General features: G+C 34.4%; 50 protein-coding genes and 1 riboswitch (2 of these 51 only partly in view). Of the genes, 27 read left to right on the top strand and 23 right to left on the bottom strand.

Annotation, left to right across the window (positions count from 1 at the left end; all coding sequences use genetic code 11):
- The 4 genes from mutL to ICJ83_RS08860 form a co-directional block, all read right to left on the bottom strand.
- Positions 1-746, bottom strand: partial view of a DNA mismatch repair endonuclease MutL gene (gene mutL, locus ICJ83_RS08845; RefSeq protein WP_188230024.1) — the 5' portion only. The gene continues 1,249 nt to the left of window position 1, outside the view; only the first 746 of its 1,995 coding nucleotides appear in the window; it begins with the start codon at positions 744-746; its stop codon lies beyond the left edge, outside the window.
- A gap of 3 nt (positions 747-749) precedes the next feature.
- The gene (locus tag ICJ83_RS08850; RefSeq protein WP_188230025.1) at positions 750-1,034 is read right to left on the bottom strand and encodes a riboflavin synthase subunit beta; all 285 of its coding nucleotides are present in this window, start codon (positions 1,032-1,034) and stop codon (positions 750-752) included.
- Positions 1,035-1,453: 419 nt separating this feature from the next.
- A complete protein-coding gene (gene ribH / locus ICJ83_RS08855; RefSeq protein WP_188230026.1) occupies positions 1,454-1,939 on the bottom strand; it encodes a 6,7-dimethyl-8-ribityllumazine synthase in 486 nt (161 codons plus the stop codon).
- A gap of 3 nt (positions 1,940-1,942) precedes the next feature.
- Positions 1,943-2,713 (bottom strand): tetratricopeptide repeat protein, encoded by a 771-nt coding sequence (locus tag ICJ83_RS08860; RefSeq protein WP_188230027.1) that lies wholly within the window; start codon positions 2,711-2,713, stop codon positions 1,943-1,945.
- A gap of 140 nt (positions 2,714-2,853) precedes the next feature.
- Here ICJ83_RS08860 and recF point away from each other — a divergent pair, with 140 nt between their 5' ends.
- The 4 genes from recF (at position 2,854) to ICJ83_RS08880 (ending at position 5,118) form a co-directional block, all read left to right on the top strand.
- Positions 2,854-3,933 (top strand): DNA replication/repair protein RecF, encoded by a 1,080-nt coding sequence (recF, locus tag ICJ83_RS08865; RefSeq protein ID WP_188230028.1) that lies wholly within the window; start codon positions 2,854-2,856, stop codon positions 3,931-3,933.
- 124 nt (positions 3,934-4,057) lie between these two features.
- Positions 4,058-4,354 carry a DUF721 domain-containing protein gene (locus tag ICJ83_RS08870; RefSeq protein WP_188230029.1) on the top strand — a complete coding sequence of 99 codons (297 nt, stop codon included), beginning with the start codon at positions 4,058-4,060 and terminating at the stop codon, positions 4,352-4,354.
- Between the two features lie 225 nt (positions 4,355-4,579).
- Complete coding sequence (locus ICJ83_RS08875; protein WP_188216977.1) at positions 4,580-4,771, top strand: cold-shock protein; 192 nt, start codon at positions 4,580-4,582, stop codon at positions 4,769-4,771.
- A 155-nt stretch (positions 4,772-4,926) separates the two neighbouring features.
- Positions 4,927-5,118 (top strand): cold-shock protein, encoded by a 192-nt coding sequence (locus ICJ83_RS08880; RefSeq protein WP_188230030.1) that lies wholly within the window; start codon positions 4,927-4,929, stop codon positions 5,116-5,118.
- Positions 5,119-5,197: 79 nt separating this feature from the next.
- Here the strand turns inward: ICJ83_RS08880 and ICJ83_RS08885 are convergent, their stop codons facing one another.
- Positions 5,198-5,617, bottom strand: coding sequence for a nucleoside-diphosphate kinase (locus tag ICJ83_RS08885; protein WP_188230031.1), 420 nt, complete (start codon positions 5,615-5,617; stop codon positions 5,198-5,200).
- 175 nt (positions 5,618-5,792) lie between these two features.
- On the opposite strand from ICJ83_RS08885, the gene ICJ83_RS08890 reads away from it, so the two are divergent.
- The 5 genes from ICJ83_RS08890 to ICJ83_RS08910 are packed head-to-tail and all read left to right on the top strand — an operon-like array spanning position 5,793 to position 9,969.
- Positions 5,793-6,812, top strand: a complete 1,020-nt coding sequence (locus ICJ83_RS08890) for a DHH family phosphoesterase (protein WP_188230032.1) — start codon at positions 5,793-5,795, stop codon at positions 6,810-6,812.
- The gene (gldI, locus tag ICJ83_RS08895; RefSeq protein ID WP_188230033.1) at positions 6,805-7,347 is read left to right on the top strand and encodes a gliding motility-associated peptidyl-prolyl isomerase GldI; all 543 of its coding nucleotides are present in this window, start codon (positions 6,805-6,807) and stop codon (positions 7,345-7,347) included. Before ICJ83_RS08890 ends, gldI begins: the two co-directional genes overlap by 8 nt.
- 44 nt (positions 7,348-7,391) lie before the next feature.
- Positions 7,392-8,516 (top strand): peptidylprolyl isomerase, encoded by a 1,125-nt coding sequence (locus tag ICJ83_RS08900; RefSeq protein WP_188230034.1) that lies wholly within the window; start codon positions 7,392-7,394, stop codon positions 8,514-8,516.
- Positions 8,517-8,546: 30 nt separating this feature from the next.
- A complete protein-coding gene (gene lgt, locus ICJ83_RS08905) occupies positions 8,547-9,476 on the top strand; it encodes a prolipoprotein diacylglyceryl transferase (protein WP_188230035.1) in 930 nt (309 codons plus the stop codon).
- A gap of 1 nt (position 9,477) precedes the next feature.
- Positions 9,478-9,969 carry a DUF192 domain-containing protein gene (locus tag ICJ83_RS08910; RefSeq protein WP_188230036.1) on the top strand — a complete coding sequence of 164 codons (492 nt, stop codon included), beginning with the start codon at positions 9,478-9,480 and terminating at the stop codon, positions 9,967-9,969.
- Between the two features lie 48 nt (positions 9,970-10,017).
- On the opposite strand, the gene ICJ83_RS08915 is transcribed toward ICJ83_RS08910, so the two are convergent.
- The 10 genes from ICJ83_RS08915 to ICJ83_RS08960 form a co-directional block, all read right to left on the bottom strand.
- Positions 10,018-12,393 carry a TonB-dependent receptor domain-containing protein gene (locus ICJ83_RS08915; RefSeq protein ID WP_188230037.1) on the bottom strand — a complete coding sequence of 792 codons (2,376 nt, stop codon included), beginning with the start codon at positions 12,391-12,393 and terminating at the stop codon, positions 10,018-10,020.
- Between the two features lie 70 nt (positions 12,394-12,463).
- The gene (locus tag ICJ83_RS08920) at positions 12,464-12,907 is read right to left on the bottom strand and encodes a GNAT family N-acetyltransferase (protein ID WP_188230038.1); all 444 of its coding nucleotides are present in this window, start codon (positions 12,905-12,907) and stop codon (positions 12,464-12,466) included.
- 15 nt (positions 12,908-12,922) lie between these two features.
- Positions 12,923-14,218: a phosphoribosylamine--glycine ligase gene (locus ICJ83_RS08925; RefSeq protein ID WP_188230039.1), complete on the bottom strand. Its 1,296-nt coding sequence runs from the start codon at positions 14,216-14,218 to the stop codon at positions 12,923-12,925.
- A gap of 171 nt (positions 14,219-14,389) precedes the next feature.
- Positions 14,390-17,383 (bottom strand): protein translocase subunit SecDF, encoded by a 2,994-nt coding sequence (secDF, locus tag ICJ83_RS08930; protein WP_188230040.1) that lies wholly within the window; start codon positions 17,381-17,383, stop codon positions 14,390-14,392.
- Between the two features lie 200 nt (positions 17,384-17,583).
- Positions 17,584-18,198 carry a hypothetical protein gene (locus ICJ83_RS08935; protein ID WP_188230041.1) on the bottom strand — a complete coding sequence of 205 codons (615 nt, stop codon included), beginning with the start codon at positions 18,196-18,198 and terminating at the stop codon, positions 17,584-17,586.
- Between the two features lie 72 nt (positions 18,199-18,270).
- On the bottom strand, positions 18,271-19,197 hold the full coding sequence (locus ICJ83_RS08940) for a malate dehydrogenase (protein WP_188230042.1): 927 nt from the start codon (positions 19,195-19,197) through the stop codon (positions 18,271-18,273).
- A 203-nt stretch (positions 19,198-19,400) separates the two neighbouring features.
- Positions 19,401-20,432, bottom strand: coding sequence for a DUF6588 family protein (locus ICJ83_RS08945; protein ID WP_188230043.1), 1,032 nt, complete (start codon positions 20,430-20,432; stop codon positions 19,401-19,403).
- Between the two features lie 95 nt (positions 20,433-20,527).
- Complete coding sequence (locus ICJ83_RS08950) at positions 20,528-23,065, bottom strand: TonB-dependent receptor (RefSeq protein WP_188230044.1); 2,538 nt, start codon at positions 23,063-23,065, stop codon at positions 20,528-20,530.
- A gap of 4 nt (positions 23,066-23,069) precedes the next feature.
- On the bottom strand, positions 23,070-23,975 hold the full coding sequence (locus ICJ83_RS08955; RefSeq protein ID WP_188230045.1) for a FecR family protein: 906 nt from the start codon (positions 23,973-23,975) through the stop codon (positions 23,070-23,072).
- 53 nt (positions 23,976-24,028) lie between these two features.
- Positions 24,029-24,544 carry an RNA polymerase sigma factor gene (locus ICJ83_RS08960; protein ID WP_188230046.1) on the bottom strand — a complete coding sequence of 172 codons (516 nt, stop codon included), beginning with the start codon at positions 24,542-24,544 and terminating at the stop codon, positions 24,029-24,031.
- Positions 24,545-24,754: 210 nt separating this feature from the next.
- On the opposite strand from ICJ83_RS08960, the gene ICJ83_RS08965 reads away from it, so the two are divergent.
- The 4 genes from ICJ83_RS08965 to ICJ83_RS08980 all read left to right on the top strand — a co-directional run bounded on the left by ICJ83_RS08965 (position 24,755) and on the right by ICJ83_RS08980 (position 27,848).
- Positions 24,755-25,795 carry a hypothetical protein gene (locus ICJ83_RS08965; RefSeq protein ID WP_188230047.1) on the top strand — a complete coding sequence of 347 codons (1,041 nt, stop codon included), beginning with the start codon at positions 24,755-24,757 and terminating at the stop codon, positions 25,793-25,795.
- 84 nt (positions 25,796-25,879) lie between these two features.
- The gene (locus tag ICJ83_RS08970; RefSeq protein WP_188230048.1) at positions 25,880-26,644 is read left to right on the top strand and encodes a membrane metalloprotease; all 765 of its coding nucleotides are present in this window, start codon (positions 25,880-25,882) and stop codon (positions 26,642-26,644) included.
- 29 nt (positions 26,645-26,673) lie between these two features.
- Positions 26,674-27,243 (top strand): outer membrane beta-barrel protein, encoded by a 570-nt coding sequence (locus tag ICJ83_RS08975; protein ID WP_188230049.1) that lies wholly within the window; start codon positions 26,674-26,676, stop codon positions 27,241-27,243.
- 149 nt (positions 27,244-27,392) lie between these two features.
- The gene (locus tag ICJ83_RS08980) at positions 27,393-27,848 is read left to right on the top strand and encodes a hypothetical protein (RefSeq protein ID WP_188230050.1); all 456 of its coding nucleotides are present in this window, start codon (positions 27,393-27,395) and stop codon (positions 27,846-27,848) included.
- A 57-nt stretch (positions 27,849-27,905) separates the two neighbouring features.
- Here ICJ83_RS08980 and gyrB read toward each other — a convergent pair whose 3' ends face one another.
- Positions 27,906-29,855, bottom strand: coding sequence for a DNA topoisomerase (ATP-hydrolyzing) subunit B (gene gyrB, locus ICJ83_RS08985; protein ID WP_188230051.1), 1,950 nt, complete (start codon positions 29,853-29,855; stop codon positions 27,906-27,908).
- A 416-nt stretch (positions 29,856-30,271) separates the two neighbouring features.
- Between gyrB and ICJ83_RS08990 the strand changes: the two genes are divergently transcribed.
- The 6 genes from ICJ83_RS08990 (at position 30,272) to ICJ83_RS09015 (ending at position 38,834) form a co-directional block, all read left to right on the top strand.
- A complete protein-coding gene (locus tag ICJ83_RS08990) occupies positions 30,272-31,537 on the top strand; it encodes a porin (protein WP_188230052.1) in 1,266 nt (421 codons plus the stop codon).
- A 287-nt stretch (positions 31,538-31,824) separates the two neighbouring features.
- Positions 31,825-32,094, top strand: a complete 270-nt coding sequence (locus ICJ83_RS08995; RefSeq protein WP_188230053.1) for an Asp-tRNA(Asn)/Glu-tRNA(Gln) amidotransferase subunit GatC — start codon at positions 31,825-31,827, stop codon at positions 32,092-32,094.
- Positions 32,094-33,494: an amidase family protein gene (locus tag ICJ83_RS09000; RefSeq protein WP_188230054.1), complete on the top strand. Its 1,401-nt coding sequence runs from the start codon at positions 32,094-32,096 to the stop codon at positions 33,492-33,494. The genes ICJ83_RS08995 and ICJ83_RS09000 overlap by 1 nt, the downstream gene beginning before the upstream one ends.
- Positions 33,494-36,829, top strand: coding sequence for a bifunctional amidotransferase subunit GatB/aspartate--tRNA ligase AspS (gene gatB/aspS, locus ICJ83_RS09005; RefSeq protein WP_188230055.1), 3,336 nt, complete (start codon positions 33,494-33,496; stop codon positions 36,827-36,829). Before ICJ83_RS09000 ends, gatB/aspS begins: the two co-directional genes overlap by 1 nt.
- Before the next feature lie 139 nt (positions 36,830-36,968).
- Positions 36,969-38,180: a low temperature requirement protein A gene (locus ICJ83_RS09010; RefSeq protein WP_188230056.1), complete on the top strand. Its 1,212-nt coding sequence runs from the start codon at positions 36,969-36,971 to the stop codon at positions 38,178-38,180.
- A 126-nt stretch (positions 38,181-38,306) separates the two neighbouring features.
- The gene (locus ICJ83_RS09015) at positions 38,307-38,834 is read left to right on the top strand and encodes a DUF2911 domain-containing protein (RefSeq protein WP_188230057.1); all 528 of its coding nucleotides are present in this window, start codon (positions 38,307-38,309) and stop codon (positions 38,832-38,834) included.
- 75 nt (positions 38,835-38,909) lie between these two features.
- Here the strand turns inward: ICJ83_RS09015 and ICJ83_RS09020 are convergent, their stop codons facing one another.
- From ICJ83_RS09020 to ICJ83_RS09035, 4 genes are read right to left on the bottom strand one after another with little or no spacing between them, the layout of a single operon-like run.
- Positions 38,910-39,452, bottom strand: coding sequence for a DUF4252 domain-containing protein (locus tag ICJ83_RS09020; protein WP_188230058.1), 543 nt, complete (start codon positions 39,450-39,452; stop codon positions 38,910-38,912).
- Between the two features lie 13 nt (positions 39,453-39,465).
- The gene (locus ICJ83_RS09025) at positions 39,466-40,023 is read right to left on the bottom strand and encodes a DUF4252 domain-containing protein (protein WP_188230059.1); all 558 of its coding nucleotides are present in this window, start codon (positions 40,021-40,023) and stop codon (positions 39,466-39,468) included.
- Between the two features lie 43 nt (positions 40,024-40,066).
- A complete protein-coding gene (locus tag ICJ83_RS09030) occupies positions 40,067-40,549 on the bottom strand; it encodes a hypothetical protein (protein WP_188230060.1) in 483 nt (160 codons plus the stop codon).
- The gene (locus tag ICJ83_RS09035) at positions 40,536-41,045 is read right to left on the bottom strand and encodes an RNA polymerase sigma factor (protein WP_188230061.1); all 510 of its coding nucleotides are present in this window, start codon (positions 41,043-41,045) and stop codon (positions 40,536-40,538) included. The genes ICJ83_RS09030 and ICJ83_RS09035 overlap by 14 nt, the downstream gene beginning before the upstream one ends.
- Before the next feature lie 145 nt (positions 41,046-41,190).
- Here ICJ83_RS09035 and ICJ83_RS09040 point away from each other — a divergent pair, with 145 nt between their 5' ends.
- From ICJ83_RS09040 to ICJ83_RS09050, 3 genes are all read left to right on the top strand, one after another.
- Positions 41,191-42,720 carry a S41 family peptidase gene (locus tag ICJ83_RS09040; protein ID WP_188230062.1) on the top strand — a complete coding sequence of 510 codons (1,530 nt, stop codon included), beginning with the start codon at positions 41,191-41,193 and terminating at the stop codon, positions 42,718-42,720.
- A 101-nt stretch (positions 42,721-42,821) separates the two neighbouring features.
- A complete protein-coding gene (locus ICJ83_RS09045; protein WP_188230063.1) occupies positions 42,822-44,312 on the top strand; it encodes a S41 family peptidase in 1,491 nt (496 codons plus the stop codon).
- On the top strand, positions 44,305-45,018 hold the full coding sequence (locus tag ICJ83_RS09050; RefSeq protein WP_188230064.1) for an adenine nucleotide alpha hydrolase: 714 nt from the start codon (positions 44,305-44,307) through the stop codon (positions 45,016-45,018). The genes ICJ83_RS09045 and ICJ83_RS09050 overlap by 8 nt, the downstream gene beginning before the upstream one ends.
- 73 nt (positions 45,019-45,091) lie before the next feature.
- On the opposite strand, the gene ICJ83_RS09055 is transcribed toward ICJ83_RS09050, so the two are convergent.
- A complete protein-coding gene (locus tag ICJ83_RS09055; RefSeq protein WP_188230065.1) occupies positions 45,092-46,960 on the bottom strand; it encodes a TonB-dependent receptor plug domain-containing protein in 1,869 nt (622 codons plus the stop codon).
- Positions 46,961-47,029: 69 nt separating this feature from the next.
- Positions 47,030-47,254: riboswitch (cobalamin riboswitch) on the bottom strand.
- 60 nt (positions 47,255-47,314) lie between these two features.
- Here ICJ83_RS09055 and ICJ83_RS09060 point away from each other — a divergent pair.
- The 4 genes from ICJ83_RS09060 to ICJ83_RS09075 all read left to right on the top strand — a co-directional run bounded on the left by ICJ83_RS09060 (position 47,315) and on the right by ICJ83_RS09075 (position 52,148).
- Positions 47,315-48,469: an ABC transporter substrate-binding protein gene (locus ICJ83_RS09060; protein WP_188230066.1), complete on the top strand. Its 1,155-nt coding sequence runs from the start codon at positions 47,315-47,317 to the stop codon at positions 48,467-48,469.
- Positions 48,470-49,501, top strand: coding sequence for a FecCD family ABC transporter permease (locus ICJ83_RS09065; protein WP_188230067.1), 1,032 nt, complete (start codon positions 48,470-48,472; stop codon positions 49,499-49,501).
- An 11-nt stretch (positions 49,502-49,512) separates the two neighbouring features.
- Positions 49,513-50,307 (top strand): ABC transporter ATP-binding protein, encoded by a 795-nt coding sequence (locus ICJ83_RS09070; RefSeq protein ID WP_188230068.1) that lies wholly within the window; start codon positions 49,513-49,515, stop codon positions 50,305-50,307.
- Between the two features lie 116 nt (positions 50,308-50,423).
- A complete protein-coding gene (locus tag ICJ83_RS09075) occupies positions 50,424-52,148 on the top strand; it encodes a tetratricopeptide repeat protein (RefSeq protein WP_188230069.1) in 1,725 nt (574 codons plus the stop codon).
- Between the two features lie 57 nt (positions 52,149-52,205).
- On the opposite strand, the gene ICJ83_RS09080 is transcribed toward ICJ83_RS09075, so the two are convergent.
- Complete coding sequence (locus tag ICJ83_RS09080; RefSeq protein ID WP_188230070.1) at positions 52,206-53,600, bottom strand: Gfo/Idh/MocA family protein; 1,395 nt, start codon at positions 53,598-53,600, stop codon at positions 52,206-52,208.
- A 113-nt stretch (positions 53,601-53,713) separates the two neighbouring features.
- Positions 53,714-56,122, bottom strand: coding sequence for a LamG domain-containing protein (locus tag ICJ83_RS09085; RefSeq protein WP_188230071.1), 2,409 nt, complete (start codon positions 56,120-56,122; stop codon positions 53,714-53,716).
- 191 nt (positions 56,123-56,313) lie between these two features.
- Between ICJ83_RS09085 and rmuC the strand changes: the two genes are divergently transcribed.
- On the top strand, positions 56,314-57,671 hold the 5' portion of the coding sequence (rmuC, locus tag ICJ83_RS09090) for a DNA recombination protein RmuC (protein WP_188230072.1). 22 nt of this gene lie beyond the right edge of the window; only the first 1,358 of its 1,380 coding nucleotides appear in the window; it begins with the start codon at positions 56,314-56,316; its stop codon lies beyond the right edge, outside the window.

Consider the following 57,671-nt stretch of genomic DNA (forward strand, 5'->3'; position numbering starts at 1 on the left):
TCGTTTCTAGCCTTTTTTGCAAATTCAGGCTTACCTACAAAACCACTAATTTTCAATACCTCGGTATCCTCTTCAACAGGAACTAATTTTTCATTGGTTCGGGTTCCAAAAATATTTACAATACGTTGCCTGTAATTACTTGAAGGTAAATTAAACGTTTCACTGCCATTATTGTACATAGCGAAAGTTAAACCGGGATGCGCTAAAGCAACACGATGAAATTCATCTAAAACATGACGCAATTCCACATTATTCGACTTTAAAAAGTTACGTCGGGCTGGAATATTGAAAAATAGATTTTTTACAGAAATAGATGTTCCTGTTGGGGTTACAATAACCTCCTGGTTAACCACCTTGCTCCCTTCAATTTCAATAACGGTACCTATATCGTCGCCGTCCTGTTTTGTTTTAAGTTCTACATGAGCAATCGCAGCTATACTAGCTAAAGCTTCTCCGCGAAACCCTTTGGTTTGCAGTTGAAATAAATCTTCGGCGTTACGAATTTTTGACGTAGCATGACGTTCAAAACTCAATCGAGCATCGGTTGCACTCATACCTTTACCGTCGTCTATAACTTGTACAAGCGTTTTACCGGCGTCTTTTATTATAAGTTTAATGGTTGTTGCTCCAGCATCAATAGCATTTTCGAGCAACTCTTTTACAACAGAGGCGGGGCGTTGTACAACTTCTCCTGCGGCTATTTGGTTTGCAACATGATCGGGTAAAAGCTGTATAATATCTGCCATAAATTATTTAAAAAATATAGATAAATCGAAATCAATGATGAATAAAAATATGAATACCAAAATGGCAACAATAATTAAAATACGTCTGTTAGCTTCTTGGTCTTGGTTATTTTTTAAATCATCTAAAGCATTAATAAATTTTGTTTTTAAGCTGGTATTTCCACCAACCGTTTTTCTGTAATCATCAAATTTATGCTTAATTTCAAAAGGATTACCTTCTCCCTTATCATCAAAATAACGTGGCGTATAACTAAATTTTTTGTTTTTTCGTGTTTTAAAAATGCCCATAATGTCTAAAAGTTAAGTTAATTGAATTTTGACTCTAACAGGTACATACAAATCAATAACAATACCAAAATTAATAGTAAGGTACGAATAGACATGGCGCCCTTTACTTTTCGCTTGGTGGTTCGAGCACGCTCCCACTTTGAAATAAATTCGTGCTTCTCTGATTTATCAGAATACATTCCCACCTCGCTTTCCTGTGAAAATCGAGGTTGATAATTAAAGCTTTTATTTTTCCGTTGATTAAACAAAATAGATGAATACTTATCTTCAAAAGTACTTAAAAATAGGCAGAATTAAGAAATAGTATTGGCAAAAATTGTTAACAGTTAAGGGAGTTAAATGTTCATTAAACAATAAGCTGCTTAGCAATGTACATCACTAAGCAGCTCATATTTTATATACAAGAAAATAACTAAATATTAGCTGTTATTTCGTAGTTCTGCCATTTTTATTGCAGCAATTGCCGCTTCAGTTCCCTTATTACCATGCTTTCCTCCCGATCGGTCGATAGCCTGTTGCATGGTGTTATCGGTAAGCACACAGAAAATTACTGGTGTTTCATGAAGTACATTTAAATCCTTTATGCCTTGTGTTACACCTTCACATACAAAATCGAAATGCTTTGTTTCTCCTTGAATCACACTACCAATAGCAATAACAGCACTTACCATTTGTTCCTGCATCTTCTTGGCTCCATAAATAAGCTCGAAACTTCCAGGTACATCCCAACGGATAATATTTTCTGGCAAGGCTCCATTTTCTACCAGAGCATCATACGCTCCTTGATACAAACCTTCTGTGATAGTATCATTCCATTCTGAAACAACAATCCCAAACCGAAATTTCTTCGCATTTGGGATTGTTGTCTTATCGTAATTTGATAAATTTTTATTTGCCGTAGCCATATATTATTTACTTGCCAATACCTGAGCTTTACCTATAAACACATCAATAGTTGAAGCTTCGGTAGAGTTTGGGTATTCTTCTTTAATTCTGTTAAAGTAATCTAAAGCTTTATCTGCTTTTCCTAATTCTAAAGCAATTGCTCCTGCTTTATATAAGTACATTGGCGTAGTATACGCATTATCGCGTAATTTTATTGCCTGCTCATAATAATCTAAAGCATCCTCTGGTTGATTTAACTGAACAAATGCATCGCCAATATTACCTTTAGCTAATGGTGCTAAAATTTCATCATCACTGCTAAAATCACTTAAATACTCAATAGCATTTTTGTAATCTTTCATTCTTAAGTAGGCTGTACCTGCATAGTAGAGTGCTAAATTTGCCGAGGGCGTACCGCTATACTCTTCAATAATATCGAGCATACCATATTTACCTTCTCCTCCATTAAGTGCTAATTTAAATAGCGAATCTTTTTCAACACCATTTACTGCTTCATTAAAGAATTTTTGCGCCTGGAACATATCATTCATTGCACTTTCCTGCTTAGGCTTGGCAACAAACTCCTGATATCCTAAGTATCCTAAAACTACAACTGCAACAACCCCAATAAACATCAGGATGTACTTTTGATTCTTCTCAACAAATTCTTCTGTTTTTGAAGCCGACTCATCTAGGGTGTTAAACACCTCTGCTGTTGTCGATTCCACTTCTTCTACAACTTCTTTCTCTACCTTTGTTTTAGGCTTGTAACCTCTTTTATTATATGTTGCCATCTAATTAATCTATATTTAATGCCTCGCAAAAATAAAATTTTTATCCATATCTAAAAGGTTATTTATTTGTATTTTTTCAATAATTTGCACATCCTTTTTACAAGTAGCAACTCCTAAACATGCTTTAAGCTTCTTTTTGTATGATTTTAAAATCACTTTCATTATTAAATTACAAGAATTTCGAAAGTAAATCCTTCATTTTCAGCGATAAAATAAATTGCATTGTTGGAAACAATGGCATAGGCAAAACCAATGTGCTCGATGCTATTTATCATTTATCCTTTGGAAAAAGTTATTTTAATCCTGTTGCGACCCAAAATATTAAACACGGTGAAGACTTTTTTGTGGTTAATGGCGACTATTTGATTCGTGAAAAGACAGAAAAAATAATAGTAAGTTTAAAACGTGGACAAAAAAAAATAATAAAGCGTAACAATAAAATTTACGATAAATTTAGCGATCATATAGGATTTTTGCCATTGGTAATTATATCACCAGCCGATAGGGATTTAATTATTGAAGGAAGCGATACCAGACGAAAATTTATAGATGGCGTTATTTCGCAAAGTGACAAAACGTATTTAAGCAACCTTATTAATTACAACAAAATACTAGCTCAACGTAATGCCCTTCTTAAATATTTTGCTTTAAATCATACCTTCAACAAAGAAACACTCAACATTTATAACCTACAACTAAATGATTATGGATCTCAAATATTCGAAAAGCGTCAAGCATTTTTAGAGGCATTTATTCCCATTTTTAAAGAACGGTATCAAGCCATTAGCAATGGACATGAATCAGTTGAACTACAATACCAAAGTGGATTATTTGAAGATGACCTAACCACATTACTAAACAAAAACGTTAATAAAGACAAGGCCTTACAATACACAAGCGTAGGCATCCATAAAGATGACTTAAATTTTAATATTGAAAGCCATCCCATTAAAAAATTTGGAAGCCAAGGACAGCAAAAATCATTTTTAATAGCTTTAAAGCTAGCTCAATTTGATTTTATAAAAGCACAAAGTGGCGTGACTCCTATATTATTATTAGATGATATTTTTGATAAATTGGATGAAAATCGGGTAACACAAATAATAAAACTCGTAGATGATGAAAACTTCGGACAAATATTTATTAGCGATACCCACGCCGAACGCACCGAAAAAGCAGTTAAGCAGGCCCATCAATCGTATGAAATATTCAATCTTTAAAGTCGGTTAGTCATTTTACAGAAGACTAATCTATTTATTAATAGTAGTAAACACACCGCTGTTGAAAAGTAATTTGAGTTTACATAACAAAACATAGTACCTTTGCCTCAAGACTCAAAACATTATGGCCAAACGCAACAACGAACATATTAGTATTTCTGACGCTCTTAAAGAATTTGTTGAAACTAACAAGTTAGAAAAAGGCCTGGATAAAGTTAATGTAGCCGACGCCTGGGCTGAGCTAATGGGAAATGGCGTAAACAACTATACGCGTTCTGTTAATCTAGAGCGAGATACCCTTTATGTACAATTAAATTCAAGTGTTTTACGTGAAGAACTTAGTTATGGTAAAGAAAAAATAATTACCATGATTAATGAAACCTTAGGTAAAAACGTAGTAAAGAAACTAATTTTAAGGTAATCGTCTAAAACAGTTTTTGTACTAGCAAGACTAAAGTAATTACAACAAACAAGTGGGTTAGTTGTGTATGTTAATTAACAGCATTCTAATGCCCCCTTCGCTTTAAGCTTAATGACTCTTATTTCTTTAATATTAGAAAGAAATAAAATAAAAGTCTCCAATTTCTAACAACCTGTACTTATTTAACCTACCTTTGACCTTTAAAATTTTTTATACACAAATACAATGAGTAAAGGTACAGTAAAATTCTTCAACGACTCTAAAGGTTTTGGATTCATCGTTGAAGATGACAACAACAAAGAACATTTCGTACACATTTCTGGACTAGTCGATGAAATTCGTGAAGGTGATGTAGTTGAATTCGATCTACAAGAAGGTAGAAAAGGATTAAACGCCGTAAACGTAAAAGTAATCTAATACATATACTTTAACAATTACATGAAAAAGGCTATCGAAAATTATCGATAGCCTTTTTTTGTGCCAAAAATTTTATTAAAAATATTCGATAAAATACATTTAGGTACTGATTTTTTACTGTACATTTATAATATTAATAACAAACAATTTCAATTATGAGTACAGGAACAGTAAAATTCTTCAACGATTCAAAAGGATTTGGATTTATTATCGAAGAAGGTTCAAAAAAAGAACATTTTGTTCACATTTCAGGATTAGTAGACGAGATTCGCGAAGGTGATGAAGTTGAATTCGAACTGAAAGAAGGTAAAAAAGGATTAAACGCAGTAAATGTAAGAGTAATTTAATATATACTATTTAATTTTTTTAAGACAAAAAAAATCCCGCTGCCGCGGGATTTTCTGTTTTTATATAGTCTAGCTATGATTAAAACTGTTCTCTTCCAGCAAAATGGAAAGCACTTTCAATAGCAGCATTCTCATCACTATCACTACCGTGAACTGCATTTTCTCCTATAGAAGCAGCGTATAATTTACGAATAGTACCTTCGGCTGCGTCAGCTGGATTTGTTGCTCCAATTAACGTTCTGAAATCCTCAACCGCGTTTTCCTTTTCTAAAACAGCAGCTACTATTGGTCCGCGAGTCATATACTCAACTAACTCACCAAAAAATGGACGCTCACTGTGAATCGCATAAAATGCTTCAGCATCAGCTTTCGTCATTTGCGTTAATTTCATTGCTACAATTCTAAATCCTGAAGCTGAAATTTTTTCTAGTATTGCGCCAATGTGTCCTTTTTCAACTGCATCTGGCTTTAGCATTGTAAATGTTCTATTTGTTGCCATTTTTAAATTTTAATGTTATTCTCGATTTTTTATTACCGTAATCCATTATTAATCCAGTAGTTACTTTTATTAACACAGCGAACGATAATAGTCTTTTAATTTTGCTGCAAAAGTACGCTATTTATCCTTAAAAACAAGCCTATCTAATTTTAAAAAAATTGTATCTTCGTCTCCTATGAAAAAGCAAGACATTACAGACCTAAAACTATTATTATCTACTGAAAAAAAGATAGTTATTGTTCCACATAAAAACCCCGATGGCGACGCCATTGGATCAAGCTTAGGTCTTTACCATTTTTTAATTAAAAATAAGCATCAGGTCAATATCATTGTTCCCAACGATTACCCACATTTTTTAAAATGGATGCCAGGTGAAAACTCTATTCTTAAATACGACGCGCAAACCGAAATATCTCAATCCTTAATTAGTGATGCCGATATTATTTTTACACTAGATTTTAATGCTTTAAGTAGAAGCGGCCAAATGGAAACAGCGCTAAGCGAAAGCAAGGCTATTAAAATCATGATCGATCATCATCAAGCACCAGATGATTACGCAAAATACACCTACAGTGATGTAAGCATGAGTTCTACCTGTGAAATGGTATATAATTTTATTATTATGCTGAATCAAGAATCCTATATAGATGCCAATATTGCATCGTGTATTTACACAGGTATCATGACCGATACCGGATCGTTTAGGTTTTCTTGTACAACCAGCCAGACACACAGGGTGGTGGCAGATTTAATAGATAAGGGCGCCCAAAATGCCCAAATACACAATAATGTTTACGACACCAATAGTTTTGAACGCCTCCAATTATTAGGTTGCGCTTTAAGCAATTTAAAAGTTTTCCCAGAGCATAGAGCAGCATTTATCACTCTTTCACAAGAAGAATTAAATAAATTCAACTATAAAAAAGGAGATACCGAAGGCATTGTTAATTACGGTCTTTCATTAAATAATATTGTTTTGGCTGCTATTTTTATTGAAGACAAACAGGAAGGCATAATAAAAATTTCATTACGTTCTAAAGGTCATTTTTCGGTAAATGAAATGTCGAGAGCACATTTTAACGGTGGCGGACATATAAATGCCGCAGGGGGCCGCAGTGAGTTAACATTAAAAGATACCGTTGAAAAATTTATTAGTATATTGCCTAGTTATAATAAAGCCCTAAACAATGAATAAATTTTTAACTCTAGCATTACTATTGCTTACGCTTGCTTGTAAATCGCCAGACGCTAGACGCCCTATTTCTGTTAAATCTGGTTCATTCATTGACGCTTCTGTGGAGCGGAATAAAAAATTAAACGCTAAAGAACAAGCACTTATAGAAAGTTTCATGAACCAAAAACATGAAAACGAATACATCGCTTCCGAAAGTGGTTTTTGGTATTTTTACAATACTAAAGTAGAAATCGATTCTTTACAATCGCCTGTGTTTGGAGATATTGTAAATTACAATTATGATGTAAAAACCTTAAATGGTCAAACTATATATTCTACTGAAGAATTAAAAACACGCACCTATGCCATTGATAAAGAAGAACTTTTTACAGGATTAAGAGAGGGGTTAAAACTAATGAAAACAGGAGAAACTGTAACCTTTTTATTTCCATCGCAAAAGGCTTACGGTTACTACGGCGACGAAAATAAAATTGGAACAAACACTCCTATAATGTGTAAAGTAACTTTAAATTCTATTACCAAAACTACTAACTAAATTAAGCGTCCTAAATCAATTACACTTCAAACGATTATTAGTATATGAAATCAATTCATTATTCGGTCAAAATTCTTTTAATTGTCATTATAAGTAATTTAACTTCTTGTAAAGCACAATATCCAGATCTTGAAGATGGTCTTTATGCTGAATTTGTAACTAGCAAAGGTACTATGGTCGCTAAACTGACCTACGATAAAACTCCAGTTACTGTTGCTAACTTTGTATCCCTAGCCGAAGGCACCAACACAATGGTAGACGATGTATATAAAAAGAAAAAGTATTATAACGGAACCACCTTTCATCGTGTTATCGATGATTTTATGATTCAAGGAGGCGATCCTCTTGGAAATGGAACTGGTGGCCCCGGGTATAAATTCATGGATGAATTCTCCCCAGAACTTAAACACGATAAAAAAGGGATACTTTCTATGGCCAACTCTGGCCCAAACACTAATGGAAGTCAATTTTTTATCACTGAAAAACCGACACCTTTTTTAGATAATAAACACGCTGTTTTTGGTGAATTAGTTTTAGGTTTAGATGTTGAAGACAGTATTTCAAATGTTGAAACAGGTCCACAAGATGCCCCTTTGGAAAAAGTATATATTAAAGAACTTAATATAATAAGAAAAGGTAAAGAAGCTAAACATTTCGATGCCCCAGACATATTCAATAATCACTTTATTGAAGCCGAACGAATAGCTAAAGAAAAGGCCGAAAAACAAAACGCTTTATTAAAAAGTACTTTAGCTAAATTTGAAAAACAAAAAGCGCAGGCTACTACCCTGCCTTCAGGTTTAAAGTATTTCGTAAGCCATAAAGGCGACGGTGAAAAATTACCAACCACAGCGACCATATTAACCGACTATAGTTTATATCTGGAAGATGGTAAATTATTTGACACAAGCAAACAAGAAGTAGCTGAAACTCACGATAAAATTGTTCCAGGGAAACGAGATGCTGGCATGTATCGCCCAATTGAAGCTCAAATTAGTCCCGATGCACAAATGATTCCAGGATTTAAAGAAGGATTACAACAATTGCACGTTGGCGATAAAGCAACTATTTTTATACCCTATCACTTAGGCTATGGAGAAACCGGACATCGCGGCATTCCGCCAAGGGCGAATTTAATTTTTGAAGTTGAGATACTTGAAGCGCAATAAAAACAATACACATTAAGAAAAACAGAACTTATGTACTTATTAAAATTTGATTGGAATCCTGTAACCGGTATTGATATCATTGGAAATTTTAAACTTCATTTTTACAGCTTAATGTGGGTAACAGCATTTGTTATTGGCTGGTTTTTAATGAAACGTATTTTTACCAAAGAAAAAGTATCACTAGACTATTTAGACCCATTATTCATTTATACCGTTTTAGCTACCATGATTGGTGCTCGCTTAGGTCATGTTCTATTCTATCAATCTGAATTAATTTCTGAAGATTTTTTTAGCATATTTCTTCCTTTTCGATTTAAAGGAGGTATTGAATTTACAGGCTTTCAAGGGTTAGCAAGCCATGGTGCTGCCATAGGCATTATTGTTGGCATGTACTTATATCGCAAAAAATACAAGTACAAATCGCTCTTATGGATACTTGATCGTGTTGTAATATCAGTAGCTTCTGGTGCTGTATTTATTAGAATTGGAAACTTTATTAACTCTGAAATTATTGGAAAAGTAACTGATTCTGCTTTTGGAGTTCGTTTCATTCAAGATCAATATTACAAAAGCCAGATTACCCAACTAACCGGAATTAAAGATGTGCAGGAAGCCTATAATGCTGTTACCAGCAATCCGCAGTTTCAAAATTTATTAGACGCTGTGCCATACAGACACCCGGCTCAATTATACGAATCGTTCTGTTACGTTTTTGTATTTTTAATTTTGTGGTTTTTCTACTCTAAAACCACCAAGAAAGATCAAACTGGGTTTTTATTCGGCTTATTCTTAATCCTATTATGGACAATCCGTTTCTTTGTCGAGTTTGTAAAAGAACCTCAAGGTGATGAATATATTAATTGGTTTGGGTTAAACACTGGGCAATGGCTAAGTATTCCTTTTATTTTAATTGGGCTATATTTTATGTTTGTATACAAACCTAAACAATCTGTAAATTAGTATGATTACTAAGGTGTTTAAACTTTCATATGGTGTCTTTGTTTTAATCTTTTGTTGTGCCTTTGTTAGCTGTAAATCGGATTATAAAAAAGAAGTAAAACAAACCGAAATTAAATTTACAAAAGAAGGGGAACTTACCATTTTTAAAGGCGATTCCACAAAAGTAAATTTAGATATTGAAATCGCTGATACGGAATACGACACTCAAACAGGCTTAATGTACAGAAATAGCATGGCTCCAAATCAAGGGATGCTCTTTATTTTTGAGGATGTTTCTGAACGGTTTTTCTATATGAAGAATACCAGAATACCCTTAGATATTATTTATATCGATGACCAAATGAAAATTGTTAGTTTTCAAAAACAAGCACAACCTTTTAATGAAAACTCATTACCTTCAAATGCCCCTGCCAAATATGTGTTAGAAATTAACGCAGGGCTATCAGACCAATGGCAACTAGCGGTTAATGATAGTATTTCGTTTGAAAGGTAACAAAATTTCGCGTCTTTCATAGACCACTCAGTTTTGCTGACTTTTCTATTAATATCGCCTTCCCCCAGAATATTCCATAGCCTCGCCTTTTCCAAAACCATAGCTAAAGCCAAAGGTTATAAAGCGTCCCCTATTTCTATAACTATAAGCTAAAAACGTATCTTGGGTTGTATAGCTCTCATTAATTCTTGAAGCAAACACGTCTCTAACACTCATATTTAATACCCCCTTACCATTTAATATTTTTTTTCGCAATCCTAAATCCAGAAAAGCAATATCACTTACCTCACTTTGTACTGTTCTATATTCTGATTCATAATTACCTGTAGCCTCAAAATCTATTTGAGCTGGTAACTTAAATTTAGCCAGAAGTTTTGAAGACCATTGGTCGCCTTTAAAATCGAATACTTGCGATTCAAAACTACCATCACGATTAAAACTGTTAAAATTAAAATCCGCATTAAGCGTTAACCAGTTGCTCGGACTATATTTTGTATTAAATTCAATACCATACGTTCTATTTACCCCGATATTTTCTGGTCGGGTTATATTAACATTTTCCTGAGAAGTTGTAATTCTTTCAATTACATCGGTAGTGTAACGATGATATACCCCAAAATTAAGAGATGTTCTACCAATATCGAAAATGCTTGTGATTTCATAGGAATTTGTAAACTCAGGCAATAAATTTGGATTACCTTGGCGAATGCTAAAGCTATTTCTAATATTAAAAAACGGATTTAAATCCCACAATCTTGGGCGGTAAATTCGCTTAGAATAGCCCGCTTGCAAAGAAATCATTTCCGAGAATTTGTAGGACGTATGAATACTGGGAAACAGGTTTGAATAATTCTGATTATTTGCTTCATTGGTATTCGTTAGCAAAGTTTGTAAATTAGTATGTTCTAATCGCATTCCTGCTTTAACACCCCACCTTTCTCCTTCATATGCTCCTGTAGCATAAACACCTAATACCTTTTGGTCGTAATTAAAAATATTGGTTAGTCCCTCATCAACTTCAAATGCATTATTTACTAAATTTTCAACCTGATAGTCGTTGCTTACATCGTTTAAAACATATTGCGCTCCAGTTTCCATGGTCCATTGCTCTGAAAACGGTTTGGTATAATCCAATTTAAACGTATAAGTATATTCGCTAAAATCAGACTGGGTACGTTGTACGGCATCGTTATCATCTCCTGCAACCGTGACATCGTTGAATAAAGACGATAAGTCTTTAGCAAAAGAGCTTCCCAATGCACTAAACAATAAATCATGATCTTCATGATCTTCATAATCTTTCTGGTATTGCAATTCGTATTGCCACTTTGGATTGGTCGCTTCAGTCACTTCTGTACGCTCCCATTCCGATGTTAAATTTTCATTTTCATCGTATAACTTAAATCGGTTTGATGATGGTTGATCTTCTATTTCGTAGGCAAAATTTCCCGAAAGCGTGATAACGTTGTTTGGGTTGATATAATAATCGGTTCCCAAGATAATGTTATAAAATTTTTCATTTCGGTACTCTTCACCAATATTATAAAGCTCAGTATTATTAATTAAATCGGTATTAATATTTTCATTATCGGTAGGAATACTTCGTCGGCCAAGGCCCAATTGTGTAAAAAGATTAAATTTTTCAGAACGTCTATTTAAACTTAAACCTACGCTATGGTTATCGGGAATTCCTGTATTTAAACTCACCGAACCATTTAAGCCTTTACGCTCTTCTTTTTTAATAATAATATTTATGATTCCAGATGTTCCTTCAGCATCATACTTAGCTGATGGATTGGTGATAACTTCAATGCTTTCAATCATATCGGCTGTTATACTCCCTAAGGCACCTCCATCGTCTGCTAAAATAGACGGCTTACCATTTATTAAAACCTGCACACCACTACTTCCTCTTAAACTAATAACACCTTCAATATTCACATTTACAGAAGGCACATTATTTAAAACTTCTAAGGCACTTGCTCCAGTACTGGCAATATCTCTACCTACATTAAAAACACGTTTATCCAGCTTAAATTCTGTTCTGGATGTTTCAGCCTGAACTACAACTTCATCGAGTTGAGAGGCATCTTCTTCAAGAGCTATTGTACCAAGATTTATGGTGTTATTATTTAGGTTAAACTGATTAAATGTTTTTGTTATAAAACCTATGAAACTGATTTCGATATAAAAATTTGAAGCCTTTGTATTCATAACAAAAGTACCATCATCTGCAGTAGTTGTACCTGTTAAAGCTTTTTTTGTTTCACTATCGGCAACTACAACAGTAGCATAAGGTAATGGCTCTTTACTAGATTGATCGATGACAAGACCTTTAATTTTAATGGTTTGAGAAACGCCTTCTAAACTCGTAAAAAATACAATTGCAAATAAAATATAGCTTAATACTTTGTTATAAATCATTTTTGAAATTTAAAAAAGCAAAGATGGCTAATTTTAATGAAAAGCACGAACATTTTAACGTATCGTGGTGTTACTTATTATAAGTATATAAACGTTCTACTTGAGAATTGTGATGCAAAGATTTCATGTAACGAAAGTGATTTTTAACATAAAAATTGTGCAAGCCAATATCTTCTATCGTCAACCAAAATTTCCCTTGCGGAAACCTTAATTTTAATTCAGTTAACCAGATAGACCCGAGGTTTTGTCCGCGTTTGGCTTCTATCACGTAAATAAACCCCAGATATGCGAATCCCTGTTCAAACCAAAAATCAGCTTCGTTTTGTGCATATAGCATGTCTGGAGTGCATTTTGTAAACATTAAACCACCTGCAACAATTTGTTTGTTTTCTTCTAAGACAAAACATAAAGTGGAACTTTTATAATCTTGCCAAAAGGGGCAAATCTGTTCCTGCCAATCTAACGGAAGTATTGCAAAAAACAGTTCAGCTTCAAGACATTGATAAAATTTCATGTGATACATTTTATATTAGAGCAAGCCCCAAGACCAAAGTTTATCGGAGTCTTCGGCCCATCGATCGCCTATATCAGTACGATAATAACCATTATTAATAATAACATTTCCCATTCGGTTATACATCATTTTTTGAGCCTCTTTCATTGTTGTTCCCGTACCCGTAACTAAAACAGCAACTCCCGTATTTCCAGTAATTAACCATTCTTCGTTTACAGTTTTTAGGTGCATCGGGTGTACACCTTCCCTACCATTCTTTTTAAAAACCACTACTGCATCTTTAGAGAATAAGTTAAAGGTTTTTCTATCCTCGAAAGGAAACGGAGGCACGACGATAAACGCCCCTACCTGAAATCCTTTTTTTGTATTTATTTTAAACTTTTGTTGAGTTACCAATTTATAAAACATCATACCTAACGGCTCATTTATTCCAGCGCGCTGAATAAGCACTTGAGGATACCCGAAACGAGACGTAAACTCTAAAGGATAAATACCATTACCATTAACAATACAATTAATATCGATATGACCAATAAAATGATGCTTAGCCAAAGTTTGTTGAAATTTCAATAGGGTGGCCTGAAAAATAGGCGATTGGTTTACCCAAAACATACTAGTCCCCATTTCACCTGTTGAAACGCCTAATTCTTTTGGGAATAATTTTTTATGCTCGAATGTCATATTTAAAGGGTAAATAAATTCGTTGCCATTAAAAAATGCCGCCACACCAATTTCTACACCTTTTACTTTACGTTGAAGCTGAAAATTACCGAAGTTATCTCCCCAAGATTTTTCGTAGGCCTTCAATACGCGAATAACATCGAGACCCTCTTCATCGCTACCTACAAAAAGCAATTGTTTTAGCTCCTGGGTTTCCCCACAAGGTTTTAAAACATAAGAACTAGGATGCGTTTCTATATACAGAATAGCGTCTTTAAAGGATGTAAATTCCTTTGAAGGAATAATTTTTATTTTATGCCTTTTCAATTCAGCCTGACCAAAATTTCGGTCTAACTCTAAGTTATCGGTATATTCTGTTCCTCCTAAAACATGCTTTCCTTGTGCTCGTAATGCGCTTGCTATTTTCCCATAGCCTGTATAATCGAACACAACAACATCAGCCCAATCGACATGTTTTTCCCAATGCGCGGCCTTAGGCACGAAACCATAACCAATTTCTTTTGAACCCTTATCTTCTATAAATAATTTTACGGCATGACCTTCTTGGTAAATGGTGTGAGCAATGTCCAAAGATTCGCCCCAACGCGAAACAAAAAGAAACTTCTTTCGCGATTGTACTTTAGTTTTCAACTAAAGAAAAAGTAGTATTTCATTATAATTCATCTGAGATAAATTTTGAGCAAATGTATACAAATATCTCATCCGTTGTATATTAAAAACCAACTCTATTTACGTTAAATTTTTGATATAAAAAAAGCCTGTCAGAAATTGACAGGCTTTTGCTAAAACAAAGACTTTAACTTAGTCTTTTTTCTTTTTATCTTCCAATCGTTTTACCGTATCATACATGACAGGTGTTGCGATAAATAAAGATGAATAAGTACCAACTACTACACCTACAATTAAAGCAAACATAAATCCTCTAATGGAATCACCTCCAAAAATGAAGATGGCCAATAACACCACTAACGTAGTTAACGAGGTATTTAATGTTCTACTTAATGTGCTGCTCAATGACACGTCTACCACCTTTTCGAAATTCCAAGAGGTATGCTCATTGAAAAATTCTCGAATTCTATCGAAAACTACCACGGTATCATTTAACGAATAACCAATAACCGTTAAAATAGCCGCGATAAAAGCTTGATCGATTTCCATACTAAATGGCATAAATCTGTAAGTAATAGAGAATACACCTAAAACAATTAATACGTCATGGAATACAGCAGCTACTGCTCCAAGAGAATATTGCCATTTTTTGAAACGGAATAAGATATAAAGGAATACAACTATTAAGGAACCTAAGATTGCCCAGAATGACGCTTGTTTAATATCGTCGGCAATAGTAGGACTCACTTTATATTGCTCCATTAAACCTATGGTTTTGTTTACATTATTATTATCTATAAACTCCTCATAAGTTAAATTACCTAGGTAAGGTTGTAAAGCAGTAAACAGTTTCGATCTGATTTCTTCATCAACTTCTTTACCTGTTTCATCAACTTTATACTTCGTCGTAATTTTAAGGTTATTGCTCTCTCCTACCGTTTTTGCATCGGCACTGTTAAACACATCTGGTTGCGATAAAACACTTTTAATTTCAGATGCACTTACATCTTGTGGGAAGTGCACTTGATATGTTCTACCTCCTACAAAATCAACACCTTGATCTAATCCGTTAGTAAATAATGACCCTAATCCTAAAACAATAATGGCTCCTGAAATGATGTAAGCTAACTTGCGTTTTCTTAGGAATTCGATATCAATTCTTCTGAATAAATTCTTAGTTAATCCTGTTGAGAAATCTAAACTACCGCCTTTATTTGCATACCAGTCGATTAGTAATCGCGTGATGAAAATAGCAGTAAATAATGATGTACCAATACCGATTAATAAGGTTGTAGCAAAACCTTTAATTGGTCCTGTTCCAAAAATAAATAAGATTAAAGCTGTTAATCCTGTTGTAATATTGGCATCTAAGATAGATGACAAAGCATTATTAAATCCATCCTGAATTGCTTCTTTCTGTCCCTTACCTTTGGCAATTTCCTCACGAATACGCTCAAAAATAAGCACGTTCGCATCTACCGACATACCAATGGTTAATACGATACCGGCAATACCAGGTAATGTTAAAACCGCTCCTAATCCAGATAAGATACCGAAGATTAATAAGATGTTTAACAACATCGCTACATCCGAAAAAGCTCCTGCTTTACCATAGTAAACTACCATCCAGATTAATACTAATGCTAAGGCAATCATAAATGACATCGTACCGCTATCAATAGCTTCTTGACCTAAAGATGGCCCTACAACATCACTTTGAATAATATCAGCAGACGCAGGTAATTTACCTGCTCGTAAAACGTTAGCTAAATCAATCGCTTCGTTTAACGTAAAGTTTCCTGAAATTTCTGAGTTACCCCCTGAAATTGGACCAGAAGTTACTCCAGGTGCTGAATACACGACATTATCTAATACAATAGCAATTTGACTTCCGTTTGTAAAGGCTTCACCCGTCATTTCTTCCCAAATCTTGGCTCCTTTAGCATTCATTTGCATTGATACGGTCGGTTTTCCAGTTGGCCCGAAATTCTGACGTGCATCAGTAACAACAGCACCACTTAACTGAGGTTCGTTGTCTCTGTTTCCTGCCAATGCATATAATCCTACTACTTCACTATTTTTTTCTGGTTTACCAAAAGCAAACTTTACATAACGCATTTCTGCTGGCAATAAAGAACGTACTTGTGGCATATTTAAATATTCTAAAACCTGAGCTCTATCAGCAACTTCAAAATAAGCCACTATTGGGCCTCCTTGATATCCTGGACCACGAATTAAATCGAAAATTGGGTTTACAGTATCTACTGCTGTAGAATCGGTAGTCGCATCACCTAATAAATCGTCGATAGCATCTTCTTGAGCATCCTCTTGGTCATTACTTTCAACCTCGGCAGTCTCATCACCTGTATCAACAATATCCTTTAAAGTTTCGTTAGCTTGCGATAAGAAACCGAAAAATTGTTCACCTCTGTAAGCATCCCAAAATTCTAATTGAGCAGTACTTTGTAATAAAGCTGTTGCTCTTTCAATATCTTTAACCCCTGGTAATTCAACTAAAATTCGACCAGACGTTCCTAAACGCTGAATGTTTGGAGATGTTACACCAAACTCATCAATACGCTTACGTAATACTTCAAAAGCTGATACAATAGATTCATCTATTTTTCTTTCGATTACAACTTTAACTTCATCATCAGTCATACTTCCATCAATCTCACCATCTAAAGTTTTAGTGTAGAAAATATCTGGAGATGCTAATTTTGTGTCGCCTTTAATTTTATCGAAAGCAATAAAGAAGTCTTCTAAATACGTATTCTGACTATCTTTTTGTAATTCTGAAGCATCATCTAAAGCCTTATTAAAAACCGGGTTTTTAGTATGATTTGCCAATCCTTTTAAGATATCTTTTACAGATACCTGAAGAATCACGTTAATACCTCCTTTTAAATCCAGACCAAGATTCATGGCCTTTTGTTTCACTTCGTTATAAGTGAATTTTGCGATACCCATATTAAATACAGTATCGTTAGCTATAGCATCTAAATAACTTAATTCTTCAGCACTACGCTTCGCTCTGAAATCATCTTCTGTTTCAGAAATTTTGTTGATGGCAGCTGTTTCTGCCTCACGCTCTATTTGACTTGCTTTAAACGTAAAAGACAACTGGTAAATACTTACCAATCCGAATAAAACAGCAAATAACTTTACTAATCCTTTATTTTGCATGTTCTGTTGTTTTAGTGTATCACATACCCAAAGTCAATGTAATGACTTTAAAGCATAATACGCCTTTTATTTAGTTAATTAAAAATGTAAGATTCTAAAAAAATCTTGAGTGTTATAAGTGAATAAATTGAATTATTGGGAAGCCTTTTGAAAAATTATTCTGAATCAAATTCAATAGATATATCTAGAATTCGTTTCATTTAAGCCATCCCAGAAGTTTTAGGGCCTGCTCGTACTTCGGGAATATTACCTACCGAACTATCGATAGTAATTGCTATGGTTTTAAATACTTTTAATGCAACTTCGGAAATAAGCGCTTCATGGTTATCACCTACTACCGAATTAAAAATATAAACGTTCGGATTAAAAAATCTATCGAAATCTTGCTTAACAGTTACCATGTGTTTTCCACCGAAACCCGATGAAGAATCAAGGGTTTTATTGATTTCAAACACATCAAACTTGTAGTTTGTATTATTCTTGTTGGGTAATTTTTGGCTAGATGGGTTTTTAAAACCTAATTGTAGTTCAGAGTCGTCAGAAAGCTGATTTTTAATACTTGCCACATCGGTAGCGCTATAATAAGATATAAGCACTTTACCTTCGGGCGTTTCTTTAACCTGAAACGTGTTAACTCCAAGATCTTGAAGCTTACTTACAACTTCATTTATAGCATTTTGCGCTTCATCAGATGTTACTGAAACATCTGTGAATTGAAGTACAATTTCCTGATTAGGTTCAGACGTTCGGTTCTGATAAATCCCTAAAAAAGAAATTAATACGATTAAAGCACCAAAGTACCATTTTGCTCTCATGCGCCAAATATAAAAAAAAGACTGTATTTCTACAGTCTTTACTTAAAATATATAGATTTTTAAATGATATTATTATACTTCTAATAAACCATTTGTTTTTCTAACGCCTTCTGCACTGGCTTGCATGTGCGCTTTTTCAGCATCACTTAAAGGAATATTTACAATTTTTTCAATACCATTTTTCCCTAAAATTACTGGTACTCCAATACAAATATCAGATAATTCATATTCTCCTTCTAATAAAGTAGAACATGGGAACATTTTCTTTTGATCGCATGCAATAGCCTGAACTAAACCACTAACAGCAGCTCCAGGAGCATACCAGGCCGACGTTCCTAATAATTTTGTTAGTGTTGCACCTCCAACTTTGGTATCGGCTGCCACTTGCTCTAATCGTTCTTCAGATAAAAACTCTGAAACTTTCACACTATTTCTTGTGGCGTGCGATGTCAATGGTACCATTCCTGTATCACTATGTCCACCTATTACCATACCATCAATATCACTAATTGGTGCTTCTAAGGCTTCAGCTAAGCGATATTTAAAACGTGCTGAGTCTAAAGCTCCACCCATTCCAATAATACGATTTTTAGGTAAATTTGTTGATTTATGCACTAAATACGTCATGGTATCCATAGGGTTACTTACCACAATAATGATGGTGTTTGGCGAGTGTTCGATTAAACTAGCTGAAACCGTTTTTACAATGCCTGCGTTTATACCTATTAATTCCTCGCGAGTCATTCCTGGTTTTCTTGGAATACCCGATGTAATAACACAAATATCGCTACCTGCGGTTTTCGAGTAATCACCTGTTACTCCTGTAATTTTTGTATCGAAACCATTTAATGAAGCGGTTTGCATTAAATCCATGGCTTTACCTTCGGCGAAACCTTCTTTAATATCTACTAATACCACTTCTGAAGCGAAATTTTTAATAGCAATATACTCTGCGCAGCTAGCTCCAACAGCTCCTGCACCTACTACTGTAACTTTCATATTTTATATGTTTAATTGTTTTATTATTTTGTTCTTAATAATTCTAGATTATTTATGTATTTGGCCGAAGTAAATTTCCTGCTTTAGCAATAGAAACTAAGCCTTTACCTAACAAACTTACGAATTAAAATACTCTTAATAAAAAAAGTGCAAGATTAAATCTTGCACTTTTTAATTTTATGTAAAACAAGAGGTATTTCGGCTTATCTGAAACCAAAATTTATCCCTACAGAAAAGGCATTAAACTCCGCCAAATGATATTCGGCATTAAATCTAAAAAAGCCAATTTTTAACTTAGTCCCTAAAGTGCCGCGCATACCGGAAATCTCACTAGATACCGAAAATGGGTCGGTAATACTTTGCGACCCACTTAATGGTCCTGTAGTAACGGTATATGTTCCTAATAAATCTGATTCAGATTTTCCGCTAATATATCCTAAACCGCCGTAAAAATTAATTACCGGTAATTTGGTTGATGCGATAAACTGAAATAACCAGGTTGACGTATCGTTTTCCAACTTCTGATTTTCGCCATCAACACCAGAAGAGTCTGTTAAATCGTAAGCCGCTCCAAGATGCGTGTAAGCGACCAAACCAGAAAGTGCTATAGGCAATAATTTATCGGCAGGCAACCATTTCGTGGCTTCAAATTGTAACCCTGCACCATACATATTAAAGGCGACATCGTCAGTTTTAATTTCGGGCATGAATCGGGCTTTAACTTCAAGACCTTTAATTAAGCCCACACTTCCCTGAATGAATGCAGATGGTAATAAATTACCACTGGCATTGCCTATTCCAGACGGTAAAGTTATACGTTCGGAAGAAAGTGGATTTCCCTTTTCTGAGATAATCAAATCAATTTCGGGATTGTTTTCTCCCAAAGCAGTAGCTACTTGTTTTGAAGTTGCCCCATCGGCAAAAGCCACTGTAAAGTCGTAATCAGGACTATTATAATCTTCAATATTCATTAAAAATGATTTATCATCATCACTAACCAAAGACGCGTTCATTACTAACGAAATTTCAAAACCACCAAGTGGTTTAGCATGGGCTGTATTAAACCAATTGCCATTCATGCTGTACATTAAACCGTTGGTTCCTGGGGCTAAATAATCGTTTGTAAAACGTTGTGCATTTTCGGCTCCAGCAATTAAAAGCGCGTCAACGTCATTTTGTGCTTTCATAGTAAAAGCAGACAAACCAATAACAAAAATTAAACTAAGTTTCTTCATGATAGATTTTTAGGTTATTTAAACAAAAATAATAAAAAGCACTATTAACATACAATACATCGGTAAAAAATGCCTTTTAACGAATTTATACAGTATTAAAACATAACTCTCAAACTTAAATTTGGGGTCATTCTCAACGAAGTATTATTCACTTCAATAGTGGTACTGGTATCCTCTGGGTTAACTTTATAATAACGGTTTACAACATTTTGGGCATTCGTAAGGTTTAAAACACCCGCTTTCAATAATACGGCAACATTAGATGTTAATTTAACATTATAGCTAACTGACATATCAACGCGTTTAAAAGCTTCCAGATTCTCACGGTTCGGGGTATCATAATTCACATAAACGTTATTCCCCGATTGTATAGTTTCATTACCTTCAACTGGCTTTGTAAATGGTAAACCAGAGCGCAACGTACCACCTAGCGATACTTTTAAATTATTTAAAATATCATAATTGAGACCTACAGTTACAGAGTGTCTGATATCGATATTATTTGGAAATACCGAAGGTGTAAATAACTCAAATTTATATTCGTTTACGGCATAAGTATAACTGAACCAAGTACTGTAATTTGCTTCCGTTTTGTTAAATAAAAACTCAACACCTCTCGCTGTATATTCTCCAATTGCCCTTAAAGATTGAAAGTTATTATAAAAACCCTGATTTCTTGCTGTAATCCCGTGTACATTTTTATAGAATCCTGCTAAACTAATATTAAGGTTCTTTTTATTTAATTCCCCTCCAAATGAAGCTTGCTGACTTTGAGAAATTGGAATAGAACTTTCGTTAGCTAAAATCCAACGACGCTTTTCCACTCCGAGAAAATCATCAGTAAAATCAAAAATTTGCGTAGCAGACTGGTTTTTAAATTCTCCTTCCAACTTTAAACTAAAAAGCTTGGTTAAACTATACCTTATATTTAATCGTGGCTCTAATAAAAACCGATTAAATTTTTCGAAATAATTTAACCGCGCCCCTGCCCTTATAAAAGCGTTTTGACTTAGGAGTTCTATTTCGGAATATAAGGCATGATTTCGCAATACATCTTTATTAATCCTGTAATAAGATGGTATGGTAACTCTTGTTTCGTTTAATATTCCTGTTTCATTAAATTGATATCCATTCAGCCATTTAAAATTATCATTAAGACTCAAATTGGAGTTGAATTTAACTCCGGTATCTATAACTTCATTAGCTTGTGTTAAAAGTTGATTGGATTCTACGTTATAATCTTCTGCGTCTACATTGTATTTCGAATAATAAGCATTTAATTGGGTATTAAATCTACTGCTCCAAGCTGCCTGCCAAACCCCACCAATTCCAGTGTTGTATTGTGATAAATTACTTGTTTTGGTTTTAATATCGTCTGATTCTGTTTGGCTGCGCTCAGTATATTCTAAATCATTGTTGATTTCTATGAAATTTATTCTAAACTTATGGCGCTCATTTAAATTATACAACACTTTGGCTGTATAATCGTAAAACTTAAAATTCGATGTTGTACTTATATTATCTGATGATGCTTGTTTAGTTCGAATATCACTATCCTGAAAACTTCTTTCGAAATAATTATTATACGCAAAGGTTTTAAAGGCATCTGTGAACGAGCGTCTCCCTGAAATATGAAATTCTAAATTCTTAGCCACAGGAATTTCCAAAAAAGCATCTCCACTAATTAAATTAGCACCAACGCCTCCTGTAAATTTTCGATTTAATTCATTTTTGGTTCGCATATCAATCGTACTAGAAACACCGTCACTATATTGGCTACTTGTACCATTTTTAGTGACATAAACTTTTTCGGTTAGGTTAGGGTTATATGCTGAAATTAATCCAAAAAAATGACCTGAATGATACATTTTAATACCATCCCAAAGTATTAAGTTTTGATCATTTGTGCCTCCTCTAACATTTATATTAGCTATACTTTCATTTGCACTTTCAATTCCTGGTAATGTTTGTATAGACTGCAACACATCAGGCTCAATTAAACCAGGCAATAACCCGAAAGCTTTTGAGTTTAAAACCGTCCTGCCATCAATTAGTTTTTCGACACCTGTTGTTAAAAATTTAGTAAGCACTACTTCTGTTAAAGCCTCGTTATTTATATCTAATACTATACGTTTACAGTCGTTTTTCTTACTAAACAAAAACTGCGATTTAATTACTTTCTTATGATATCCTAAAAATGAAAATAAGACATCTGAACTAACCGGAATATCGTTTAATTCGAAATAACCATGTTCATTTGTTATTGTTCCAATCGAAGTATCTTTAATATAAACCGAAGCTCCAAGCAAAGGCGCTTCATCAACCTTAGTCAATACATATCCACAGATAGATATAGTCTTATCTGCTTTAGATACGGTTACGTATCGATTATCCAGCTGTCTAAATTTTAAAGGTGTATTCGCATTTAAATAGTCAATAACCTCCAAAAGTTCAAGATCTAATTTTGGTGATTCAATGCTTATTGGCAAAACGTCTTCGGGAGCATAAGAAAACTTGACTTGATACTGATTTTCTATAGATTCAAGAATTTCGACTAATGGCCTTTTCTCTATATTTTGACCATAACTTATCATTCCTATAACCAATAAAAAAAGACCAAGGTATGTTCTCATTTATTTACTTTTTAAAAAGCACCACATTATTTCCCTCAATGGAATAATTTAAATTTAAAGGAATGGTTACCGATTGTAATGCTGTTTCAATATTACTATGGGTGAATGCGCCATTAAACAATACCTGATTATCAATATTTTGTAATTCAACATGGATATCGTACTGACGTTGTAATTCATTAACGACCTCATATAATGGCACTTGTTTAAATGTAGATTCTTCATATAACCATGCAGGTGCGTTGGCATTAAAATCTTCTAAGGTCTGAATAATATTATTAACCACTCTAAAAGATTTACCAGGTTTTAATTTTAAGGTTTTATGGTTATAAGTCACAGCTACCAAGCCCTCATAGCATTGTACTTCAAAATAATTTTTTCGTTTTTTTACGTTGAATTGTGTCCCTAAAACCTGTACTGTACCAACCGCTGTATTTACCGTAAACTGCTCTCCCTTTTGTACTTTAAAAAAGGCTTCTCCTTCTAAATCTAACATCCTTTTAGCTTCCCAGTCTTTTTTATCATAATGTAATTCCGAAGCTGCATTTAATACAACTTCCGAACCATCTGGTAAAGTGAGTGTTTCGGTTTGTGCTATTCTGGTATTAAATGATACATCGTTGTTGAAAAAGATAAAATAAGACGATGTTAACATAATGGCTAAAACTGCAGCGACCCTCAAAACGGTTTTAAAATTAAAAGCAATAACCTTTGATTTCTTTTTTGAAATCAACCTGGATTTAAAAGCTTTCAACGCCGCTTGAGCATCAACTTCTGGCGCTTGCATTTGCTTCGCATAAAAAGCAATTTTTTCGAGAGTTTCAATATTTTCAGTTTGTTTTAATTCAGAAAACTCCTCAGAACTTAATTCACCTTCAAACCATTTTAATATTTCTTTATTCTTTTTCATTTTTTATGCTTACAGTAATAAGACAATCCATTTATAATTTACCCTACCCTTAACTAAATGTTATCTATATGATTCCTTAATATTTTTAACGCACCTGACATACGCTTCTCAACCGCCTTTTGAGATACATCAAGTAAATCAGCAATTTCCCGATATTTTTTTCCTTCAATTCTATTAAGTAAAAAAACTTCCCTTTGAGCGTCGGTTAGTAAGGCTATTGCATCCTGTAATTTCTTTTTAAATTCTTCCTCCTGCAAAATATACTCCGGACTCTCATTGGTTTTATCCATATATGGTTTTGCTCTAGCATATTCCATAACCACTTTATGATGTTTTACGCTGTTTAAAAACAAATTATTTATAGTAGTAAACAAGTAAGTTTTTGCTTTTGTAAAATCTATTTTTGCACAATTCTCCCATATTTTAGAGAAAGCATCTTGAACAAAATCTAAAGCCGAATCGCTATTACCACACTTATAGAATGCAAAATTTGAGGCAGATTGCACGTGGTTCAAATAAAAGGAATTAAAGTAGGTTTCTTCGCAAAGTTTATTTTTGTTACGTTCCATGATAATAATTTATTAGGAAATAAATATTAGGGTAAAATATTTTTAATCCCTTAGTATCTAGGCGCAGCAAGATATTAAAATATGATGAAATAAATTATTTTTGAACTTTAATAAAAAAATGAGTAGGGTAAATTTTAAAGCGGTTGTCTTACTCTTAGAAACGCAAAATAATTTGCTGTGAAAAAGAAAAATTAACCCAAAATTTAAATCATGAAAACATTAAAATTTATCACATCATTAGTTTTAACCGCTTTGTTAACATTAACCTCATGTCAAGATGAAATTAGCGAGGAAAGTGGATTGAATCCTAACACGAATACAGCTAACTCTGCCGCCACTAACAATTTTAAACGTACCGCTATGTACGATGGCAGTTTCGATGATTTTTTAGATGGCATGTCATGTTCATCGGTTCTTTTCCCTGTAACGGCTACAATAAACAACACCGAAATCACGCTATTGAGTCAATTAGATTACACCACAGTCATTAATATTTTAGGTGAATTTACCAATGACGATGACGCTGTTGTTTTTAAATTTCCTATTCGAGTTAAATTAAGTAACTATACAGAAGTAGAAATTAAGAATCAAAGTGAATACGATGCGTTAATGGAAACCTGCAATGAAGCAGAACAAAATGCTGAAGACGCTATTAATTGTTTAGAGATTGATTACCCGGTAACTGTTTTAACCTTTAATATTAATGCCGAACAAACGGGAAGTTTTGTATTACAGTCTAATCAAGAACTTTACAGTTACATGAACAACATGAATAACGACGAAAGATATAGCATCGAATATCCTTTTACAGCTACAGCAAATGGAGACAGTGTTGTTGAAATTACCAGCGATTTAGATTTACAAACTCGAATTGAAGAATGCTCGGCTACCGAAGATACTATTGAAGAGGCTGAAGAAAACGCTAAAAACCTTGAAGTTATTCTTGCTGACTCTACTTTTAAAATAGAATCATTAATTGTAGCTGGAATAGACACAACAAATGAACTTGTTGATTATACTATCGAATTTTCTAACGATTTAACTGTTATTGCCAAAAACACCACAGAAACCGTACAAGGCACCTACATGGTTAGCTCCGAATTAGACGTTATCCTAGCTATTAATTTTACTGGAAATACTCAATTAGAAATACTAAACAATAATTGGGTAGTAAAAAGTTTTAATGAGAACCAAATCACATTGGAAAGCTCTACAACCACAGCTATAAAATTGATACTAACAAAAGTTTAAATCGCTAAAACAGCAATCATATACCTATTAAAACAGCTACCACAGCGGGTAGCTGTTTTTTAAAAAAAACTTATATTTACGGCCATGAAGCACAAACTACTCCTACTACTTTGCCTTACATTAGTATTATCGGCCTGTACAAAAGATGACAGCTCTACAGAAGCAAATTTAAAAGCTGCAAACAAACAAAGTACAGGTAGCTCAGCGAACGATATTCTTTCCGATGACACATACAAAAGCATAGTTATAGAACTTGTGTATGTTGAAGGTTACGCTCCAACAGAAACTGCAATAAATAATTTTGTGAATTTTTTAAAAGACCACACCTACAAACCTAATGGTATTACTGTTGAAGCACGTGCCATTGCATCTCCAGGAAAATTAACATTTACTACAAAAGAAATTGCTGAGATAGAAGAGGAAAACCGAACCCTTTACAATTCAGAAAATCAAATTGCAATATGGATGTTTTGCGTTGATGGAAAATCGGATCAAGATGATGGAGACAGCATTATTTTAGGTACAGCATATAGAAACACATCATTCGTTATTTTTGAAGAAACTATCCACAGCTACAGCGATAATCGTTTTGAACCCAATAGAAGTACTTTAGAATCTACCGTAATAAATCATGAATTTGGTCACATTTTAGGACTTACCAACTTGGGCACCCCTATGACCGAAGACCATGAAGATCCTGAACACAAAAAACACTGCGAGGTCGAATCCTGCTTAATGTATTGGGCTGCCGAAAGTACGGCTAGCCTTGGTAATTTAACCACTGAGGGGACAGTACCTCAACTGGACCCACTTTGCATAGCAGATTTGCAGGCTAACGGCGGTAAATAAAAACTCCAATTCTTTAAAACCTACATAAAATGAAAAATTTATTTTTTACAATCATTTGCGCTTTAATAATATCATTAAACACGAATGCTCAAGACTCCAATTTTGGAATTAAAGGCGGCTATAATTTAGCTGCAGTAAGCTATGACAACGATTATGAAACAGGACAACGACATGGGTTTCATATTGGAATTTACGGTGAATCTGGTATTAATGAAAACCTAGCCCTACAGGTTGAGTTTCTATATTCTCAACAAGGGTACCAGTTAGAGAACAGTAATGCTACGTTTACGCAAAAATTAGATTATTTGAACCTGCCTTTATTATTAAAACTTTACCCTACTAATAATTTCTATTTAGAGGCTGGTCCGCAGGCTGGCTTAGCAATTTCCCACAAAGAAGAATATGAGGGTAGTTTTTTTAATGCTACTCAAGAAATAGATCCGGATAATTTTGATTGGGGTATAAATCTTGGTGGCGGATTTAAAACCGATAGTGGTGTCTCCCTGGGAGTGCGTTATCACCTAGGTATGGGTGATATTTACGACGATGGCAATCCTAAAAACCGAGTATGGCAATTTTCAGTAGGATTCGATTTTTAAAAGTCAAATATTAATCACTTAATAAAAAAGTTAGCCAAAAACGGCTAACTTTTTTGTTTACGCTTAGTTTAAAGGTAGGGTAAAATGAAGTAAAGGTGTCTTAATTATGAAAGCGTTCAGTACGCATTAAACATTTAAAAATTAGCACTATGAAATTAATTCAAACAACAACACTTTTAATAGTATTAAGTATTTCGGTTTCTATACATGCCCAAGACAATCCCAAAGAAAAACAATCAAAACCAGACAAAACCACATATTACAAAACTCGAGCGATTGAAGACGCTAAGTTTGAGCAATCCTATAAGGCAGAAAATAAAACTGAAGCTGAATTGTTCTGGGAATCTCAAGAAGCTTATGAAAACAATTTAAAAAAGCGGGACAAAAAAGCTTACAAAGCTTATATGAAAGGCAAACAAGAGGCTTATGCGGAGCACTACAAACATTGCGACCAGCATTGCCATCACAGCAATCATTATTACCATCGTGCCACCATGTATTATTACGGATATCACGACCACTACTACTACCACAGCCCGCGAAGAAGAACCCTATCTACAAAAATTAATTTAGGAAGTTCAGGCTTAAGATTAGGTGTATTTTAATAAAACAAAAAAGGTCGCTTAGTTAAGCGACCTTTTGAAATTTATAAATACATTGATTTATGCATCAATGTTGGCATAAACCGCGTTTTTCTCAATAAACTCTCTACGAGGTGGTACTTCATCTCCCATTAACATAGAGAAAATTCTATCGGCCTCAGTACCATTGTCAATTTGAACCATACGTAAAGTTCTAAACTCCGGATTCATGGTGGTATCCCATAACTGCTCGGCATTCATCTCTCCAAGACCTTTATATCGTTGAACATTTACACTTCCTCCAAATTCTTCAGCAATTCTGTCTCGCTCTTTATCATTCCAGGCATAAGACTTTTTATTACCTTTTTTAACTAAATATAAAGGTGGCGTAGCAATATACACGTGACCTTCTTCAATTAGTTCCTTCATATAACGGAAAAAGAACGTTAAGATAAGTGTTGCAATGTGGCTACCATCTATATCGGCATCACACATAATTACAATTTTATGATAACGTAATTTAGATAAGTTAAGTGCTTTACTATCTTCTTCTGTTCCTATGGTTACCCCTAAAGCAGTGAAAATATTTTTAATCTCTTCGTTTTCGAATACTTTGTGAGACATCGCTTTTTCAACATTCAAAATCTTACCACGTAAAGGTAAAATAGCTTGAAACGCACGGTCACGACCTTGCTTAGCCGTACCACCTGCTGAATCTCCCTCTACAAGGAAAACTTCACATTTTGCAGGATCCTGTTCTGAACAGTCACTTAATTTACCAGGTAGCCCACCAATACTCATTACGGTTTTACGCTGAACCATTTCACGAGCTTTTTGAGCTGCATGACGTGCCTGAGCTGCTAAAATTACTTTTTGCACAATGGTTTTAGCATCGTCCGGATGTTCTTCTAAATAATCGGCTAACATTTCAGAAACCGCCTGACTTACACAAGCCGAAACTTCACGGTTACCTAATTTGGTTTTTGTTTGCCCTTCGAATTGTGGTTCAGCAACTTTTACAGAAACAATTGCTGTTAAACCCTCACGAAAATCGTCTCCGGCAATGTCAAATTTTAATTTATCTAACATCCCCGATTCGTCGGCATATTTCTTTAACGTATGTGTTAACCCACGACGGAAACCTGATAAATGCGTTCCTCCTTCATGCGTGTTAATATTATTTACGTAAGAATGTAAATTTTCTGCATAAGACGTATTATAAACCATAGCTACCTCAACAGGTACTCCATTTTTCTCACCTTCAAACGAAATAACATCATTCATTAAAGGCTCACGAGTGGCATCTAAATACTTTATAAATTCCTTTAAACCTTCCTCTGAATGGAACGTTTCTCCTTCAAATTCGCCATCTTCTTTTTTAGCACGTCTATCAACTAAATGAATGGTAATTCCTTTGTTTAAATAAGCTAATTCACGCATTCTACTCGCCAACGTGTCGTAACTATACTCTAACGTTTGCTGAAAAATAGTTGGGTCTGGCTTAAAGGTAACAATCGTTCCGCGTTTATCGGTTTCTCCTGTGTTTTTTACTGGATAAAGCGATTTACCACGTTCGTACTCTTGCTCCCAAACTTTTCCATCTCTATGTACAGTAGCTTTTAAATGTTCTGACAGGGCATTAACACAACTTACACCTACCCCGTGTAAACCACCGGAAACTTTATATGAGTCTTTATCGAATTTACCTCCAGCACCAATTTTTGTCATTACAACCTCAAGCGCAGAGATACCTTCTTTTTTATGTAGATCAACAGGTATACCACGACCGTCATCTTCAACTGTAATGGCGTTATCTTCATTAATGATTACAGTAATATTGTTACAGTGTCCGGCTAATGCTTCGTCAATCGAGTTATCGACTACCTCATAAACCAAATGGTGCAATCCTCGTACTCCTACATCACCAATATACATTGACGGACGCATACGCACGTGCTCCATCCCTTCTAGAGCCTGAATACTATCCGCTGAATAGCCGTGCTTATTAAATTCTTCTTTTGCTTCGCTCATATTTCGAAATTATCTTAAATTTTAATTTAGTTATTCCATAAAAAAATGACGCCTTGGCATCATTTTCCGTAGACAAACAAATATACGAAATAAGAAGGCTTTCAAAAAGCATTTCATGGACTTTATAAAGAAATTATCAACAATTGTTAATTACAATAAAACGTCTTAAATCGCTTAAAAATAGCCTTAAAATTGATTTTACTGATTTTTTACAAATTAATAAAAATCATTTTAAGCAAAATCCAACAGCGGCGTTTTAATGCCTTTTTATAATCGCTAAAAACTCAAAAACCACATTCAATTTCTTCAAAAGAAACGCTAAAATTTCTAGATTCAACATCAAACCTGATGTTTATCACATTTTCATTGTTTTGATAACAATAACTTTGAGTAATTATTAATAACTTGTTGTAGGAATGAAACGAACAAACCTTACTTTCGGATTATATTTTTTAATTGTACTATTACTGCCTTATTTTGCAGTGAGTCAGAACGACTCACCTTTTAAACCCACTTTTAACTGGAATATTACTTCACAATTTTGGTTAAGATATTCCGAATTGAATGAAGGTTCATTAATTCATGGCGAACCAACATCTGAATTTTTTGATATTTCTATTAGACGATTGCGGATCCCGATTGCTTCTCAAATCACACCCAAAATTTATGCTTATGCTATGTTTGGTGGCAATAATTATAATTTTAAAGGCGATACGTTCCCCATTGGGGTATTAGATTTATACGTTGAATATTCCTTTGCCAAATATTTTGAAATAGGTTTTGGAAAGTCGGGTTGGCAAGGCTTAAACCGATGGAACATTCGTTCCAGTAAAACCTTAATGGGTTTAGATTCCCCCCTGTTTACTTTAAACTCAGTAGAAATCAATGATGACATAGGTCGCTTATTTGGGTTTTGGTTTAAAGGTCATGCTGGTAATTTTGACTATAGAATGACATTTAACCGTCCTTTTTACGTTAAAAACATTCCTAACGGCACTGTAAATTTTGCCAATAATAAGCCCAGAGTAAAAACTTCGGCTTATGTAAAATATCAGTTTTTCGAGCATGAATCTAACAAATCGGCTTACCAAACAGGTACTTACCTTCAAAAGAAAAAAGTATTTAATATAGGAGGTGGTTTTCAATACCAAGCTGAAGCCATGAGCGATGGCGATGCTAACCTTGAAGACACCAATATTTATGATATTTCACATTTTGCAGCCGATTCTTTTTTAAATCTACCGTTATCGAATGGCAATGCTATTACAGCATATTTAGGTTACTACGATTATAATTTTGGAAAAAACTACATTCGTAACGTGGGTGCTAATAACCCAACAACGGGAGGCGGAACCGACTTTAACGGTTCGGGAGTTGCTTTTCCTATGATTGGTACCGGAACAACATGGTACGGTCAATTTGGCTATGCTTTTAAGGAAGCTCAGGTTCTAAGTCTTCCAACGATTATTCAACCCAATATTGCCATTCAGCACTCCAACTGGGATGCTTTAAATGACAACATGACCGTTTACGATTTTACTGTAAACTTTCTAATACATGGTTCACATGACAATAAAATTAGTCTAGGGTACCAGCATCGTCCAATATTTGATGAAGCTTCATTAGATCAAAAAGACTATAAAGGTATGGCCGTGCTGCAATATCAGATATCCTTAAAATAAATCATGTTTTATAAATTTAATTCAAACATCAGTTTCGTTATATAAATAACAAATTAGCTTTAACTTTTTTAACAATTCAACAATACATATAAGGATACTAAAAAAAATAATGCATAGTATTTTAATTCTCTCTATATTTGAAAGCAAGAAAAATAAATGAGAACAAATAATAACAATAATAATTTCAATAATCCTAATACATAGGACAGGAAGGTTATTGTTTAAAATATATGTAAAAAGCCTTCCAAATTCGGAAGGTTTTTTTTTAACCTAAAAATTAAAAAGACATGAGTAAAATTATGACCGTCGACATATTGTCGAGTATTAAAGGAGCACAACCCAGTGAGGCTGTGAATAAATTATTTGAAGTCATTAAAAATGCTCAAACAACAAATAATACCTCTTTTAACAATAATCGTAATCATTGTCTATCGTTAAACGATTTAAGAGAAGACGAAGTGATTGAAAGTTCTGCCATCGAAAAGCAAATCATTATTGAAAACTTTCCTAAAGAAAAAAATGGCTATTTAGTTGTTTCTAAAATTATAGAAGAATAATGGAATCTCAGATATATAAGTTACACCAACAACTCATTAACAAAGACATTTCTTGTGTTGATTTGGTTACCGAAAAGCTGAACGCTTTAAAAGAAAATACAAATAACACTGTAAATGCTACATTAGATGACCTGGCTCTTAGCTTAGCCAAAAAGGTAGATACTAAAATTGCTAATGGCAAAACCATCGGATTGTTAGAAGGTATTCCATTTGGTATAAAAGACGTGTACATGTTGCAAGGCACAACTACCACCGCGAGTTCCAATTTACTTAAAAACTACAAATCGGCCTATACTGCAACAGCTATTGAAAAACTGCTTGATGCTGGCGCTATTCCTATTGTAAAGGAAAACTGCGATAGCTTCGGTCATGGGTCGTCTAGTGAAAACACCATTTTTGGCGCGGTTAAAAATGCGATAAACCCAAACCTGGTAGGTGGTGGTTCCAGTGGTGGTTCTGCGGTAAACGTGGCTAAAGATTATACCGTATTTTCAATTGGTGGCGATACTGGAGGTTCTGTGCGCCAGCCGGCTGGTTACAACCATGTTTACGGTTTAAAACCCACTTACGGACGTATTTCTCGCTACGGATTAATGGCTTACGCGTCGTCTACCGACTGTGTGGGGCCTATTGCCAAATCAGTGGAAGATATTCGGATTGTTTTAAACGTAATGAGTGGCAAAGATGTTAAAGATCAAACCACTTACACTTCCGCGGAAATTAACGCTGAAAGTATTACAGATGCCTCTGAAATTAAATCGGTTGGTTACTTTAAAAACTTTATTGAAAGTGATGCTATCGACTCTAAAATAAAATCGGATTTCTTAAAGACTATTGAAAAAATTAAAGCTAAAGGTATCGAAGTGAAGGAACTCGATTTCTTCCAGTCAGATATTTTGGTTTCAACGTATTACACCTTAGCCATGGCCGAAACGGCATCTAACCTATCACGTTTAGATGGCTCGAATTACGGTAACCGTATCGACGATAAAAACCTGAAAGAATCTTACGCTGTAACACGTTCCGAGAATTTTTCAGAAGAAACTAAACGACGTATAGTTGGTGGAAATCAGGTATTATCGCAAGGATTTTCAGATGAAATTTATTTAAAAAGTTTAGCGCTTCGTGATGCAATTTCAGAAAATTTTGAGGATGATTTTAAGGATGTGGATATTATATTATCGCCCGTGACACCTAGCACACCGCCCGAAATTGGTAACAGTTTAAAAGATCCGCATGCCATGTATTTAAGCGATGCCTATACCGTTGGATTTAGCCTTGGGCAACTACCAACGTTAACCGTTCCACAAGGTACCGAAACAGGCTTACAAATTACTGCCGCAAAAACGAAAGATGAACTTGTTTTGAAGTTTGCTAACTTCTTAAAAGATACAATATAATGGAATTAGAACAATTAGACGCACTTTTAAAAGCCCACGAATTAGAGTTGGTAATCGGACTAGAAACACACGTGCGATTAAATACAAAAACTAAACTTTTTTGTTCTTGTCCAAATCAGGAAATTGAAACACCAAACCAGAATATATGCTCGGTTTGTACAGGACAAATGGGCGTTTTACCAGCTGTAAATAAAGAGGCTGTAAAAAAAGCGATTTACTTCGGAAAAGCCGTAAAATCAACATTTTCCAACGAGGTTATCTCTTGGGACAGAAAACACTATGAGTACCCAGATAACCCTAAAAACATACAAATTACGCAATTTCACAACCCGATAATTCCAGATGGTCAAGTATCGTGTTTCCGTAACGATGGCTCGCAGTTTACCGTTAATCTAACTCAGGTTCATATTGAAGAAGATGCCGCTAAATTAATGCACGAAAAAAATGTGTCGCTAGTCGATTTTAATAAAGCAGGTGTGCCGCTCATTGAAATTGTTACCGAACCTTGCATTCGTCATATAGAAGATGCTTCAACCTACGCACAATATATTCAACGCATTGTTCAGAATTTAAAAATTTCTGAAGCCAACCTTGAAAAAGGCGAGTTTAAATCGGATGTATCGGTGTCGCTTCGCAAAAAACACAGTTACGCATTAAATCCGCGTACCGAAATAAAAAACCTGAACTCCTTTAAGTTTATGGTTGATGCGTTAAAGGAGGAAGTTGAAAAGCAACTAAACTACTATTTGGAGCATAAGGAATTCAGACCAGACCAAACCACTGTGCTTTGGGATGCCGATTTAAAGCAAACCAAAACCATGCGTAAAAAGGAATACGAGGCTGATTACCGTTTTATATCGGAACCAGATCTTCCCTTTGTTTGCATAAAAGATGTGGTCGAGTCTATAGATGTTGATGTAAGTTCGTTGCCATTTGCTGTAGAATCCATTTTAATTAAAGGTGGTGTTTTACCACAAGATGCCAAATTTTTTACGGCAGACTCCCTGCGTTCTGAAACTTTTATAGCGATTAATGATGTTATTAAGGATCCGTCGTTTGTTGCTAAAACTTTAACCAACAATATTAAACCCGAAGAATATGGCGATATTCACCGCGTTGAGCATTTAATTGAAATTTTTCAGCTGTTTAAATCTGAAAAAATCACGTCGGTGTTGGTTCAAAATGCAATTACCGAATATTTAAAAGACAGGCATTTCGATTATAATCAGTATTTTGAGGAAAATACCATTTCCGAGGATAAAATCCAGAATGCGATTGCTAAAGTGATTTCAGAAAATGAAGTAATTGCCAGCGATATAAAAGCTGGAAACCAGGGAAAAGCAGGTATTTTAGTTGGAAAAGTAATTGCTATAATAGGTAAAGGTGCTTCCGGTAAAGTGATTCGTGAAGGCATACTAGCGGCTTTACAAACCGATAAAACTGCATCTAATACTATAGCAAGCACGGTAAAAACTAAAGCTGAAGCACAAAATTCAACTAAAAAGGAACAGGAAGAAGTATTACCCGAAATTCCTTTAGTAATCAAAGAAGACTATCGTACCCATTTAATTACCGATATAACCGATGATAGCATTTCCCAAGGCGTAACGTTTGCTGGATGGGTAGCGAGTGTACGTGACCATGGCGAACTCATTTTTATTGATTTACGCGATTCGAGTGCCGAAAAATTTCAGGTGCGCTTAAGTCGTGAATCCTTCCCGAACTTAGACGAATTGGTACGCTTAAAACCAGAATCGGTAATTACGGTTTCAGGGACTATTGTGCAACGTAAAGAAGATGACTACAATCCTTCTTTACGAACTGGAAAAATAGAATTGGAAGCCACCGAATTGGATATTTTAAACTTATCACGAACGCTTCCCTTTGAGATAAAACGTGCTACAAAAACGAATGAAAACACCCGTTTCCAGTATAAATATTTAGATCATCGTAACGACGATGTTCGTCGCACGATTGTAAACCGACATAAGGTAATTAAACTGCTTCGTGATATTTTAGATGAACAAAATTTCCTTGAAATTGAAACCCCTATTTTAAGTGCCGGAACCGACGAAGGTGCACGTGAATTTATTGTTCCATCAAGAAAGCAGGCAGGAGCCTTTTATACGCTTCCACAAGCGCCACAGCAGTTTAAACAAATGCTAATGGTTAGTGGTTACGAAAAATACTTCCAAATTGCTCGTTGTTTTAGAGACGAAGATTCTCGAGGCGACCGCCAGCCAGAATTCACACAGCTGGATATTGAAATGGCTTATGCCAGCATGCAGCAAATTATAGATTTAAACACTAAAATGTTTAATGAAGTGGTTACCAAAATTTACGGGAATAAATGGAAACTGCATCCGTTTGAAGTGCTTACCTATAAAGAAGCAATGGACAATTATGGTTGCGACCGCCCCGATTTGCGTTTTGGATTAAAACTTCAGGATATTACCAATATTGTTAAAGATACGACCTTTCAGGTATTTAGTAAACCTATTGAAGAAGGTGGTATTGTAAAATGCATTAAAGTGACTGCCGAAGAGCAGGGTAAAAAGCGTTTATCGAAAGGGCAAATCGAAAAACTTACGGCTATTGCCCAACAGCACGGATTAGGCGGTTTAGCTTATATCATTGTTAATGAAAATGATTTGCAATCGCCAATTATTAAGTTTTTAGGTGAAGACATTGCCGCCCGAATTATTGAAACCACAAACGCTGAAGTTGGTGATATTGTATTCTTCTCGGCAGCAGATTATGCAACAGCTAATAAAGCTTTAGATGCGGTAAGACAGGAATTGGGCAGCATGCTGAAATTAATAAATCCGAGAGAATTGCGCCCAGCTTGGGTAGTCGATTTTCCGATGTTCGAGAAAACCGATGAAGGCCGATGGACATTTACCCATAACCCATTTTCGATGCCTGCCGTTTACGATATTGAAAAACACATGAATGGCAAAGACGAAGAAATCGGGTCGATTATCGCTCAACAATACGATTTAATTCTTAACGGTTACGAAATTGGTGGCGGCTCCGTACGTGCGCACAAACCTGAAATTCTAGAAGCCACTTATCGAAATATGGGCTACAACAAAGAAGAGATGATGAAAAGTGTAGGCACTATGTATAAATCATTCCATTACGGAGCACCGCCACATGGTGGTATTGCCTGGGGTGTAGACCGATTAATGATGATTTTAGAGAAGAAAACTTCCATTCGCGAAGTGATGGCCTTCCCAAAAACTGGTACCAGCGAAGATTTACTCTTTGGTGCACCTTCTATGCTTTCCGATAAAAAAGTGGAAGAAATGAACGTTAAGATAATGAAGAAATAATTACAAATCATTATTCACAAATAAAAAGCTCTCAGGTATCCTCGAGAGCTTTTTTATTTTATTGGCAATTGTCTATCTTTCATCAGTAAATATCAAGAATAGAACAAAGTAACATTACCAATACACGAATCAAATGAAGATGAAAAAACTAAAAATGCTGGGACGCAATTACAACGATACTCATCGAGCCGCAACCCCATTAGAACTCTTTTTCGATTTAATTTTTGTCATTGCTATCGCGTCGGCAGCAAGTAATTTACATCACCAATTAGCCGAACACCACATAGTAAATGGCATTTTTGCATTTTTCATGAGTTTCTTCTCTATTTGGTGGGCATGGATGAACTTCACTTGGTTTGCTTCGGCTTATGACACCGATGACACCCCTTTCAGGCTCACTACCTTTTTACTTATGTTTGGCGCCTTAATTTTTGCTATTGGCATAAATGATTTATTTTCTGATAGTACGCGACCTTTTATTTCCGTATTAGGCTTTGTTATAATGCGTATCGCTATGGCTATCCATTGGCTAAGAGCCTCATTTGAAGACCCAAAAAACAAAATCGTTTGCCTACGGTACGCCTTCGGAATTATTTTCGCTCAACTATGTTGGGTATCCTGGGTGTTTTTACCAGCACATATGCGTTTTTACATGTTTTTCGTCTTTATGCTCGTTGAATTAGCCGTTCCGCTTTATGCTGAAGGCAAACAACTTGCTACGTCATGGCATCCGCACCATATTGCAGAACGTTATGGACTATTAATAATTATTGTTTTAGGTGAGGGTTTATTAGGTACATCAAATACCATAGCGGGTTTATTAAAAAATGATCTGCCTTGGGCCTCGGTGGTCATACCATTGGGATTAACAACTGCTTCTATTATTTTTGCTCTATGGTGGACCTATTTCGAATTACCTTGGGGCAAAATTTTAAAGCATAACAGAAACTTTAAATATGCCTTTATCTATGGTTATTTGCACTTTTTTATTTTTGCTTCTTTAGCTGCCGTTGGAAGTAGCCTTGAATTAATTGCCGATAGTACTCAGGCATACTACAGCAATCACATAACTGCTGTACATAACACATCTCCTTTATTTGCTGTTACCGCATTATCAACAAGCATCGCCATCTATTTAATTACACTTAGCATTTTACGTCTTGCCCTAATCGGAAACACATGGAATAATTGGTTAGCACTAGCCACAAGTTTAATAGCTGCGATCATTCCTGCAATTTCAGTTCTAATAGGCTTAGAAATAATATGGGCACTTGCTCTAACATCAATTTGCATTATACTTTATATTTCTTTCTGTAACTGGAATAAATGTAACTATTATCATCAGGCTTAATTAAAACAAATTCAAATTAAACAATTTCAAACTTTAACAGTCTAATTAAATAATTACAAAAACTTTAAGAATATATCGTCTTATATTTAAATATCAATTATTGACTTACAACTAAAAACCAATTTTATGAAAAAATCAACCTTAATTTCAACGCTAGCGCTAGCATTTATTATGTTTATCTCTGTAAATGTACAGGCTCAAAAATTTGCAAAACTAGACAAGAGCCCATTAGACATTTCATATTACAGAACCAATAGAAACGTACCACCAATGGCGAAAGTTATTTATAGTAGACCACAGTTAAATGGTCGCGCATTAAGTACTTTGGCTCCTAATGGTAAGGTTTGGCGGACAGGTGCTAATGAAGCTTCAGAAATTAAATTTTATAAAGATTTAGAATTCGGAGGAAAAACGATAAAAGCCGGAACTTATGCTTTATATACCATTCCGGGAGAAAAAGAATGGACTATTATTTTAAGTTCAGATACTGATGCCTGGGGTGCTTACAACTATAACGAAAGTAAAGATGTTTTAAGGGTAAAAGCACCTGTAACTAAAGGAGAACCTGTTGAGGCTTTTTCAATCGCTTTTGATAATGATACTATGTATCTGGCATGGGACACTACCAGAGTGGCTGTTCCTGTTAAAGGATAATAATTTAGTGTAAAAGTAATACTGGTTAAAACTACTGAGAATTTTAAAGGTCTCCAGAAGTTTTAACCAGTTTTTTTATTTAAAGAAATTCATAACATTTTCAACCTGCTCTTGGTCGATATTTGCATCTTTTAATACCCCGGCAAGCGTCATTAATTTTTGCGGATTCATATCGTCTCCCAACACGCGAGCAATCCCGAAACCAAATTCTTTTGAACTTCCAAAAATTACAAGTTCGTCTGCTTCATCATCGTCGCCTATATATTTTAAAACAAACCGACTTCCACGATCGCTAAATTCTATAAGATCGTTGTATTTATCGTCACTTAAAATAGATTTCACCTTATTAACTTCTGCTTGATACGATGCTAAATTGGTGGTATCTGATTTAAATCCTAAAAAATTTAATCGATTTACAGAATTATAGGCTTCTTTTTGTTCTTCAGAAAAACCAGAGGTATCGATATTTAACATAGAAATTGGAATATCCTGAGAAATAAAACTATCGGCTTCCTGATGATCTACAAAGTAACTTTGCAAGCTGGTTGAATTACCACAACTAGCTAATACTAGTGCGGCAAAACAACCTGTTAATATTAATTGAACTGTTCGTTTCATGATGGATTGATTTTTATTTTTTCTTTTCTAGATGTTCTCCACCCGAAATATTCATTTTATCGGTAAGCTTCGAAATTTCGTTTAAATCGATATCACCTGTTAATGATACTACCACCGTTTCAAATCGGCGTTTTTTACCATTAATTTCTATATCGCTGTCTATGTATTTATCGACGCCATTTACAAAGATTAACAGCTCCTTTACATGATCGGCATCACGTCCTTCTTTTACATAAAACTTTACTTCGGTTCCATCATCTTTCACTTGCATTAATTCTTCTAAAGCACTCGAACGTGATTTTACCCATTTGGCAATATCAGAACTTATCGACTCACTATCGGCGGTAATTGTTTTAAAACTGGTTATACTCTTAACCATATCCATATACGCCTTAGCCTCGGGATCGTCTACATTAATACCCATTTTAGCTATCATTTGAAACATTTTAGGTTGAATAGACACATAGGTAACTTCGGGATTATCGCTATATTTTTCAAAAATATCCTTCTGAGCCATCGCCGCCATTGGCAAGACTAAAGCTAATACAAATAGTAACAATTTGTTTTTCATCGACTTTATTTTAAAATTTATTGTTTTCATTTTGTTCGTTTTTTTAATGATTGGGTTTAAAAATAATTCGTGTTGAGTTTTCTAACTCGTTAAGGTAATTCAGGGTTTCGTAACCTTTATCGTATTCGTTTAAATACCCTACGGTAGAAACTCCTTTGTTAAAATGGCCCGATATCATAGCCAAGGATTTAGCTACTTCATCGTACGCTTCCTGTGGATTTTGAAATGTTCCTAAATCATCTGATTGTGTTTCAGTCGATTTAAAATAAAATCCTACCAAAAGAACTGCTACTGCTGCTACCGAAATCCACTTATAGTTATATACTTTCTTAGTTTTTAATGGAACGTGTTTAGTAAATTGTTCTTGCTGGCTCACTTTAAAGTAAGTAAACATGGCTTTGTACGGCTCTAAATGCGGCGGAACTGCTTCTTGTTGAAAATAGGTTTTTAACAGTTGCTCTTCTTTTAGCGACGTTTCTCCGTTTTCGTACTTTTCAAGTAATTTTTCTATATTATTTAATACCATAATTATGTGTATTAGTCAATTTTTCTCGAATTGTTTTTCTGGCTCTAGACAATGCCACTCGAACTGCTGTATTATTCATTTGAAGCATTTGAGCAATTTCATCTAAATCATAATCTTCTATGTCTCGAAGTTGAACAATTAGTTTTTGCTGGTCTGGAAGTTCTTCTATGATTTTAGCCACCCAGTTTACACTATCATTTACTTCAACTTGCTTTTGCAATGCTGTATTACCATCTTCGTAATTACTATGAACGATTTTCAAATTTTGTGCCTGTTTAGATTTTAATTTATCCAAACAAAAATTTTTGGTCATAGTCATTGAAAAAGCTTCTACATTTTTATAACCTTCAATATTTTTTTTATTATTCCATAATTTCAACAAAACCTCCTGAGTTGCATCTTCAGCCTCTTCTGTAGACACTAGTAACCGTTTCGCTAAACGAAATACTTTATCCTTAAAAGGCATCACTATATTCAAAAACTCCTGTTGAGTCATTTTGGTTTTTACTTTGGTTGGTTAAAAATGGCCTTGTTTTTGCTATTTGATATTACGACGAGCGACATTATATTTTGTTACAAAAAATTTTAATTTACGCAATAAAGTCGTTATTTTACAACATTTCTCATATTATAACATTGCCATGAAAAGATTCAAATTGCCTTTACACCTACTTTTTTCTCTAATTTTCAGTATTACTTTTTTATACAATTGTACCGAAAACGAAGAAACTATAATTCAAGAAGTAGAACAGCCTGAAGAAGCAGAACCTGTCACTTTAAACAATGACGTTAATGATTTTGTCTGGGCTGGTTTAAACGAAGTTTATTTATGGCAGCAAGATGTGCCCGATTTAGCCGATGATAAATTTGAAACTTTCGATGAGTATTACACTTTTTTAAATGGCTATAATACGCCCGAAAGCCTATTTGACGATTTATTATATCAAAAAGATGTAGTGGACAGATTCAGTTATATCGTTGACGATTATATCGAATTAGAAAACTCATTTCAAGGCACATCCAATTCGAACGGGCTTGACTTTGGTTTAGTACGCTTATCTGGTTCGAATGATATTTTTGGCTATGTTCGCTATGTAGCAAACGATTCTGATGCGGCTTCCAAAGACATTAAACGAGGTGATTTCTTTTTAAGTGTAGATGGACAGCAACTAACTATTAACAATTATGTAGATTTACTATTTGGCTCGAATAACACCTACACGTTGGGAATGGCTGAAATAAACAATAATACTATCGCAGAAAATGGAAAAACCGTTGAATTAACAAAAACAGAGTTTACCGAAAACCCTATTTTGCTTAATAACGTAATTGAAAGTAATGGCATTAAAATTGGATATTTAATGTATAACAGTTTTGTTGCCAACTTCGATAAGCAATTAAACACTGCTGTAGGAGAGTTAAAATCAAACGGAATTACCGAATTAGTTTTGGATTTAAGATACAACCCAGGTGGATCGGTAAGTTCTGCAATTTATTTATCGAGTATGATAACTGGGCAATTTAATGGTGAAATTTTTTCAAAGGAAAAATGGAATGACAAATACCAGGCATATTTTGAAGCAAATAACCCAGAGTTCCTAATCAACCGTTTCTCAAACAAACTATCTGACGACACGGTAATAAATTCACTAAACTTAAACAAAGTTTACATCTTAACCACCGAAAGCTCAGCTTCTGCCAGCGAATTGGTTATAAACTGCTTACGCCCATATATTGATGTAGTTCAGATAGGAACAAATACTACAGGAAAATATACGGCATCTGTTACGCTTTACGATTCGCCTAATTTTGGACGAGAAGAAGCTAATCCAGACCACACCTATGCGCTGCAACCTCTTGTCTTAAAATCGGCAAATAAAAATGGTGAAACCGACTATTTTGAAGGCTTAACTCCAGATTACACAATAACCTATGATTCAGGCTCTGGTCAAACTTCAGAAGGCGAAAACTTAGTCGATTTAGGTATTCTAGGCGATATAAATGAACCGTTTTTAGCAAAAGCTATTTCACTTATTACCGGCGTTACAAGTAAATTAAACTATAAAAAACCAACAATGGGCGTAGAAGTAAAAGCACTTGCCGACACTAAGGACTTTACACCGCTAGGAAAAGGCATGTATAAAAATGTAAAACTTAATATCAAACTATAATCTATTAAGGAATCGTTCAAAACTAAACAACATATGCCCTCTTTCTTAAAGCATTTTAATTATTAAGAAGATTAAACCATAAATGACCCTAACAGCAACATATGATTAAAAACATAAAATTATTTATAATATTATTTACCGTAACGTTTTTTAATACCAGTTGTTTTGAAGACAATGACGATAACCAGATTGCACCAAATGCAGTTAATGATTTCGTTTGGCGTGGTATGAATGTTTTTTATTTATATAAAGATGGCATCCAAGACTTAGCTGATGACAGATTTTCGTCAGACCCTGAATATTCAGCATATCTGCGCAGTTTCTCAAGTCCCGAAGCCCTGTTTGAAAGCTTAATTTATGAGCGTGAAACAGTAGATAAATACAGTTGGATTGTAGATGATTACATTGCCTTAGAACAGTTTTTTAGTGGTGTCTCAACAAGTAACGGTATGGAATATAGGTTATTTCTTCAACCCGATAGCAATACCAATTTAGTAGGTGTTGTTCGCTTGGTGTTGAATGATAGTGATGCAGAAACAAAAGGTTTAAAACGAGGTGATATGTTTAACGCTGTAAACGGTATTCCATTAACCACCGACAATTATTCCAATTTACTTTCGGCACAAACGTACACCTTAAATATGGCTGTATATAATGACAATAATACTTCTGAAACTACCGACGACTCTGTAGATTCTACTAACGAAACCATAACACTAAGTAAACTGGAGTATTCAGAAAACCCTATTTTTTACACAAACATTTACCAAGTTAATAGCCAGAATGTAGGATACTTGATGTATAATGGATTTACTGCAAATTATGACACACAATTAAACAATGTATTTGCCAATTTTAAAGCTAACAATGTTCAGCACTTAATTTTAGATTTAAGGTATAACTCAGGAGGTTCGGTAAATTCAGCTATATTATTAAGTAGTATGATTACCGGGCAATTTAATGGCGAGGTTTTTAGTACCGAAGAATGGAATCAGGATTTTCAAAATGCATTTGAATCGGAAAACCCAGAATTGCTTATTAATCGGTTTACAAATAACGACGATGGGGTTAATTTAAACAGTTTAAATTTAGATAAAGTTTATATTATTGCTACCAACAGCTCAGCTTCAGCCAGCGAACTAGTTATTAATAGTTTAGACCCTTATATTGATGTTATTCATATAGGTGATTATACAACAGGAAAATACCAGGCGTCTACCACAATTTACGATTCGGAAAACTTTACTCGTGAGGGCGCGAATCCGAATCACACATACGCTATGCAGCCCTTAATCTTTAAGTCGTTGAATAAAGTTGGCTATACCGACTATGATAATGGTTTAACTCCCGATATTCTGCTAAAAGAAAGTTTTCTTGATTTAGGTAATATTGGAGACACAAATGAAACCCTGCTTTCGGCAGCTTTAGCGCATATTTCTGGAGCAACAGGAAAATTATCGGATTTAAAGAGCAAAGCGATTCCTTCTTTGCAAAGTTTTAAAGACAGTAATAGCTTTGAAACTTTCAACAATCAAATGTATACGGATAAAACAATACCCGATTACCTCTTAAAGACAACAAAGTTTGAGTAAACATAAAACCTATTTCAATTGGAGTTCAGGCAAAGATTCTGCTCTGGCACTCTATTATTTATTACAAAACGAAAACTATTCGGTAGATGAATTAATCACAACGGTTAATACGCACTTTAATCGTGTATCTATGCATGGATTGCGAACAGAACTGTTAAAGGCGCAAACTGATGCTATAGGCATAAACGCCAGCCTAATAGAATTGCCCGAAATGCCCGATATGGCTACGTACGAAATGAAAATGTTGGAAACAGTAATTCGATTAAAACAAGATGGATTTACTCACACAGCCTTTGGAGATATTTTTCTTGAAGATTTAAAGGCTTACCGCGAGGAACAACTTTCCAAACAAAATATTTCAGCCATATTTCCACTTTGGAAAAAAGACACTAATAAATTGATTAACGAATTTTTAGATTTAGGATTTAAAACTGTTGTGGTTTGTGCTAATTCTAAATACTTTAATGAAGATGTAGTTGGTACGGTTATAGATAAAAAATTTATAGCTAATCTACCCAAAAATGTCGATCCCTGTGGTGAAAATGGTGAGTTTCATACCTTTTGTTTTGACGGACCGATTTTTAAAAACCCGATTCCTTTTACCATTGGTGAAAAGGTGTATCGTGAATATGAAAACCCAAATAACGACAATTCGGTTTGTACCAATGACCCTTATGGTGTTTGGTATTGTGATTTAATTCCATAGCATCTACAAAAGACAAAAATAACAAAGGGCGCTCTATTTCGAACGCCCTTTTCAATTCAAAATTTAAGAATATCTATAAGTTGATGTTCAATCCTAAATTTACATTTCTACCTTTTGTAGTATAACCAATAACTTCAGTATAATCTTCATTAAACAGGTTGGTTACTCCCGCAAAAACTTTCAATCTGTTTTCCAATAATGTATGACTGAAATATAAATCAATTAATGAGAATGAATCTAAATCAACATTCTGGTAAGTTGAAAAATCGGTATCCACCCGACTACCCACAAACTGATAATTTAAGGAAGCAAAAGAATTTTCACTAAAATTATAACCTATCCCAGCATTGATCTTATGTTTTGGCAAACGTAAACGTGTGCCTTCTTTTAATTCCGTAAATGTATAATTTGAAGTAAAAGTTAAGGTTTTAAATGGCTTGAATTCGGCTTCGACCTCAACACCATGAATATTAGCATCGGTACTTGCATTTTCATAACCGGTAGTGTAAATAATGGTATTTTCTTCATTTCTATTAAAATATAAAGCATTCAACCTTAAACCATTTTCAGTATTAAATTCTAAACCACCTTCCATGGTTAAATTTTCTTCAGGCTCTAAATCTGGATTAGCGCCATAATAACCAAACAATTGTGATAAATTAGGAGCGATAAATGACGTGGCATACGAACCAAATGCTTTTAAATAACCTTGATTTAAAGCAACACTGTAGGACGGATTAAAGTTGTAAACAAAATGAGAGCCGTATTCACTGTGGTTATTCAATCTTGCACCTGCATTTATGTTTAATCCGAATTCTGAAACATAAACTGCATTTAAGTAAGGATCCGTATTAGTATAACTTTGCTCTTCTAGAAATAAACTTTTGTATTCGGTAAAATTAACTCCGACAATAGTATAAAAAGTTTCATCGAAACTGTATTTATTAAAAGCATCTATAACAAAACTTTCTGCCTCATTTGTAGAAGAAAACTCAGATATAGTTTCTCTTTTTATTTTAGAAAAAGCGGCATTCACCTGAATACTTCCGTTATTGTATGTATACTTTGGTGAAATACCTACTCTTGTTTGCTCACTGTGATATTCATCTTCTGTATCAGCAAGCACGTAAGCTGGAGCAGGAAAACCGTCTATATCAGTATTTAATTTATAATAACTCGTGAAGGCCGAAAAATTAAATTTTTCAGAAAATTTGTAACCTAATTTCAAATTGGTATTAAATCTTGAAAACGTATCTTCCTCAGGGTTTTCAGACTTTGCCGCCGACAAGCCATCGACAAAACGATTTCCAAAACTAGCTAAATAGTTAAACTTATTAGCAGTACCGTTAACAGACACATTGTTTGTAAAACTCGAAATGTTGTAACTATCGTCTTCTTGCGATTGATTTGTGCCTAGCACAGACATAAAATTTCCCGCTACTTTATTTGCAGAAGCTTTTCTTGTAGTAATATTTATTACAGCCGTAGCTGCAGCATTTCCATACAAAGTACTAGCTGCTCCTTTTATAATTTCGATAGATTCAACGGTGTTTAAATCAAACAGTCGTAAATCAAACTCGTTAGATACCAATGAAGGATCATTAACAGCTATACCATCAACTAAAATAAGTACTTGTCTGGTATTACCACCACGAACATAATAGCCTAAATTCTGCCCCTCCACACTTCTACTTCCATTTATTTCAATACCACTTTTAGTATTAATTAATTCGGCAATGTTACGACCTTGATTGTTTTCAATTTCCTGTCTTGAAATTTTAATTACTGTTTTACCAGAATGCTCACGTTTTAATTCAAATCGAGAGTCGGAAATAACAATTTCATCTAGTTCTTCTATTGTTAAATCATTTGTTTGTTGGGCTAATCCAACCATCGATATACCTAAACATAGTACACCAAAAGCATGTTTTCTTTTGTTCATTTTTAATGAATAATTGCTCGAGAATCGCATGGATTTACATACGCAAACTTTTATCCCGAAAGTTTAACTTTATTATTTTTGAAAATGGCAGGTCTCCTGACTTATTTAATGTTATTATACCTTCCCAGCTTAATGCCAGTGGTTTTTAGAAGAAAATAACACCCTCTTAAAAAAAGAAGTGCTGAAATTAATTCAACATAAATTTACAGTTGCGGGAACAGCTCTGGATTTTCACCAGATTCCCTTTTAATTCGTTAACCTGAAGTCAACAAAACCAAATTTCGCAGCAAATGTAAACCTTTTTGTTTAATGTTTTATCTAGAAGATTAATTAATCTTACTTTTGACACAAATTATGTTTTACGTGAAAAATTTTATTGCTTTAATCCTTTTAATTGTTTTTTGTGCTTGTAAAAGTGAACCAAAAAAAAAGCTTTGGGAAACATTAACAGGTAAACCTTTAAATTTAAAATATGCCACAGGGTTTTCAGCTAAAGATTATGGCAATTTCACTATCCTCAGCATAAAAAACCCATGGCCTAATAACGACAAAGCGTATCACTACGCCTTGTTAAAAAAAGGTCACGACCCCGAATTTTGGACTTTAGAAAAGTCGAGATTCGATGGCATAATCGAATTACCAATAAAAAAAATAGTCGTTACCAGTACCACGCATTTACCTGCGTTAGAGTTACTGCGTGTTGAAAACACTTTGGTTGGCTTTCCAGGAACTGATTTTATTTCTTCAACAAAAATCAGACGTCTTGTAGATCGCAATCAAATCAAAGATCTAGGGAAAAATGAAGGCATTAACACCGAAATTCTTCTTGAAACTCAGCCAGATGTGGTTGTTGGTTTTGGTATTGACGGTAAAAACAAAGCGCTTGAAACGGTAAAAAAATCTGGTATTCCGGTAATATTTAATGGTGATTGGGTTGAACATTCGCCATTAGCTAAGGCTGAATGGGTAAAATTCTTTGGAGTGCTTTTTCAAAAACAACGCCTGGCCGATTCCATTTTTAAAAACATTGAAAAAAATTATTTAGAAGCAAAAAAACTAGCCAAAAATGCAAAAACCAAACCATCCATATTAAGCGGAGCCATGCATAAAGACATCTGGTATTTACCCAATGGAAGCAGCACAGAAGCTCAACTTTTAACGGATGCTAACACTAATTATTTATGGAAAAACACTCTGGGCAGCGGTAGTTTATCTCTAAATTTTGAAACAGTTTTTAGCAAAGCACAGCATGCCGATATTTGGCTTAGCCCGTCAAATTACACTAGTTTTGAAAACTTAAAAAATGGCAACCCACACCATGCAACTTTTGACGCTTTTAAAAATAAAAACATATATTCCTTTACCAACACTACAGGAAAAACCGGAGGTGTTACTTATTTTGAGCTAGGCCTTACCCGACCGGATTTAGTTTTAAAAGATTTGATTAAAATTTGTCATCCAGAACTATTAAAAAATTATGATCTTTACTTTTTTAAACCCTTAGAATAATTGACTAACCAAAATTCATATAGACTACCCTTTTTAGTAACCTCTATTTTATTAATTATCTGCTTCTTAATTAATATTAGTTTAGGTTCTGTCTATATACCCCTAAAATCTGTTTTAAATACTCTTACAGGTGGCTTGGCCACTCAGGATTCTTGGCATTACATTGTTATTAACTACAGGTTACCAAAGGCAATTACGGCTGTTTTAGTAGGTTCGGGTTTAGGTATATCGGGGCTTTTAATGCAAACTTTATTTAGAAATCCACTCGCTGGACCATTTGTATTAGGAATTAGCTCTGGCGCAAGTTTGGGAGTCGCCATAGTCATCTTAGGTTCTGGTCTTTTCGGTGCTGTTTTCAGTACATTTTTAATATCTAAATGGAGTATTGTTATTGCGGCAAGTTTAGGAAGTTTTCTGGTCCTCATAGCTGTGCTATTAACATCCTTAAAAGTTAGAGACACCATGGCTATACTTATAATAGGTTTGATGTTTGCCAGTATTACCGCCTCCATTGTAAGTGTGCTCTCATACTTTGGGTCGGCCGAACAATTACAGCAATATATTTTTTGGGGGTTTGGGAGTTTAGGAAATTTATCATGGAATGAACTATTAATTTTATCAATAATCTATACCGTTGGGTTATTGGTTAGCATACGTTCTATAAAAGCACTTAACACCTTACTTTTAGGAGAAAATTACGCTAAGAGTTTAGGATTGAATATTAAAAAAAGTCGTTTAGTTATTATCATTTCTACCAGTTTACTTGCAGGAACTATTACTGCATTTGCAGGACCAATAGCTTTTATAGGATTAGCTATTCCACATTTAACGCGTCAGATATTTAACACCTCAAATCATGAAATTTTACTTCCTGCTGTCTTTTTATTTGGATCTATTATTATGTTAATATGCGATAGTATTTCGCAAGTACCAAATAGCGATTTAACATTACCAATAAATGCCATTACAGCGTTAGTTGGAGCCCCTGTTATTATCTGGTTATTAGTAAGAAAACGAAAAATGATATTTTAAATAAAAAAACAGTGAAAAAACACGATCAAAATATCATTCTAAAAACTGAAAATTTAAGTATTGGCTATAAATCTAAAAATGATGTTTCCATTATCGCTAGTAACATAAATATTACATTACAACAAGGTGAATTGGTTGGTTTGGTTGGTGCTAATGGCATTGGAAAATCCACACTACTCAAAACGCTAACCAAAGTACACCCCCCTGTTAAAGGAAACGTATTCATTAATGAAATTCCAATAGAGAAACAAACAAATCTGGAACTAGCTAAAACCTTAAGTCTTGTGTTAACCGAAAAATTAATTTCTAAAAATTTATCGGTTTTCGAATTGGTAGCATTAGGAAGACAACCGTATACCAACTGGATTGGAAATTTAACAGCGGAAGACGTTTTAATCGTAAATCAAGCTCTGGAACAAACACATATTGAAGATATAAAACACAAAAAATGCTTCGAACTAAGCGACGGGCAACTTCAAAAAGCAATGATTGCCCGAGCCTTGGCGCAAGACACAGATTTAATAATTCTGGATGAACCTACAACACATCTAGACATGTATCATAAAGCCTATATTTTAAAGTTACTTAAAAAGCTAGCTAAAGAAACAAACAAAACAATTTTGTTTTCTTCTCACGAAATCGATCTTGCCATTCAGCTTTGTGATAGTGTTATTGTCATGACTCCGAATCACGTAGAAATAGACCAACCTTGCAACCTTATTACCAGTGGAGCTTTCGAAAAACTATTCCCAAAAGATTTAATAGCCTTTGATGAAAAAACAGGAAGTTTTAAAATTAAAAAATAACATGACTTTCTAATTATCAACAAATTAACTAATTTTACACGTACTTTACCTCATAATCAATCAGCGTCCCGACTTACTTAGTATTCGCTTATACTAAACCCTAACCGATTGACATTATGAAAACCAAGCTAATTATTTTATTAACTGCCCTAATATTAATTACGACACTATCTTACAAGATAAATGATTCTGAAGGGTACGAATACCCGCCAAGGATTGGCTCAAAAGCTATAAGCTGTACCACGACAACATTTTTATTAGATAATATTGACTCTACTAAACAAATCGCTCCACTTTTTGAAAATTTGGGAACGCATACTTATAATATAAGCACAGACAATGCGCTTGCACAACGCTTTTTTAATCAAGGTTTAAGGCTTATGTATGCTTTTAATCATGCTGAAGCACACCGTTCATTTATGGAAGCTTCGCGACTAGACCCTAATTGCGCCATGGCCTTTTGGGGACAAGCTTATACACTGGGTCCTAATATTAACGACCCTGAACCTGATGAAGAACGAAAGCTTAAATACAACGAAGCCCTTGCTGAGGCGATAAAACAAATGAACAATGCCACACCTAAAGAACAAGCTCTAATTGAAGCATTAACGCATCGATACTCTACAAATTTAGAAAAAGAAGTTAGTGTCTTGAATTTGGCGTATATGAAAGCCATGGAAAAAGTAGCTACTCAACACCATAGTGATAGTGATATACAAACGCTATATGCCGCCTCAGTGATGAATACAGTGCCTTGGAATTACTGGGATAAAAAAGGAAATCCATCTCCCAACATCCCGAAAGCAAAAGAAGCTTTAGAAAAGGCGATTCAACTTAACTCAGAACATCCGGGAGCCCATCATTACTATATTCATATGGTAGAACTTCCAAACCCGGACCTAGCTGTACCGAGTGCCGAAAAATTAGCAACACTTATGCCGGCAGCTGGACATCTGGTACATATGCCTTCACACATTTATATAAGGGTTGGAAGATATAAAGATGCCGTTATAGCTAACCAAAAAGCCATTCTTGCCGACGAAGATTATATATCTCAATGCTACTCGCAAGGCATGTATCCCTTAGGATATTATCCACATAATATTCACTTTCTTTGGTCAGCATCAAGTTTATTAGGTAACAGTCAAATGGCTATTGAAGCTGCCAAAAAAACTGCAGAAAAAGTTCCTGTTGGCGAAATGAAAGACCTTCATTTTCTTCAAAATTTTGCCTCTACACCACTTTTAGCCTACACCAGATTTGGAAAATGGAATGACATATTAACATACCCAAAACCCAATGACGATATTAAACATTTAAAACTTATTTGGCATTATGCCCGCGGGATAGCCTTTACTCGAAAAAATAATATTAAAGAAGCTAAAGAAGAGCTTGAAGCTATCAAAATTTTGATAGAAGACCCAGAAATGGAATCCATAATTGCAACCGGTTTTGATTCTGGTACCACATTAGCGAAACTGGCATTTGAAATTGTTTCTGGTGAAATTGCAGCCAGCCGACAAGATTACAATACAGCTATTAAACATTTAAATAAAGCAGTATCTATGGAAGATGACTTAATTTATAACGAACCATCTGCATGGCATATTCCGCCAAGACAAAATTTGGGTGCCATTTTATTAAAGGCTAAACGCTTTAATGAAGCTGAAAATATTTTTAAAGAAGACCTTCTTAATTTAAGACAGAATGGGTGGTCTTTAATGGGGTTATACCAAAGTCTTTTAGCACAAAATAAAACGAAAGAAGCAAAAAATATAAAAAACGAATTCAATAAAGCTTGGCAGGAAAGTGATGTTATTATAAACTCCTCAGTACTATAAAAAATTAGGGTTGTAAATAAATTACAACCCTATTTATTTACCTATTTCCTTATTAGGTTATTCAACAATACCCAAAGCTTTAGTAGTCTTCCATGCTCCTCTTGTAAAATCAGGGAATTTTTGAGAATCACCATGCGCTTTTACTGATGCCTCACTTAATGGTCCAACGGCACTCCAGAAACAACCTTCATATACATTTTGATCTAAAGGTTCTCCTTTACGTAAACATTCAACAATACGATAAAGCATCATGAAATCCATACCGCCATGGCCTCCCATTTTCTTCGACACCTCTCCTAAACGTTTGTATAAAGGGTGTTCATATTTTTCATAGATAGCCGCTAAATCATCGCCTTGAGCCCAACTATGATGATCTTTGGTGGCTCCTTCAACACCGCCTTCCAACGCAATTCTTGTAGGGAATCCTGCTAACGTACCATCAGTACCCTGAATTAAATTGTGTCTTGAATATGGGCGTGGACTTGTTTCGTCCCATTGTACCATAATTGTACGCCCTAATGTCGTTTTTATGATAGAAGTATTGATGTCTCCGCCTTTAAAATCGATTTGATTCCACTTATGGCCTGCTGGAAAATGTTCTTTGGCATAAATATTTCTTCCCTTCCCTGGTGATGAAAAAGAATTAATACGTTCAAAGTTATCTTCTCCTCTGGCTAAATTCATGTACTGAGCCACAGGTCCTAAACCATGTGTTGGATATAAATTACCATCTCTATTTGCGTATTCGTAAGACCTCCATGAACCCGTACCACGTTCTACTTGATTCATTTGCCCCCTTAATTCATGTATATATGCAGCTTCTCCATGTAACAATTCACCAATAACTCCCTGTCTACACATGTTTAAGTACAATAATTCATCACGTCCATAATTAACGTTTTCCATCATCATACAGTGCTTTTGGGTTTTTTCAGAAGTGTTCACAATATCCCACATCTCGTCAATGCTAACTGCAAGAGGTACTTCAACAAAAGCATGGGCACCCGACTCCATAGCTTTTATGGCCATAGGTGCATGTAAACTCCATGGTGTTGCAATAATTACCATATCTGGCTTTACTGTTTCCAACATAGTTTTCCATGCATGTTGTTCGCCATAAAATGTTTTAATATCCTTATGACGTTGTCCTGCACCAATTTCTTTACATTTTTCTGCCGACCTTTTTGCTAGGTCTTCATACAAATCACTAATAGCTACAATTTCGGTTCCTTCAATCGTTGCTATTTGCCTAGCGTGACCAGAGCCTCTTGCTCCGACCCCAATAAAAGCACAACGAACTGTATCTAATTTAGGAGCTGCAAAACCTCCCATATAGTTTTTAGTTGATTTAAAAGTTCCGAATGTATCTGCGTTAATTAAATTAGGTAAAAAGGCTAAACCTACTCCAGCCATTGATGATTTTTTTAAAAAATCTCTTCTATTAGAACTCATTTGTTTGTCTTTTAAAATTTCATCATAAATATAGATATCAGAGCCGCATAAATAGGTGAACGTATGGGTGAACACTTTAAAATTAATCTAAAAAAAGAATATTCACCTATTAACTACACAATAATTAAATCCTGAAAATCAACACTATACATCTCTCCGTATAATAATTCGTAATTTTTAGAAAATGAAGTGTATGCGTCTTTGGCTAAGCCATGTTTCCCCATAGCCACCCATTCATTTATTAAAATTTGCAAAGCATTTTCATTCAAACTATCGAATAAAAGAATGGTTTTTGCAATTTTTACGCATATTCCCTTCGGAATATTAGCATGCTGTTCTTTATAAATAGCAGCTAATAATTGTTCAATATCATTCGATATTTTTGCCTTAAAATAATCTACCCACTCGGTTTGAATGCTTGGTAATACATTACCTTTTTTAATAATCTCAAGAAAATCTTCTAATTCATTCAAGGCAATTCTTCCTCCTGCCATACCTGCTTCTAAACGAGATTTTAATTGGATATATTCATAAACATCTACCACCAGCATATTCGTATGGCTAACAATCCATCTTTTTTCTTCAAAAACAACTTCTAAACCATCTATTTCAGACAAAACTTTACGAAGCTTCCGCATATTACCACTACGATTCTCCTTCGCTTTGTTTTTTGACACTCCGGGCCAAAATGTTTCGGTAAGCTTACTTGAAGTCACTCCTCTATTCTCGTCTAATTTGGATAATATTAAAAAGGAAATTAATTGTTTTTGAAGCGGAGAAAAAGAAACAGTCTTTTCATTTGATAAAATCAATTGAAAACCTCCAAACAAGGAAAGTGTATTTTTATTTTCTTTGCGTTTTAATTCATGAGTTATGTAATCTTTATCCTGAGGTTTAATCGCTTCCGACGAAATAATCTTTTCTGGCTTTTTTCGAAGAAGTAATACCATTGCTAAAATAGCGCCACCGAATAAAACCCCCATAATAACATACCAAGAAACCGTTTTAGAATCTGTTTTAGCCTCATACAATTGTGTCACTTCAGCAGGAGCTAAACCTCTATTCCAAACTTTTAAATCATCCATAGCTCCATAATATTGTTCTCCCCAAATATTATTTCCGATGACCAGAGATTGATTTGAAGGATTAATTTCTGAAGTTTGAATTTCCCCAATTTTCTCTCCGTCTACATAAAAATCTATAGATGCCTGCGGATTATAAATCACCACTAAATGTTGCCATATACCTTTTTTAAGAGGAAATTCAACGACATGATCTTTTATAGTTGCCATAGTAAAATCCGGACTTCCTCTTCGAAGTTTAACCGAAAAGGCCGTGCCAAACCCAATAAGCCCCATAAATTGTGGTATCCGGTCTGGTTTGAGCCAAACAGAAATACTAATTGGTGTTTCGAAATTTAAGGTATTCGATTTAAAATAATCTATAAAAGAGTCTTGCTGACCTAAATACAGCACATCTCCCCTTTCACTGTCTTCTATAAAGGATATATCTTTCGTAATTACCCTGTCCCAATCTGGCTCCTGTTGGTTAACCACATTATTATCGAAAGCAAAATCGTAAATTAATTCATCTTGAATAGCCACATTATATGCCGTAAATAATCTAGGAGAATCTGATTGTCCTTTGTGATGAATGACTTCTGATGGTGTTATTCTATAGCCATTTTTGTATGGTGATAAAATCTGTTCTTTGCTTGTTAAAGGAAAAGAAAACTTGGCTGTTGTAATAGTTTGGGGCGCATTTTTCCACCTTACTTCATTTAATAATTCTCCATTAAACTCGACAATCCCTCGAAATCGTCTTAATTTATTTAACGAATCTACAACTTGTTTTACTACCTCAGTTTCAACTTGATTGGCCTCTAGAAAATTAGGCGATTTCCCAGTGGATTTCCAAAACAATAGAACCTCATCATAAAGCTCACTTTTTGAAGTTGCAAAACTCTTAAACTCAACAAGTTTATTAATGGGATCTTTAGAGAACCATTTAGAAAATTTCCTTTCGCTGCGGATCTGATTTATAGAAGTTTCTGTAATATCCTGTTCAAAAACGACAATTATGTGCTTACCTTCAAGTTTTAACTTTTCAATTATTGCTTCTTGCTGTTCCTGCTGAAAACAAATATTTCCAGTACATTCTAAATCTATATAATCTTCGAGTTGTTTTTTATCAAATTTACCTCTTACCAACAAGGTGATAATTTCGTCCTTGTTTGTTCTAAGAAACATGTGAATAGAATCTAAAACCGATTTTAAAGATTTCCGTCTCTTGGCGTTTACAATTTGGTACTGTGACTTATACTGCTCCAGTTGCAATTTAAAAGCCCTTGTGCCGTGTTCTAAATCTTTAATAGTATTGGTTGGCAGATTAGTAGTAAACACAAAATCGCTTATGGTTAAATCGTTTTGTGCTAAACTTTTAACGTTAATAATTAACACTAAAAATAGCGTAATAAAAACAGGGGTATTTTGATATTTATTAAACCTACCGATTAGAATCATTAACAAATATTTCTATTTAAAGAAAACATATAAAATCTCAAATGTATAATTTATCTTAAATATTATTCCCTTCTAGGTCTGTAGTTAACAACTTATTAAGAAAAATTAGAAAAAAGAACTATTAAGTATCCCATAAATCAAAACTTCAATAGTTAGAATTTATTACTTTTACTGCAATTCAAAACAGTAATATGAACGACAATCTTATTCTTATTCTTTCAATTATAATTTCAGCGGGTTTTGGTGCTTATATTGGTATGCTTATCAACAAATTAAAAGGAAAAAGTGAACTAAGTGCCATAGCCGAGCGCAACACTATTTTGCAACAACAATTAAGCGAGATTAAGGAGTCTGCCCAACAGGATATTGCTAAGCAAACCGAAATCTTTAATAAGCAGGCTGCCGAATTTAAAGAAACAATATCTAAAATTGAACATGAGCGTGAAGATATTCGTCGCGAAAAAGAGTTTTTAAATTCCGAATTAGCCATTAAAAATACTGAATTCGAAAATTTAAAGTTAAAAAATGAAGAACAAAAAGGTGAAGTTGAAAAGCTACAGGAGAAATTTAGTAAAGAGTTCGAAAATCTGGCTAATAAAATTTTAGATGAGAAATCGGAAAAATTTACCATTCAGAATAAAGAAAATTTACAACATATTTTAAATCCTTTACAGGAAAAAATTCAAGGTTTTGAGAAAAAGGTTGAAGATTCGCAAAAGGAAAGCATAAGTATGCATTCGGCTTTAAAAGAGCAATTATTAGGCTTGAAAGATCTGAACCAACAAATGACTAAAGAAGCGACTAACCTTACCCGTGCCTTAAAAGGAGACAGTAAAATGCAAGGAAATTGGGGCGAATTGGTTTTGGAGCGCGTTTTAGAAAAATCGGGATTAGAAAAAGACCGCGAGTATTTTGTACAGCAAAACTTTACCTTAGACACCGGTGCTCGCGTATTACCTGATGTTGTTTTACATTTACCTGACAACAAAAAAATGATAATTGATAGTAAAGTGTCTCTGGTAGACTACGAACGTTATGTCAATGCAGATGACGATGAAAAACAGCTGTTTTTAAAATCACATATAAATTCAATTAAAAAACATGTAGACCAACTTTCAGAAAAAAATTATCAGGATTTATACGATATAGAATCACCAGATTTTGTGCTTATGTTTATTCCTATAGAACCTGCTTTTGCAGTTGTTGTTAACGAAGATAGTAGCATTTATAACAAAGCCTTCGAAAAAAACATTGTTATCGTTACCCCTTCTACATTATTAGCCACACTTCGTACTGTAGACACCATGTGGAACAATGAAAAGCAACAACAAAATGCTATAGAAATTGCTACTCAAGCTGGTCGCCTTTACGATTCGTTTGTTAACCTTACCGAAGAGTTAATTAAAGTTGGCAATCAAATAGGTACAGTTCAAAAATCTTACGAAAGTGCTATGGTAAAACTTACCGGTAAAGGCAATCTGGTGAGACGGGTTGAAAATCTTAAAAAGCTAGGTGCAAAAGCTACAAAACAACAAAATGAAAAATTATT

Source organism: Aestuariibaculum sediminum (assembly GCF_014596945.1).
Classification (GTDB): domain Bacteria; phylum Bacteroidota; class Bacteroidia; order Flavobacteriales; family Flavobacteriaceae; genus Aestuariibaculum; species Aestuariibaculum sediminum.

Excerpts from the sequence above, each read along its gene's own strand:
- ICJ83_RS08850 (WP_188230025.1), bottom strand. The coding sequence starts at position 1,034 with ATGGGCATTTTTAAAACACGAAAAAACAAAAAATTTAGTTATACGCCA.
- ribH (WP_188230026.1), bottom strand. The coding sequence starts at position 1,939 with ATGGCTACGGCAAATAAAAATTTATCAAATTACGATAAGACAACAATC.
- ICJ83_RS08860 (WP_188230027.1), bottom strand. The coding sequence starts at position 2,713 with ATGGCAACATATAATAAAAGAGGTTACAAGCCTAAAACAAAGGTAGAG.
- recF (WP_188230028.1), top strand. The coding sequence starts at position 2,854 with ATGATTTTAAAATCACTTTCATTATTAAATTACAAGAATTTCGAAAGT.
- ICJ83_RS08870 (WP_188230029.1), top strand. The coding sequence starts at position 4,058 with ATGGCCAAACGCAACAACGAACATATTAGTATTTCTGACGCTCTTAAA.
- ICJ83_RS08875 (WP_188216977.1), top strand. The coding sequence starts at position 4,580 with ATGAGTAAAGGTACAGTAAAATTCTTCAACGACTCTAAAGGTTTTGGA.
- ICJ83_RS08880 (WP_188230030.1), top strand. The coding sequence starts at position 4,927 with ATGAGTACAGGAACAGTAAAATTCTTCAACGATTCAAAAGGATTTGGA.
- ICJ83_RS08885 (WP_188230031.1), bottom strand. The coding sequence starts at position 5,617 with ATGGCAACAAATAGAACATTTACAATGCTAAAGCCAGATGCAGTTGAA.
- ICJ83_RS08890 (WP_188230032.1), top strand. The coding sequence starts at position 5,793 with ATGAAAAAGCAAGACATTACAGACCTAAAACTATTATTATCTACTGAA.
- gldI (WP_188230033.1), top strand. The coding sequence starts at position 6,805 with ATGAATAAATTTTTAACTCTAGCATTACTATTGCTTACGCTTGCTTGT.
- ICJ83_RS08900 (WP_188230034.1), top strand. The coding sequence starts at position 7,392 with ATGAAATCAATTCATTATTCGGTCAAAATTCTTTTAATTGTCATTATA.
- lgt (WP_188230035.1), top strand. The coding sequence starts at position 8,547 with ATGTACTTATTAAAATTTGATTGGAATCCTGTAACCGGTATTGATATC.
- ICJ83_RS08910 (WP_188230036.1), top strand. The coding sequence starts at position 9,478 with ATGATTACTAAGGTGTTTAAACTTTCATATGGTGTCTTTGTTTTAATC.
- ICJ83_RS08915 (WP_188230037.1), bottom strand. The coding sequence starts at position 12,393 with ATGATTTATAACAAAGTATTAAGCTATATTTTATTTGCAATTGTATTT.
- ICJ83_RS08920 (WP_188230038.1), bottom strand. The coding sequence starts at position 12,907 with ATGAAATTTTATCAATGTCTTGAAGCTGAACTGTTTTTTGCAATACTT.
- secDF (WP_188230040.1), bottom strand. The coding sequence starts at position 17,383 with ATGCAAAATAAAGGATTAGTAAAGTTATTTGCTGTTTTATTCGGATTG.
- ICJ83_RS08935 (WP_188230041.1), bottom strand. The coding sequence starts at position 18,198 with ATGAGAGCAAAATGGTACTTTGGTGCTTTAATCGTATTAATTTCTTTT.
- ICJ83_RS08940 (WP_188230042.1), bottom strand. The coding sequence starts at position 19,197 with ATGAAAGTTACAGTAGTAGGTGCAGGAGCTGTTGGAGCTAGCTGCGCA.
- ICJ83_RS08945 (WP_188230043.1), bottom strand. The coding sequence starts at position 20,432 with ATGAAGAAACTTAGTTTAATTTTTGTTATTGGTTTGTCTGCTTTTACT.
- ICJ83_RS08950 (WP_188230044.1), bottom strand. The coding sequence starts at position 23,065 with ATGAGAACATACCTTGGTCTTTTTTTATTGGTTATAGGAATGATAAGT.
- ICJ83_RS08955 (WP_188230045.1), bottom strand. The coding sequence starts at position 23,975 with ATGAAAAAGAATAAAGAAATATTAAAATGGTTTGAAGGTGAATTAAGT.
- ICJ83_RS08960 (WP_188230046.1), bottom strand. The coding sequence starts at position 24,544 with ATGGAACGTAACAAAAATAAACTTTGCGAAGAAACCTACTTTAATTCC.
- ICJ83_RS08965 (WP_188230047.1), top strand. The coding sequence starts at position 24,755 with ATGAAAACATTAAAATTTATCACATCATTAGTTTTAACCGCTTTGTTA.
- ICJ83_RS08970 (WP_188230048.1), top strand. The coding sequence starts at position 25,880 with ATGAAGCACAAACTACTCCTACTACTTTGCCTTACATTAGTATTATCG.
- ICJ83_RS08975 (WP_188230049.1), top strand. The coding sequence starts at position 26,674 with ATGAAAAATTTATTTTTTACAATCATTTGCGCTTTAATAATATCATTA.
- ICJ83_RS08980 (WP_188230050.1), top strand. The coding sequence starts at position 27,393 with ATGAAATTAATTCAAACAACAACACTTTTAATAGTATTAAGTATTTCG.
- gyrB (WP_188230051.1), bottom strand. The coding sequence starts at position 29,855 with ATGAGCGAAGCAAAAGAAGAATTTAATAAGCACGGCTATTCAGCGGAT.
- ICJ83_RS08990 (WP_188230052.1), top strand. The coding sequence starts at position 30,272 with ATGAAACGAACAAACCTTACTTTCGGATTATATTTTTTAATTGTACTA.
- ICJ83_RS08995 (WP_188230053.1), top strand. The coding sequence starts at position 31,825 with ATGAGTAAAATTATGACCGTCGACATATTGTCGAGTATTAAAGGAGCA.
- ICJ83_RS09000 (WP_188230054.1), top strand. The coding sequence starts at position 32,094 with ATGGAATCTCAGATATATAAGTTACACCAACAACTCATTAACAAAGAC.
- gatB/aspS (WP_188230055.1), top strand. The coding sequence starts at position 33,494 with ATGGAATTAGAACAATTAGACGCACTTTTAAAAGCCCACGAATTAGAG.
- ICJ83_RS09010 (WP_188230056.1), top strand. The coding sequence starts at position 36,969 with ATGAAAAAACTAAAAATGCTGGGACGCAATTACAACGATACTCATCGA.
- ICJ83_RS09015 (WP_188230057.1), top strand. The coding sequence starts at position 38,307 with ATGAAAAAATCAACCTTAATTTCAACGCTAGCGCTAGCATTTATTATG.
- ICJ83_RS09020 (WP_188230058.1), bottom strand. The coding sequence starts at position 39,452 with ATGAAACGAACAGTTCAATTAATATTAACAGGTTGTTTTGCCGCACTA.
- ICJ83_RS09025 (WP_188230059.1), bottom strand. The coding sequence starts at position 40,023 with ATGAAAAACAAATTGTTACTATTTGTATTAGCTTTAGTCTTGCCAATG.
- ICJ83_RS09030 (WP_188230060.1), bottom strand. The coding sequence starts at position 40,549 with ATGGTATTAAATAATATAGAAAAATTACTTGAAAAGTACGAAAACGGA.
- ICJ83_RS09035 (WP_188230061.1), bottom strand. The coding sequence starts at position 41,045 with ATGACTCAACAGGAGTTTTTGAATATAGTGATGCCTTTTAAGGATAAA.
- ICJ83_RS09040 (WP_188230062.1), top strand. The coding sequence starts at position 41,191 with ATGAAAAGATTCAAATTGCCTTTACACCTACTTTTTTCTCTAATTTTC.
- ICJ83_RS09045 (WP_188230063.1), top strand. The coding sequence starts at position 42,822 with ATGATTAAAAACATAAAATTATTTATAATATTATTTACCGTAACGTTT.
- ICJ83_RS09055 (WP_188230065.1), bottom strand. The coding sequence starts at position 46,960 with ATGAACAAAAGAAAACATGCTTTTGGTGTACTATGTTTAGGTATATCG.
- ICJ83_RS09060 (WP_188230066.1), top strand. The coding sequence starts at position 47,315 with ATGTTTTACGTGAAAAATTTTATTGCTTTAATCCTTTTAATTGTTTTT.
- ICJ83_RS09075 (WP_188230069.1), top strand. The coding sequence starts at position 50,424 with ATGAAAACCAAGCTAATTATTTTATTAACTGCCCTAATATTAATTACG.
- ICJ83_RS09080 (WP_188230070.1), bottom strand. The coding sequence starts at position 53,600 with ATGAGTTCTAATAGAAGAGATTTTTTAAAAAAATCATCAATGGCTGGA.
- ICJ83_RS09085 (WP_188230071.1), bottom strand. The coding sequence starts at position 56,122 with ATGATTCTAATCGGTAGGTTTAATAAATATCAAAATACCCCTGTTTTT.